Genomic DNA, 57,671 nt, shown 5'->3' on the forward strand with positions numbered 1-57,671 from the left:
CTGCCCGGAATTGGTACTGCAACTGGTGGAAGCCGGAAAGCTGAGCGAGGAACGCATCGACGAGTCTGCCCGCCGATTGCTGCGGCAGAAGTTCCAGCTGGGCCTGTTTGATAACCCATTTGTAGACGAAACCCAGGTAGGTGAGCGCATTGGCAAGCCGGACTACCGTAAGCTGGGCGACGTCTCCCAGCAGATGGCGATGACCCTGCTCAAAAACGAGGCAGGCACGCTACCGCTTCAGCCCAATGTGCACAAGGTGTACATTGAAGGCATGGATAGTTCCGTAGTAGCCCGCTATGCAACGGTCGTGGACAGTCCGGAGGAAGCCGACTTTGCCATTCTCCGCCTAAACACGCCCTGGTACCCTGCGGATACGAAGAACCCCTTCGCTCTTTCCTTCCACCATGGCGATCTGAATTTCCAGGGGAAAGAGCAAGCCCGCCTGATGGAGCTGATGGGCAAAGTGCCAACTATTGTTGATATTTACCTTGACCGCCCGGCGGTCATCCCCGACATTGCAGGGGCTTCCAAAGCACTCATTGCGGACTTCGGCGCCAGTGACCAGAATGTATGCGAGGTGCTCTTCGGCAATGCGCGCCCGCAGGGTAAATTGCCTTTCGAGTTACCCTCTTCCATGGAAGCCGTGCGCAATCAGCTGACGGATGTGCCTTACGATAGCGAGGATCCACTGTACAAGTTTGGGTACGGATTGAATTACAAATAAAATGACCATTTTTGAACCTAAACCATCTAAATAGCATGCGCAAGGACTCCCCAAAAAAAGGCATTCTGGACGGCCTCCGTTCCGGAGAAGCTATTCCTATGGCCGACCCTATGTACAGCGAGGTGCGGGATGCCGTCAACCGAACCTTCCAATTACTCGCCCGCCTCAACAGCGCCAGGCATACCGATGAGGTGAGGGCGCTGCTGAGCGAGGTGATCGGGGTGCCCGTGGACGAAAGCACTATCGTCTTCCCGCCCTTCCACACCAACTACGGCCGGAATATCGAGCTGGGCAAGCGGGTATTCATCAACCACGCCTGCAGTTTTCTGGATTTAGGCGGTATCTGCATTGAGGACGATGTGATGATTGGCCCGCGCGTCAACCTTACTTCCGAAAACCATCCGGTGGAGGTGGCTACCCGGAAAACACTGGTACCCGGCCTTGTCCGGATTCAACGCAATGCCTGGATTGGGGCTGGTGCTACCATCCTGCCCGGCGTGACGGTGGGCGAAAATGCAGTGGTGGCTGCCGGGGCAGTTGTCCATCAGGATGTGCCGGCGAATACGGTCTTCGGTGGCGTGCCGGCAAAGCTTATTAAAAAATTAGAACCATGAATTTTACTGAAGCAATTGCACTTTCGTTATGCTTAGCCTTAAGCCTGGGCACTGCAAAGGCCCAAAACCTGTTGACCAACCCACATGCCCGCGCTACCTTAAGTCTCAATGGCGAATGGCAATACATCATAGACCCTTATGAAACAGGCTTCTACGATTACCGCTTCAAGGAAAAGGCGGAACGGGACCCCGGTGCCTACTGGAACAGCGGTGCCGCAGACAGCCGTACCGATTTGCGGGAACACGGCTACGACGATCAGGCGACTCTGCGTGTCCCCGGCGATTGGAACGCCCAGGACCCTAAGTTCCTGTACTACGAGGGGACTGTTTGGTACAAAAAGGACTTTGATTACCAGAAAAAATCGGCTGAAAATCGAGTGTTCCTGTACTTCGGGGCGGTCAACTATCAGGCAGAGGTGTACCTGAACGGAAAGAAACTGGGCCGCCATATCGGCGGGTTTACGCCCTTTCAGTTTGAGATACCTGATTCAGTTTTGCAAGAACAAGACAACCTTTTGGTTGTGAAAGTAGACAACAAGCGATACAAAGATGCCGTGCCAACCGTCAATACCGACTGGTGGAACTACGGCGGCATTACCCGGGACGTGCTCCTGATTGAAACGCCCGGTTTTTTTGTAGAAGATTACTTCCTGCAATTGAAAAACGGCGGCACCAATGCCAGGCCGATAGCCGAAAATGCAGAGGCGGCAGGCTGGGTAGAGTTGAACGGGGCAACAAAAGGAGAAAAGGTCCACATTGCCATTCCGGAGCTGAACCTGGAAAAGACGATTGCCTACGCGGGAGAGCGTACCGCTTTCTCCCTCAGGTTGCCCGAAGTCGAGCTTTGGTCGGATGCCAACCCCAAACGCTATGCGATCAGTATCCGCGCGGGGCAGGACGAGCTCAACGATCAAATTGGCTTTCGTACCATCGCCGTGGAGGGCAAACAGATTTTGCTCAATGGAAAACCCGTTTTTCTGCGCGGTATTTGCCTGCACGAGGAAATGCCGATGGAAGCTCGGCGCGCCTATTCCAAAGAAGATGCCACGACACTGCTTGGATGGGCCGCGGAACTGAACTGCAACTTTGTACGCCTGGCACATTATCCGCACAACGAACATATGGTCCGCACCGCAGACTCTCTGGGTATTTTGCTGTGGTCAGAAATCCCGGTCTACTGGACCATAGACTTTGGCAATCCGGAAGTCCTGGAAAAAGCACAGGCACAGCTTCAGGAAATGATTGCAAGGGACCGCAACCGGCCAAGTATCATTATTTGGTCAGTAGGTAACGAAACGCCGGTTTCGCCCACCCGGACGGCATTCATGAAAGAACTGGTGAAAACGGCACGCGGCCTGGACGACACCCGGCTCATCTCTGCCGCTTTGGAGGTCCACTACAACCGGGACAAGAACACCATTGACGACCCACTGGGAGCTGCTACTGACGTGGTTTCGGTCAACGAGTATCTTGGCTGGTACGTGGGGCTGCCGTCCTATTGCCAAACCGCGCAGTGGGAAACCGTCTACGACAAACCTTTGATCATCAGTGAGACAGGTGCCGGGTCTTTAGGGGGCTTTCATGCAGATTCCCTGACGCGCTGGAGTGAAGAATACCAGGAGTGGTTTTACGAAGAGCAGGTAAAAATGATGAAGCGGATGCCTGACAACTACACCGGCTTTACGCCCTGGATACTAACCGATTTCCGCTCTCCCAAGCGCAACCATCCTGTTTATCAGGAAGGCTGGAACCGCAAGGGGCTGATCAGCAATACCGGGGATAAGAAGAAGGCATTTTATGTGCTGCAGGCTTATTACAATTGGATAGAAGCGCAAGGGCAAAAGTAAAGCCTTGCCCTTTTTCCCTACCTTTGCCTCTCATGACCTACCTGAACCATAGCTTATTGGGTTGTGTGGTGACCATGCTTGCCATGCTGCTGCCCGGTATGGTAAACGTAACGGCTGCCCGCGAATACCTGCGTCGGGGCGCCCGTGCAGCCTGGCGCTTCAACCTTGGTGCTTCAGTCGCTGTGTTTATCCATGCCTATATCGCCATTGTTTTTGCCGGGCTGCTGGCCCGCGAACCGGCCTACCTCAGCTATCTGCGGCAGGGGGCCGTACTGTTGTTTCTGGCGCTAAGTGCTTTTTTCGGCCTGCAGGCTCTGCGGAAGCAAACGATTCAGGCGAGTGAGCAGAAGGGGCAGCCGTTGCTGAAAGGCTTTTTTGTTTCCTTATTCAACCTGGTTAACATCCCGGGCATGTTCGCCCTGACTACCGTATTGCGGGCGCGGGATTTACTCATCTTTGCATCGCCTTACCGGTTTTTCTACGTGGCGGGAACAGCGGTGGGCGCCTTCGCTATGCTGTCGCTTTACACCCTGGCCGCCCGTCGTATTGAACAAACCGGCCCGGCTTTCTACCAAAGGCTGAATGCGGGGCTTAGCGGGCTGTTCCTGCTCCTGGCACTTATGCAGGTGGGGCAAATGTGGGGTTAGCTTTCGTCTAGAACGCCGCTTCCAGCCCAATAACAAATTGCCGGGCAGGCAGGTAATAATCCAACCGGTCAACGCCTGCTACCAGAGGTGTACGTTGTTCCGAAGATAAGGTGCCACCAAAAATGGTCGTTCCCGGGTCTTCCATTACCGGCTCGGGGTCAACTCCGGAGTAGCGGGAGGCGAGTAGAATGTTGCGCGCAGTCAGCGACAGCCTAAGGTGAAGTGCCCGCTTGCCCGTTTTGGGCGTAAAAGTCTTAGCTAGTTGAAAGTGGTCAAGCTTGATAAAGTCCGCTCGCTCCACGTAATAAGAGGAAAACTGATAGGCATTCAGGTTTTCCAGGACTTGGTTACTTTGGAATAAGTTGTAGGCACTTCTGCCGTCTGAGGGGCGGGGCTCAGAGCGCAACCGGTGCATATTGGCCAGGCTATGCCCCAAAGCACCTCGTAGCAGGGCCCGGGCCTCCCAGCTTCTCCATTTTATCCGGTGGGACCACCCCCAGTCCAGGGCGGGCAGCCCGTTGCCTAATGCTGTCAGGTCACTTTCCGGCTGCCCAAACCAATCGGGCTGCCGGTTGATTACCCCATCGCCGTTCAAATCTTCAAAAACCGGAGCGCCTTCTGCATCAACGGTCCCTGTGAACTGAGGGCCTGCCAGCTCGCCCAGCTGTCCGCCATTCTGCATTACGACAACAGGTGTGCCATAAATATTGCCAGGTACAACGAGGAGAGAAGCGGATTCAGCGCCTGTTTCCTGGTATACAGACCGGTAGGTGGTACCCTGCAAGCCTGTACTGTAGGCAAAACCGGGGCGCTCCCAAAGGGTAAGCTGCAGGCTGAGGTCCAGCCCTGTCGTTCGAAAAGCGTTTTGATTAGTGTATGGGGTGTTAAAAACAAAGCTGCTGCTGATCCAGTCGCTGACCGTCCGGGTATACCAGTCGATTTGGGCCCTTAGCTTGCCGGCCTGCAGGGTCAGCCCGATATTGAATTCCTGCTTTTGCTCCCAGCCCAAATCAGGGTTGGCGGCATGAATAACGGTGGTGTCTACAAAACCATTAGGGTAGGCCGTAGTCCGAATGCGTTGTTGCGACAAGCCCGCTTCGTCCGGCAGGGCGCCGGTAACGCCAAAGCTGGCGCGTACCAGGAGTTGTTCCAGGCCTGACGCAGTCGGGCTTTTAATCAATTCGTATCCAGCCCCTACTGCCGGGAACAACCCCCAGTTGTTGTCGTTGCCCAACTTGCTCGACCCTTCATACCGCAATGAGGCATAAGTGTGCAGGCGGTCCTTTACCGTCAGGTGCATCTGCCCGAAGAATGCAGATACTTTCTCTGACCAGCCACTACTGACCGTATCCGAGCGGTAGGTGCCCTCCGCCCAGTCTCCGTAGCCGCTGATTTCCTTGTTAGACAACAGGCCGGCATCTGTGAATCCGAAGAGCTGCAATTGGTCAAACGTGCGGGCAGTATTGGAGTATGACGTTCCACCGGTGAGGCGCAGTGCCAACTTATCGGTGTGTTGCTGGTAATGCACAAAGACTTCGTAAAGCGATAGCGCCGCACTTTCATCGGTCAGGTCGGCCCGCCCGCGCCTTTCCTCGTAGGGGCTGTAGGCGCTGCCGCGAAATTGAGACTGAGGGCTGTAGAAGGCCCGTTGGTTATTGAATTGGTCCTGATAGGCATAGCGGGCTTGCACCGACAAGCGGTCGCTGAACCGGTATTGAGCAAGGGCGGAGGCTTGCAGGACTTCAACTAATCCCATATTTGAGTTCTGTTCCACGATAGCTTTAGGGTTGAAGGAATCAAATAGCCCGGGCGTTTCAAAATAGCCCCCAAACAGGTCCGTATTGTAGGGGAAGGGAGCGTTGGCAGCATCGAGCGGGATTGTCGGGTTGAAGGCAGCTGCGTAGCGGAAGGCTTCCGGGAATCCCAGTTGGCTGTTGCGGTGGGTATAGGCCGCATTGACTTTGACATCCAGGGCATCCTTCAGGAAAGACCGGTTGAGGTAAGCGCGCAGGTTGGCTTGTTCGAAACCGGAATGCCGTAGCACTCCTTCAATATTCCTGAAATTCCCGGAAATCCGGAATTGGGTTCCACGCTTGAGTCCGCTAATGGACAGGTTGTGTGCCTGACTGTAGCCATCGCGTTGCACTTCGTCCAGCCAGTTGGTAGAGCTGCCGAAATCCCAGTGCCCGGCTTGCCGGAAAGTAGCCGCATCCATGCTCGGGAAGCCCTCATAGGGGGTGGATAACGCAAGCTGCCCGGTATAATTTACGGTAAGGGTATCCTGCCGGAATGCGCTGCCCCTGGTCTGCACCAGGATGACACCATTGGATGCACGTATGCCGTAAAGCGCTTGTGCCGCTCCATCCCGAAGCACCGTCACGGAGGCAATATCCTCCGGATCAAGACTATACCAGGAAGCTCCTGCAATGCCATCTACCACCAGCAAAGGCTGCTGCTGTGAGTAGGAAGACAATCCTCTGATCCGAAAGAGCGGCAATGCATTAGGGTTGCCGCCCCGGTTGTAAATCTGAACGCCCGGTAATTGCCCCTGTAGCCGTTCAGCCGGGTCTGAAAGGAGCCCCTGATTGAAGCTTGCTGTGTCAGCAGTAGCCGTTGCCGTGACCTGTCCCAGCGTTTGGCCAACCGTGTATCCCCATACGTTGTTGGTGACTTTTTGCGCCGGCCCGGCAACCTGAGCACGAAGGCTTAAAGTGCATAAGAAAAAGGCAAACACTATATACGCTGATGTACGGAAGTGTATGTTGTTGGGGATATAGGAAAACATAAGGTTGTGTTTTTTCTCAATTCAATATACGGTGTTTGAGTTACTTGAATCTACGTGATCGATGGTCATGGTGCAGCCTTATTTGAAGATCGTGCTCAGCTCCGCTTTCATAGCTGACCTCCTGGGGTAACGGGCTAACAGCATGGATGCCAGTTCTTCGATGGTCTGCTGGCTGTTTACAATATCCGCCTTTACTTTGAGGAGTAGCACCGCCAGGTCTCGGTACTCCTTCCGGTTGCTGACCTGATTGCCTATTAATTTACGTACGGCTTTCTTATAATTCGTCCGGATGTCGGTAGCACGGCCTGAGTCCGCAAAGTACAGCATGAAGCGGTTTTTGAATTCCCAGTCTTGCTCAATCAGGTGTTTTACAAAGGCGCGGAGTTCTTCATTGGTTAGACGTTCCAGCTGGTCTGAAGCGTTCAGCGCAGCTCGCGGCGAGTTTTCAGTGACAGCCCCCTGTCCTGCATCCAAAGCAGCTTTGATGCCATACAACATGGCTACCTGATGCTTGCAGACCGGGCCGTAATCATAGGGGCAGTCGCAGTGCATGGCGTCAATGTTTGTACCTGTCATTTGAACCGATACCTCATATTCTGCACTTCCAAATACAATGGCATGCCAGTGCCCTTCACCAATCTGCTGCAGGTCTTTCACTGCACCGTGGTGGAAATAGGTCCATCCTCTTTCTTTGATATGAGAGGAAACGGAAAATTCAAAGTCTTCTAAACTAAGCATAAGTAATTTTTATCAGGTCTTTCATGTGCTTACCGCACGCCCGCTTCCAGTAAAATGATGGCCCGCTCTGATGCATTCATCCGCGCTCGTACGCCCACCGGGAAAGTACATTGATGGTCGATGTGCCCAAACGGAAAACCATAAGCGGTTGGGGTGGAAGTAGGCCGTAGTTGTTCCTTCAGGGTTTCGGACAAGGTCAGCGAATCACTGCCTTCCGCTTTGGCGCAATCAGCAAATACCCCCAAAGCGATCCCGTTGGCGGCTTTCAGGGGCCAGGCCTGCCGGAGTTGGGTGAGCATGCGGTCCACCCGGTAGGGCGCCTCCCCAACATCTTCCATAAACACAATAGCGCCGGTTGGGTCAGGTAAATAGCCGGTGCCTGCCATAGCTGCCAGCAGGGACAGATTACCGCCCATCAGCACGCCCTCCGCCTGCCCTTCGCGGATGACCTCGGGCTGATAGAGGGGATCATCAGAAGCTTCATTGCCTTCGGATAATGGGATAGGGTAGGGGGCGGCCCCTTCCATCAGTACGGCTCGCACCTGCGCTTCGGTGTAGCCCGAAAATTCGGAAGCGCCCACCGGGCCATGGAAGGTGACCAGGCCCGTCTTGTGGTAAATGGCGTTGAGCAGCGCCGTAATGTCACTGTAACCGATCAGTATCTTGGGGTTTTTGCGGATGAGCTCGTAGTCAATCTGAGGCAGCAGACGGGTGCAGCCATAGCCGCCTCTGGCACACCACACGGCATCAACGGAGCGGTCCGAAAACATCATGTGCAGGTCATCCAGGCGTTGCTGATCGGTGCCGGCTACAAAGCCGTGCTTCGCGCGGATGTTTTTGCCCATTTTTACCTTCAGCCCGAGCTGAAGCATATTGGAAACCGCCTTGTCCAGCGATTCGTCACTGATGTAGCTGCCGGGGGTAATGAATCCGACAGTGTCGCCCGGGCGCAGGCTTTTAGGGAGTATGCGCTTGGTGTGCGGGGCCATAAAAGTGGGGCTGCCCGCAAGCAGCGGAAGGGCCAGGGCTTTCCGGGAAAAGGATCTGCGGTTCATCGTTTTGGTCAAAAAGATAGGCTTATTCCGGCAAAATCCAATCGGATGGTGCCCAAAACGACCATTTCAACTGCGTAAGGTCCTGCTCGGGATCGATGTAGTCGTGGTAGTCGCGGTAGTTGAGCTTGCAGCGAATGTTGGCATAAACAGCGACTTCCTGACCTTCTGCCTCAAATTCTTTTTCCAGGAAGTGGGCAAACTGCAGGATCATATCCGGATGGGTGTATAGCTTGCGCTCCTGCCGCTCTGAGAGGTAGTCTCTGGGGCGGACAATCGTTTCTTCTCCGGTATCCTGATTGACAACCTTGAACTTTCCAAAACCAATTTTAGAACGGAGCATCATTCGCCACGAGTATCGGTGCCCTTCCTCCGTCCAGGCCACATCGCCAGGGTAGAGGTGGTGGCGCAGGGGCAATAGCAAATGGACAGCCATCAGTACGCCAAGCCCGCTGAGGATAACGGTGCGGTTGCGGGGAGCGGCTTGCCACAACGGTATCTTTTCAGTGCTGGTTTGCATCCTCGAAATCCAAGCCCTTTGTTGTTTTTTCAGCCAGTCCCACCGGTCGGCCAGCCAACGCATGAAGCGGCGCGGGAAATCCGGCGCAAAATAGAGGGCGGTCAGGGTAACGGAGAGGAAAGGGAAAATACCGATACTAAACACCAGCAGGTTCATAAAATGAAAAAACAGGACGGCTGCAAACGCCCATGGGCGGGTCTTTCGAAAAACCAGGAAAAAGACCACGAATAAGTCCAGCAACAGTCCCCCATAAGCCATAAAGTAGGCCATCCACTCCTGTTCCAGCAAAAAACCGATTAAAGGATGGTCGGCCCGGTACCCAATCCACTGCTTCAGGGGGATGGCATGGAGCCAGTCGCTGTTGAGCTTGGCAATGCCGCCAAAAAAGTACACTACGCCCATGAGAAACTGCGGGATAAAAAGGCACCAGTAGGGGACCGTATCAGACCTGAGGTCCGGGTTCTTTTTGACATCCAGCGACAGCTGCCGGTCCACGGGCAGGAAAATCATCAGAAAACTGATCCAGCAAAAGAGGTAACCGTGATTAAGGTAATGGGCTTTCTCCAGAAAATAGGTGTAGGTAAACCCAAAGGCAAAAAGGGTGGCTGAAATGCGGTACCACTTGCCCAGCATGACCAGAATCGCGCAGGCACAAATACTGAGGAGGAGTACAGACATGAATGGCTCCGGCAATGGCTGTACCCATTCAAAACCGTAATACTTAAATTGAAATCCTTCCGTATCAAAAGCGCCTTTCATCATGTGGTAGTAAATCCAGGTGCCGAAGACATCCGCAAACCCCAGTATGCCAAATATGATACGGAGTAGAATGAGGGAAGCAATGTCTACAGGTTGGAACAGGCGCTGCATGGGATGTCGGGTTGAACAACCCTAAAGATAGACAATTCCCGACGCATCAAGTCTAATGAAGATGGCAGCCTAGAAAAAAGCGATAAAGCGAAACGAGCAACCCGGCATCCTGTAACAGTGAGTCTGACAATAGTTTATCTAAGGGTCCAGCGAAAAAGAACTTCCCCATTTGATACGGCTATTTTCACCCCAGCCTTCGTTGCTCATCACTTACGTAGCTAGTGCGACTAGACCGAATTACTTGCTAGTTTTTTTGCCCCTGAAGCCCTTGCAAATGCTGAACTTTAAAGGGTCAGGCATTTGCGACATGAACCACTAGGCTATGCTCGTTCTTCGCGCCTTGTCTGGTGCAAAAATAGCTCGCCTGAAATGAAGACCTTATTTTCCGCTGAACCCTAAGTGTATGTTTGGAGGTGCACTTCGGCTGATAACCAAAGCCTTGTGAATCCCGGTCAAACCGGGACGTCATGGAAAAATACTTATTTGACCCTGACGATAAATGTCTGGATGTAAACACCCGCCAAACGCGCATTTTTCCATTTAGCCATAACCACAACTCTTTGATTATCAACTCTCGTTTGCTCCAAACATACACTAAGTGGATACTCTAATTAAAGTAATAGCGCAAGTGTCTAAAGTTGTAGCGTCGCTGCCCAGGGTTTGCCAAATTACCAGCCCCGTTGATTTTTCCTCACCTTCCGGAAAAAACAATTTCATCTTCCCTACCGTACCGGGGTGATAAGATTGGCATTCCGGATGCTCTCCCTGATGGAAAACATTGTATAGGCTCAGGTTGACCTCCTCACCGCCTTCCTGCTTTATGGCATATCCTGTCTCATGGCCATAATAGCCTGATTGGTCATAGCGCCCTGTAAACTGCCCTTCATCGGTAGATCCTTCGATAATTGGAAACTTTAGGGCAAAAGTATCCGGGGTGTTATTGGTTAGCGCGGTGCACTTGCAATCGCTGGTGGCGTAAAAGACTATTTCTTTGCCCTTGGATACAGTAATGCAAATACCGGTTTGAGTGCGGTAATCGTTGTTACCCTCTTCCGGCAGGTCGCCAATAAGAACATAAGGCTCCGGGCACCCACATTCTCCATCAGTGTAGTAAAAATAGCCGCCTCCACATGGCCTCCCATCGGGTACTAAGGCGGCTCCATCTTCTTTATTTTTGTCGCAGGCAAGCAGCAGGCTTGTTGCCAGAAGTATCAGCGTAAGTTGATTGATTGGTTTCATTCTATAGTTATTTAAGTAGGCCAGCGACCCTCCGGTCGCTGGCTGTCATTCAAAATTTTGATTTTGACTCCTTAGTAACCAGCTCCGAAGAATAGCTTTTGAGTGGTAGCGCTATTGCCATTATGGTAGCGGACCAGATAAATTCCGGTGGGATATCCTGAGTTAGATATACGTTCCCGCAAAAAAGCTTCTATTTCTCCAAAGTTATTAAAACCTTGATTGTTGAATTGCCGTAGCACTCTGCCCTGTATATCCAGCAAAGCAACCTCGGTGATGGAATTATGACCAAAGCTTACCAAACCGTTGGAATCATGGCTTCTCTCTATCACAGGCACGCTGCACTCTGGTCTTTCAGTCGGCACGGAACAGGTGCCAAACTCTCCATTGCTGATGTCGCCATCAGGAGTTGAAAAAAGCGTGCAGCCTGGAAAAGTCATAAGAGAGCCATTTAGAAACTCCTCCAGCGTTGATTGCAGATTAATCTGCTCACCTGACCCTCCGGGCATTAGTGTCGAACCGGCGTAAGATGCGCCCCAGTCGCTACAGCAAGATACATTTGGCTCTTCCGTACTCCCCGGAAAAGTCTGTACAGTCATGGCGAAGCTGCTTTGTATTCGGGCTTCTGATTGCCAGCTGCGTTGACCTTCAGCTCTCACAATACCACTGGTTCTTATGTTAAACCAAAGCTCCTCATTTGGGTGTAAAGTAAAATCCTCCTTGCCATCCACACCATAGAATCTGGTGTCAGTGTCACAAGGCATATCAAGGAATCGCTCAGTCGTAATCCAATTGGAAATTGATGCAATCAAATCAGGTAACTCTGTATCAGAATTGATAATATCTCCAACTTCCCCATCTCCCGATATGAAATTTTCAATATCTCCTAGCGTTACGTTTCCAAACAAATCTTCCATTACAGCATTGAAAGCCTCTTGCCATTCAGGATTTAACTCAGTGCCACATTCTGCTCCAAATGCCCAGCGGTTAAAGTCCATAATCACCGTTTCATTATCGGAGCCAGCGTTGTCGCCTGCCTGTCGGGTTTCCTTGGTTACGATAACAAAATCTTCGGCATAGGCAGCCGCTTGGCGCCTTCTGTTACAACTAAAGGCACTGCTGCGAAGACGCTCTGCCCGTGCTGTAAGAGCATTTCTGTACTCGTAATCGAATAGTATTTTCTTGCGGCAGTCACACCGCTCAGGTAACTGGTTTCCATTATTACATAGTAAGGATACTGCTATCCTGCCATAGCTGCCTGCTTCTCCCAGCAATTCTACATCCTCAGCCTCATCAATGTCAGGCCGTGCGTCGCCTTGGTGATTGGCAGACATGGAATGCTCCTGATCGCAGTCGGCTTTCCATCCACTTGTGTATACAAAAACTTCCTTTGCAGCACCTTTGACTTGGTACCAATGGAATTTATTGACATTAGTTGCTTCTGAATAGTTGTCACCATTATTGTTAGTTACAGGCACAAAGAACTCTTGACCAGTTAATTCTGTAGTTCCAGCTGTCGGGCTCGCAGATGCAGAAAGCTTAACAAACGAACACTCACATTCGTCTTTTCTTGACTGGGGCTTTTCAAAGGCAGTAGGGATCAAGTCACTTTCCACGGGAGTAGAATAGCGGTCTCCCTGCATGATATATTGTTGATAAAAATTTAGCTTTTCAAAAGGGTGTATTTCTATGTTCGATTCGCTATTCATAAATTCGTGAAGCGCAAGAGCGTTAGAAGTGTCTTGAGCAGCAAAGGATGACGCTAGCAGAAACATTTCTTCCGAAAATACTTCTGTGATTCCCTCTTTGTGGGAATGAAGCTGATCATCTGTATAGAACGTTAAAAATGGTACGATCTCACCGCAACTGTTGGAGCCGCTAAGGATATAATTTTTGTCAAAAGGTAAATTTCTAATAGTTATAGCTCCGTCACCAGACAGCGGAATAGCTACAGGTTGATCCTCGGAGCCATCAAGGCTTAGAAAAACAGTATTTACTTGAAGGTCAGACAGCTGCACGTAAATGGAAAAGCCTTCTTGATAAAGGACAGGCACAACCTTCCTGACGCCAAGAGAATAGCAGTTTAAAGCCTGCTCCTCAATCCTAAGCATCAATGAGTCGAATCTTTCAGCCATACCGAGGCTGTCAACCTCATACCCCAGACTATCAAAGGGCTCAGTCTGAGAATTTGCATGGTAAGGGCATAATGCAATGACAAAAGAGCAAATAAAAAATACTTTTACTGTTTCCTTAAACGGTGAGGACTTATAATTTAGCATAGCGGTCCAGTGGTCCAGTGGTCCAGCGGTCCAGCGGTCTAGTGATCCAAAATAGATTAGTGTTATCCATAAAAGATGAATTTGAAATAAGAAATTTGAATAATAAACCAAAGCTCGACTAAACCGCGAACAAATGAAAGACCCCAGTATTGAACCAATTTGAATTAATTGGAAATCATTGGAAAATATCAGAAACGCCAGGTATCTGTTATCCCTCTTGCACGGCAATAAGCCAAGACCTTTGGTTTAATCTTTCTCGCCTCAGCTTCCTGTAAGCAGGTTGGGATGCCCAGATGAGCATAAATCTCGATTTGCTTGGCGATACTGATCAACTGCCGGGCAGGCAGCTCAATACCTATAGCTTTTAAGCGATTGGAAAGTGTACGGGTAGAAAAGCCATAAAGCTGAGCTAGCTGGATTCTGGTTTTTGGAGTCATAGCGAACGCGTTTGATGCTCAAACTAAAATAATGGTTATTGTTGACATATGCAAGTTTCAGGTATGGGGTCTGATGTATGTGCTGCAGGCTTATTACAATTAGATAGACGAGCAAGGGCAAAAGTAAAGTCATTCCCTTTTTCTCTACCTTTGCTTCCCATGACCTGCCTGACACATAGCTTACTGGATTGTGTGGTGACCATGCTCACCATGCTGCTGCCCGATGGTAAACGTAACTGCTGCCTGCGAATAACTGAGGCGGGGCGCCAGTGCAGCATTGCGCTTCAACCTCGGTGCTTCTGTAGCCGTGTTTATCCATGCCTATATCGCCATTGTATTTGCCGGGCTGCCTCAACTATCTGCGGCAGGGGGCCATACTGCTGTTTCTGGCGCTAAGGGCTTTTTTCGGACTGTAGGCTTTACGAAAGCAAACGATTCAGGCGAGTGAGCAAAAAGGGCAGCCGTTGCTGAAAGGCTTTTTTGTTTCGTTCTTCAATCTGGTTAACATCCCGGGCATGTTCGCCCAGACTACTGTGGTGGGGGCGCTTAACATCGAGCGACAGCTGCCGGTCGGCAGGGAGGAAAATCATTAGAAAAGCGATCCAGCAGAAGAGGTAGCCATGGTTGAGATAGTGGGCCTTTTCCAGGAAATAGGTGTACGTGAAGCCAAAGGCAAGCAGCGTCGCCGAGATGCGGTACCACTTGCCCAGCATGACCAGAATCGCGCAGGCACAAATACTGAGGAGGAGTACAGACATGAATGGCTCCGGCAATGGCTGTACCCATTCAAAACCGTAATACTTAAATTGAAATCCTTCCGTATCAAAAGCGCCTTTCATCATGTGGTAGTAAATCCAGGTGCCGAATACATCCGCAAAGCCCAGTATGCCAAATACGATGCGGAGCAGAATGAGGGAAGCAATGTCTACGGGTTGGAACAGGCGCTGCATGGAAGTCGGGTTGTCTGTCCTTAAAGATAGGATTTTCGGGCCGGGGCAAGTAACTCCAGGGTAAAAATGTCTCAAAACTGGTCAGCTGGTTTTCTTATTTTCGCACTCAAATCAGAAACTTATGCTTCGTTCACTTCTTCTCTTGTTTTTCAGTGCTCATTTTGCCTTAACGGCTTTCGCCCAGAAAAAGGACAATGTCCCGGCGGCCCACCCCTACGTTATCCTGATCTCCTGCGACGGCTACCGGTGGGATTATACCGCCCGCTTCCGACCGCCAAATATTACCAAATTGATAGCAGAGGGCGTGCAGGCGTACTCCATGATCCCAAGTTTCCCTTCCAAGACCTTCCCGAACCACTACGCCATTGCCACCGGGCTGCTACCGGAGCACAACGGCCTGGTCGATAACACCTTTTACGACCCGGAAAGAGCGCAGCTCTACCGCATCAGTAACCGGGATGCCGTGGAAGATGGCAGCTGGTACAACGGAACGCCTCTTTGGGTGAATGCAGCGCAAAACGGGATGAAGGCTGCCAGCTTTTTCTTTGTGGGCTCGGAAGCCGATATTCAGGGCGTGCGGCCGAGTTACTATTATCCCTACGACGGTAGTGTGCCCAATGAAGACCGGGTACAGCAGGTCCTCGACTGGCTGGAGTTGCCGGAAGCAGAGCGACCGCATATGATCACCCTCTACTTCTCGGATATGGACGATGCCGGCCACCGCCACGGGCCTTCCGACGATGAAGCCATTCGCGCTGCACTGATGAAGCTGGACTGGGCATTGGGCAAGTTGTTTGACGGTGTGGAAGCCTCGGGGCTACCCGTGAATATCATTATGGTTTCCGATCATGGCATGATTGATGTCGGCCCTGAGAAACTGGTCAACATCGATCCCCTGCTGCAAGACAGCCGCTACCGGGTAGCCAACAACGGAGCCCTGGCGCATATCTACCTGGAGGACGGTGCCGATCCGGAAGAAGCTTTAGCCTTTATGAAGGAAAAATCAGAGGGGCTGCCGCTGAAAGTATATCCCACTGCTGAATTCCCACACTACAGCGATAAATCTGACCCCCGCCTTGGCGATTTTATCCTCTACCCGGAGTATGGCTACTACCTGGCCAACAGCCGCCGTATTCAGTTGGTCAAAAGCGGGAAATTTTCTCAGGGCGGCGAGCACGGCTTCCACCCGGAGTTTCCGGAAATGCACGCTATTTTTTATGCCAAAGGCCCGGCATTTCGGCAGGGGCTTACCATACCTTCATTCCGTAATGTGCATGTCTATCCTCTGGTTTGTGAAATCCTGGGCTTGCCGGTGCCGAAAGGTATTGACGGGCAGTTAGAAGTCCTGCAAAGCACACTAAAGTCTAAAGTAGGTAAATAAAAAAGCAGGCCGTATAAGTTCGACCTGCTTCCGAAAGTGTGTTTAGTTTTTTAGGGTAGAAAACCGGCTTCCCATTTTTGGTCTGCCGGATAAACTGAGTGTATTTAATTTTTTCAGTAGCCCTGATGACCAATGCGGTCATCAGGGAGTCAACTGAGAGACATTATTTAAATAATGCTCCACCAAACATACAGTTAAGTGTCTGGGTAGAGCTACTGATAAATTAGGGTTTCATTTTAATTTGTTCCTAATTAATTAATATTTAAAAATTTGTTTATCAGGGTATTAAATTTTATTTTGTTCTATTATTAATTTCGGAGTTATGCGGAAAAGTAAGCTATATGAGGTTTTTGAACGGCTAAGCCCGGCTGAAAGGTGTAGCTTTTTATCAACAATGGAACTGAAGGAAAATAACCTGTCACAAAATGACCAAGATCTGGTACAACGGTATACAGAAGAAATCGTCAACCGCAGGTTTCCACAGGGCGAGGTTGCGTTCTGGGAAGCCAATGCAATGAAGCCATTGGCGGCTAACAAATTTAAAACCCGTGTACTGCGGGCTCTGGAGCGTTATCTACTCTTGGATGCACTGGACAAAGAACCCCGCCTCAGGCATATTCTGTTGGCGGGTAAGTATGATCATCTGGGGCTTAGAAAACACCTCGACTACCATTTGCGGGAATTGGAAAAGGAGCAGTACAGTCACGAAGAACAAATCATTGGCCCTTACTTGGGAGAGACACTTGGGCAGCATATTTTGATAAAAGCTAGGTCTGAAGAGGAAAGGAGTAATGCTCAGTTGGGGTATGCAGATATGAGAAAGTGGGGCAGCGCGCTGGAAAAATTTAGTGATTACATGCGAATGAGCCTTCTTTTAGAGACCTATAATCGGATTAAAGTATACGGAGGAGAAGAAGAGAATGTTGAGGATATTCGCGAGAAGATTCAAACTATAGTAGGGCAGACAAAAGATGAAAATATTAAATACTTTGGTCAATTGGTTCGAGTCCTTGACCAATGCCCTCCGGAAGAATATCTGGAAATAGCTAAGGAACCAAACGGTTTTGATAAAGAAGTAGCCAATGTTTACCAAAAACAATATTGGGCAACCTTATTTAATTACTGTGTTGACCGATTAAACATCAATAAAGACCGCCGGTTTGCCGGAGAATTGGTTAAAATCATTAAGCAACTTGAGGACCGTAATCTCCATTTGAATGACGGCCACACGATACAGCTGGCTAGAATTAATGGTGCCATGAGTGCGGCAGTGATATCTGGGGAAATAGGCTGGTTTTTAGATTTTCTGAATCGGAACTGGGATAAAGTAGCCTTGGCTTCAAGGAAAGAACGGGATGCATACAGGCATTTTTCATTGGCTTATTCAGCGCTGTATCGCGGGGATATCTCTAACGCGCACCAATACATTCATATTTTTCAGCGCTCGGTACTCTACAGTAAAACCAGCTACTCTAATTTTGCCATGAGAATTGGTTCTGATAAGGTTTTGAGCAAAATTTATTTCGAAAATCAGGAGTTTATAGCTTTGGAGCGTCAAATCCGAAGCGTTAGGGGGTACGTAACCCGCAGTCAGTATCCACCACATGTACAACAAGGATTAATGAGCTTTTTTGACGATTTGCTGAGTTGTAGTCAAAACAGCCAACCCTTTACCAGTGAACGGATACAAGGCTGGCCGCTGATTGATCAGGTCTGGGGCGAACAAGTGCTGGCCAAGGGTAAAGGGCCTACTTTGTAATACCTCCGCTAAAGGATCCGGCATCTGTAGTAACAACAACGGAATAAGTCCCGTTAGCCAGGAGCGAGATGTTATTCCTGCAAACAGATGCTCCACAACCGGTAAAAGACATCACGACCATTGCACCGTCATAAACCTCAATAGTGAGAATATTCTCGCTCGGGTCGTTGGTAGTAGTAAGTAGTACTACAACGTTTTCTACAGTAATACTCCCTCCAAGCGTCTCCTCTGATTGCAAGTGGTTGGATGCATAAGGATTAGCAGTTGCAGCTAGCCCCAAAATCGTAACGAATAGCAATAGTGTTTTCATCATAGTAAGTTTGAAATGAAAGAATAGGTAGTCCAGGCCTGCCCGGTGTGGCCTTGCCGTTGGGCAGGCATCGCAGGTCAGTTAGGTTCGGCTTTTTGAGCCGTTACCTAAGCCTGTTTAAGCTTGGTGTACTTCTTTTGTAGGTAATTGCTATTCGTTTGCACTGTGGGTTTTACGTCACGTACATTGTATATTGGTTTGTGGGCATAATCCAGGCTGTTGTCAGCGTTACACTTGCCTTGTCAGGGGCTTGATTCCAGGCTTTTGGCATAAAGAGTTCAGCCCGAGCTGGCGTATGATTCTGACTCAGCGTAGTAATCCGGTAAATTTTCTACTTTGGTTTTTCGTTTTAAGGCATATCATAGCATTGCAAAGCAATAGGCGCATTTGTGGTTATTTTGATTATTTATGGCAAAAAAACTAGTAAAAAAGATAAAAAGTAAATACTTAATCTTTTTTGTCCGTAAGAAATGGTGAGGTAGTTGCAGTGTTGTTAGTGTCAACGGCAAGGGAAATGAAAGCGTTCCCAACCACTCTTGAATTTTTGAAGTTTTTTTCGTTCAGGGGAAAAGTCAGCAAAGCTTCTGCTTTTCGCTAAACCATTTAATAGAAAGCGGAGACTGACCTTCCAGCCAGCCTCCGCGATAAAGTGCTACATCATTCTCTTTTGCAGAGCAGTTTTTCTGCCTGCTTTGCAGGTATTTACTTCCAGTTACTCCGCCTCCAAGGCTTGCCGTATCCCCGCCAGCCCTTCATTAAAGGCATCCATCTGAGCGATGACCTGCGCCATGCGGTCGCTGCCATCCGCCCCGCCGAAGCGCTGCTTTTTCCGGAATGCCGCTTTAATTGCCGACCAGCGCTCCGCTTCTTCGGGGCTCAGCCAACCGAGCAGTTCCTTAAGCTTGAGGAAATTAGCCTCTGCATCTGCGGTCAGCGTTTGCACTTCACCTTCGTAGTGGGCGAGAAGCAGGGTACGCAGCTCCGGCTCGTTCATGATGGGGGCGATTTTCTCCGCCAGCTTGTTCATGTTGCGGTAGGAGCCTTGCAGCTTGAAAGCCGGCTCTGTGCGGTAGTCCTCCGCCATCGCTGCGGAGCGGATGTACGCCTGATTGACGGTCAGGACCACATCGCGCACTTTTAGCAGCAGTTGCAGCACCTTCCGGTAATCGGCCAGCTCCTGTGTGCTGTGGCTGCCTTCATATTCCAACCCTTCGAGCTGCCCGGTTTCCACGTTTTGAATGAGCGTGTGCACATCCTTCGTGCTCTTGCCGGCAAGTTGTGCCAGGGTCGAGTTGGAAGTCAGGGCGTTCTCCAGATAGCTGAGCTTGAAGGCTGCTGCGGAATCCCCGATGATGTCGCCCAGATTGTAAATATCTGCCCGGTTAGCCAGCATATCCGGGATTTGGAAACGGTCGCCACTCTCCGTGTAGGGGTTACCCGCCATGACCACAGCGAAACGGCTGCCCCGCAAGTCGTAGGTTTTCGCCTTGCCCTTGTACACGCCCTCAATACGGCGCTGCGCATCGCAGAGGGAGATGAACTTCTGCAAGAACTCCGGATGGCAGTGCTGTATGTCGTCTACGTAAAGCATGACGTTGTCGCCCATTTCCAGGGCCAGGTTCAGCTTCTCCAGCTCTTTGGCAGCAGCCATGCTATTGGCATCCTGCGGTGCCAGGGAGGTCACCTGATGCCCGATCGCCGGGCCATTGATTTTCATAAAAATGAGCCCCAGGCGGTTGGCGATGTACTCCATGAGCGTGGTCTTGCCGTAGCCGGGAGGGGACAGCAACAGCAGCAGGCCCATGCGGTCGGTGCGGGTCTGCTCGCCTGCCGTGCCCATCTGCTTGGCGAGGTTGTCACCAAACAGGGGCAGGTACACCTTGTCAATAAGGCGGTTGCGCACAAAACTGCTCATCACCCGGGGCTTGAAGCTGTCGAGTTGCAGGGCTTCTTTCGCTTCCGCCGTGATCGTCCGCTTCCGGCTTTGGAATTGCTCAAACAGGGGCACGGTTTCCCCGCAGTAGCGCTCCAGCTTGTCCATGAAGGCGTGGAAGTTGAGCTCATACCTGCCTTCCTTCAGCACAGGATGGTCGCTCCGCAATCCCTCCAGCTGACGGCTCGTGGGCAATTCGATCACCCGTGTTTTCTCAAAATCATCTGCGAACAACAACGCGGCAATTTCCTCCTGATACGGCAGCCACTGTGCTTCTTCTTGCTCCTCCAGAAAAGCATGCACCCATTTACGGATGAGGAGGTAGCGCTCCCGGGGGCGCTCGCGCAGGGCATCGAGCGACTGCTTGAAGCGCTTTAGGGCTTTTTTGCCGGAGAGCAGGTCCACAAACTGCCGGTACAGCTGCCCGGCTTCTGCACTGATGACAAAGTGGTCGACCTGCGCCAGCTCGCGGAACAGGTACTCGGCGGCCCGCTCCACGGTGAAGGCCGGGAACAAACGGGTGTGATCCACAAAAGCCTGCAGGTCCTCTGCCAATTCCTCGATGAGGTAATCAAATTCCCGGGTATTGGGGAAGAGCTCCAGAATTTCGCCGGCGCTCTTAAGCTGCTTTTGGAAGAGTGCCTTACGGTCGGCTTCCACGAAGGATGTCCACCAGCTTTTGGCGCAAGCCCGTACGGTGGGCGGGAAGCGCAATAGCCCGATACCTTTGCTCATTTCCAGCAGCGTGGAAAGCATAATCGTAGCGTCAGCATCGTGGATGCCCTTGGTGTAGCCTTCCGAGTAGCGCTGCCCGGCGGCCTTCGTTACGAGCGGTAGCAGCGCCGCTGTTTTGACCGGCCAGTCCGGATGCTCCCGGTACAATTGGTAAGCCAGGTACTCGCTGCGGCAGACCTCCGGGTTTTCCGAAATCAGGCTTTGCTGCCAGACGGCTTGGGTGTGCAACAGCGCTTCGTCCTCAATCGGCTCATAAAAGTTGGTCCCGGTGAGGTGGTACAACAATTGCCCGTCGTCCTGCACTACGGTCAGCTCCAGCGGCTGCACATTCACGGAGAAGCGGTGCTGCCCGAGGCGGATGATGTTCTCGCCTTCCTCAAAGAGTTCCTTACGGTCGCGCAGGCTGCGCAGGGTGTCTTCCTTAAGCGTTTTCAGCTGAGTCTGCACAGCATTGGCCTTGTTGCTGTCGTCCAGCTCCTGCAGTTGGCGGATGAGGCCGCGCACTTTTTCCACCATCAGGTCGGCAGCGAAGAAGCTGTTGACCTCGGCCTCCTCCTTAAAGGCAGCGGCGCGTTTTTGCATACCGGCCAGGATGCGGTCGGCGGCTTTCGCCAAATTAGCGGTACGGCTGTTGCGGGCTTCCACCAGGCTGTTCTTGCGGCTCTCCAGGGCGGCGTAGACCTCCTCCCGCTTGACGGACAGCTCGGCGACAAAGGCATCCACTTCTGCGAATTTGCCCTCCAGTTCTTCCAGCTGTACCATCAGCTTGGTGAGGTAGTCGTCGCACTTCTCCGGCGTATCCGCCAGGTCGAGGTAGTTGATAATACTCTGATCCAGCAGCTTGAGCTGTGCATCGAACTCGGCTTTGGACTCTTGCGTACGGAACTGCTTCCCGCGCTGCTTCACCGCCGCTTTATGCTGATTGAGCAGCGTGAAAAGGGCAGAAATGCCATCAATGATGCGGGTAGTCTGCGTCGCATCCTCGATTTTCAGGTTGCTGACGATCTCGATGAGCAATTCCAGGGCGTTGCCTATCTCACCAAAGGCGGCTTCCAGTTCCGCTGCCTGCCGGGCGGTTTCCAATTGGGGAATGCGGGCGGCTTCGGCTTCAATCTGCCTGCGGTAGGGGAGCAGGGCATCCTCTTCCAGCAAAAAGGCCACACAGTCTTCTGCCAGTTGCGATTGTGCTTTTTGGGCTTGCTCCTCCAGTGCATCCACCTGATTCATGTCGGCATAGCGCAGCTCGCGCAGCCCGGCGATATCTCCCCGCAGTGCCCGCAGCCCGGCCAGGTTGGCCACGAAGTCCTCAATACGGTCGAAGGAAGCGCGGCGGATGGCGTCAAAGCGTGCCTGTGCTTCCTTTTCCACTCGCTGCATTTCTGCCTGATCGCGCCGCTGTGCGCTTACTTTTTTCTCGTATTCCTCAATGGCCGTATTGGCCGTTTGCCGCAAGGCTTTCAGCGGCTCATCCAGCTGGAAAGCGTCCGGCTGATCGATCCAGTAGTAGCGGTCGAGCACATCGGTGGTGCGCTTGACGAGCTCGTCGTAAAGATTGGCGTAGGCGTCCTCTTTTCCCGTAAGGGTGAGGATCTCCTGGCACTCGGCCATAGCGCGCACGATGTCCTTGTTACCTACCTTGTACAGGTAGGCATCGGTATGCCCGGAAGGGATCGTTTCTCCTTCGAGGAAAGGCGTTTGCCAAATCTGCAGCACGTGGTGCTTAGTGGGCTCTTCCTCGGCTTTGAAATAGGCCAGCTCTCCGTTTGGGAAAAGGGTGAAACCATTGCAGACGATAGGCGTGGCGACTTCCTGATTGATGATGTTGTAGTGCAGCAGCAGGTAGGTGCCGCTGTCCGCTCCGTAGAACACAAACAGGAAGTCCTCCCCATTGGGCGAAGCAATCCGCTTTTTGAACAGCAGCCCCGTCGGAGAGTGGTCAAACAGCTTGTACTCCCCCGTTTGCAGGTAGTAGCCATTGGCAAAAATAAGGCCCTGCTGATCGGGCAGGAGCACCCCGGAATCAGCCAGTGCCGCCACGCGCTCCACACTCTGCATCTTCTCATTGAAAACAAAGTAGCGGTAGCCTTCCTGATAGGGCTTGATGCGCAGGGCGATGAGGTGGCCGAGGTCGGCGTAGGCGAATTCTGCATCGTCCAGGGTTTGGTCTTTGTATTCTACCGACTCGGTATAGATGCCGCGCCCGTCATCGGTATTGTCCTCTACTTTTATAGTCAGGTCGCCCCCGGTCGTTTCCACAAACACCCGGTCGAGGATGGACACATGCGGGTGCCGCCCTTGGCGCTGCTCGTCCCGCCCGGCCTGCTGCCAGCGGAATTCATACTGATTGGGAAAGCGTACTTCCTGATCGGAGCGGTTATCGACATATTGCAACCCCTCGTCCGTACGCAGCCACTTGAAGGCTTTGAAGTCCGTCCCGCCTGGCTTAAGGTGAAAAATCATGTACAGGTGGCGGCCCCGCTGTGCAAAGCGCGCGAAGTAAGCCTCCTTGTAGTAGCGGTAGAGGTTGTGGAAGTCGGTCTGAAATTCCTCTTTTTGCAGGAGCGACAGCCCGGCCTCCTCAAACCCCTTGCCGTTAAAGCGGTAGATGCTGAAGACGTCCGTCAGCTGTATGCCGCTGCGCAGCCCGAGGTGGACGTTGTAGCCCAGGATGCAGTGCTCGCCTACCGCCACGATATCGCGCGCCGTACAGTAATTGCCGGTCGTGATGCGGTCGTTGGCAATCAGTGCGCTCTCCACCGCGCCGAAGACGTCCCTGCGGGCGGTATTAAGCTGCTGTAGCCGGTTGCGCAGCTCATCAGCTTGCTGCTGCAGGCGGTTGCGGATGATATCGTAGGTGGTGGTTTGCGTCATTGTTTTGAGGTTTTGTTGGTTTGGAATGGGGGGCTAGGCCTAGGTTGAGGTCAAGGTTAAGGTTGAGGCATACACGGCATGTATGCTAGGGGGCGGCAGCGAGCTGCCTATCGCCGCTGGGAAAAGGCAGCTCGCTGCCGCACCAGGCGTACACGCCACCGCTCGCCTCAACCTTGACCTTAACCTCAACCTGCTCCAAGCAACGCCCTAAAGCAATTGCCCCGCACTAAGCGCCCCCAGCCCCAGCTCTTCCACTTTGGCCGTCAGGCGCTTGAGCAGGCTTTTCTCCTCCACGCTGCCCGACTGCTCGCCGAGGCGGAGCAGCAGGGCGGTGAGGGTCAGGTCCTTGATGTCGTCCATCGTCAGGCCGGCGCGGCGGATGAGGTTGCCCAGTTGGGGGAGCAGGCCCTCGCCGTTGCCGGATGCGGAAGACAGCAGGTTTTGGCTCAGGCTGTTCAGGTGGCTGCTGTTGTTGAGCAAGCCGTCGATGCTCTTGCCGCGCTGTACGGAATTGAGGATGCTGTTGACGAACTGCATCTCGCCCCCGACGATGTCGATATTGGCGTGCTTCATGGCCTCGCCTAAGACACCTGCCTGTGCGTTGGCGATATCCTTGGAGACATTGATGTTGGCCAATTGAATCTCCTTCTCGGTCTCCAGGCGCAGCTTGAACTCCTCGTGCTCGCGGCCTACGCCGTCCAGCTCCTTCATGGCGTTGGCTTTCTGCTCGATGCCCTTAGCTTCAGCCGCAAACTTCAGCTCCAGTACGCGGGCTTCGGCTTGTCCTTTCTCGTCGGCCACTTCTGCCTCAGCACGGCCCTGCTTGCGCAGTGCTTCTGCCTTGGCTTCTATGCCGATGGCTTCAGCCTGTGCCTTGCGCTCCAGCACGCTGGCTTCCAGTTTGCCTTCCAGCTCTTTGGCTTTTGCCTTTGCCTCGATGACCTGCGCTTCGGACAATCCGATGGTCGCCTCCTCGGCAGCAGTCGCCTCGGCCTGAATCTTGCGGGCTTCGGCCTCTTTCTCGGCGGCATTCTTCTCCGCTTCAGCGTCGATGAGGAGCTTCTCGGCGTTGATTTCAGCGGCCAGTTTGGCGGCTTCAGCCAGCTTCTGCTGCTCGATGACGGTCGCTTCGCCCTTGGCCTGCGCCTGAATCACTTCCTTCTGCCGTAAACGCTCGGCCTCGGCCAGCACCTTGGTGTCCTTGATGACTTCCTCCTGCTCGACCACCTTCTTTTCGACCATGATGCGGTCGCGGATGACGTCTTGTATGTTTTTCTTCTCCTCTTCCACCGCGCGCTGCTTCTCGATCTCCGCCAGGGTGACGATCTTCTCGCGCTCGGTGCGCTCCAGCATACGGTCTTTCTCTACGCGCTCCTGCTCAATGGCCTCGGTGCGCTCCTTGTTCTTCAGGGCGACGATGACCTGCCGCATGCGGTTTTCTTCTGCAACCTGCAGCTCTTCTTCGGTCTTGATGCGGACCATCTCGGAGCGCAGTCGCTCCTCTTCATTGATCTTGGCAATCTCTGCAGCTTCCCGTGCCTTGATGTTGGCAACTTCGCGCTTCTGCCGCTCTTCTTTTTCAATGAGCTGGCGCTCGTATTCCAGTATGGCTTCCTTCGCCTCCGCATTTTGCTCGGTGATGGTCTTCTCCTCCTCGCGGCGGATGAAGTTGGCCTTCACCTTTTGCTGGGCAGTGAGCTCTGTGATCTTCTTGATACCCTCGGCATCCAGGATATTGTTCTCCTTGAGGTAGCTGATGTCGGTCTGCTCCAGGTAGTCGATGGAGGCATCCTCCAGGATGTAGCCATTCAGGTTGAGCCCGATGGCGTTCTGAATTTCCGAGTTGAATTTCTCGCGGCTGTCGTAGAGCTCTACGAAGTCGAAGCGTTTGCCCACCGTTTTGATGGCTTCGGAAAACTTGGCTTCGAACAGCTCCCGCAACGTTGCCGTATCGGAGGCCCGCTGACAGCCGATAGACTGTGCGACCTTTTTGATGTCGGCTACTTCTTTATTGATGCGTACGAAAAAGACGACTTTCGTATCAGCGCGGATATTGTCTTTGCAGATGAGGCCATCTTCTTTCATACGGCTGATTTCGATGGTGCGGACGCTGAGGTCCATCACTTCGTACATTTGAATACCGGGCACCACAATGATGCCGTTTTCGATGGCGACTTTGGTGCCGCCCACGCCGGTACGGATGATGGCTTTGCCCTGAGGCACTTTTTTGTACCAGCTGATGAGCATGACGATGAGGCCAAAAATCACCAGCAGGCTAATGCCGAGTACGGTCCAGCCCAGAGGGCCGGCCAGGTTTTGGAGTAAGATCATTATGTTACGATTTTAAGGGTTGTCAAAAAATAAAGTCGGATTTTACAGCACGGTGCTGCGTTCCGGCGGGTCCTCCTCCGGGTAAGCCCGGACGAGGTAGTGGCTGCCATCGGGCGCGGCCCGGGAGACGACGGCTTTGGTGCCGCTCGGCAGCTGTAGCTCCGGAGCAGCGGTCTTGACGTAGATGAGCAGCTCGTCGTCTTCAGCCTGTACCCGTGCCTGTCCCATTTGCGTAAAGCTGGCGGGCAGGATGAGCTCGCAGGCCTGCCCGATGTAGTCCATAGGCTGGGCTTCTTTGCTGATTTGCTCGAAGAGCGGCACGAAGGGGGTCGTAACCACCTTGGCGGCAAACAGTCCGATGAACAGGATGGGAATTGCCGTAGCCAATGCATAGCCCAGGCTGTAGTGCCCGAGGTAGTGGTTGCCCAAAATGGCAAGTACCCAGGCGGTAACCACCGTTACGGTGATGATCAGCATGAAGGGTACGCGCCCGAAGTTGAAAAAGTGCAGTGCTCCGGCAAACCAGCCGCTCATGCCGCTGGCGTCCACATCGGTATCCACGTCTGCGTCTACGTCCACCTCTGCATCGATATCAAAGTCGAAAGCACTCAGGTCCACCGCTCCGAAGATGACGGAGAGCCAGTAAAGGACCACCAGGCCCAGCAACAAGGTAAAGGGCAGGTTGACGCCTGCCATTGCAGCGTTGAGTAAGTCTTGCATAGGCATACCATTTTCAAGCTTGCAGGGGCACAGAGACCGCTGTAAGCAAGGTTGTACAATGATGTTGTTGGTGTCGGGGAGGCGCTATACCGACGACGAAATGGTATCCAAATGGACTATTTCGTGTCGGCATAAACTTGTCCGATGCGTTTTTGCTGTAACGCTCGACCCTATTGTTCCGAGTTTAGCCAAGAGCGGAGGTGCACTTTCCTAATCCTCAGTATATGATTTCGGAAATTTCCGTTTCTTACCCGAATCTTTCCGAATACAGTCTTAAAATGTGTTAAAATCGGGAGATTCTTCGATTTTCCTCGGCGAAGCTGGATGGAATTACGACGAAAATGGGCTGTACGCCGGGTAACTATTTAGCCGCAGCGTAAATAAGCGGGGCTGGCAGTTATTGTGTAACTTTACTTTTATGAAACGATTTTTCAACACGACGGGCTTGTGCAATCCGGAGGATCACTATATGGTGGAGCCTTTCCGGGGAATGTTTGATGAGATTTACCATCTTATAGAAGCCAAGCAATACTTTCTTATACATGCGCCCCGGCAAACGGGTAAAACGACTTTTCTGCATCAGTTGGCGCACCGGCTGAACCGGGAAGGTAAATACACCGCTGCTGTCAGCTCTCTGGAATCAGCAGGTTATCCTAGTATTTCCGTTTCAGATGCCAATGAGGTTTTTATACAGTCACTTTATCAAACTGCTCAGGTCTTCCTGAGTGGAGCTAAATTGCCACCTGACCCCACTCATTATAAAGCTGGGCCGCAGTTATTCCGGCAGTATCTCAGCGATTGGAGTAAAGCTCTTGATCAGCCTTTGGTTTTGTTGGTGGACGAAGTGGACGCACTTTATGATGATGTCCTGATTGCAGTGCTGCGGCAGTTCCGGGATGGCTTCCAAACCCGGCCGCAGGGATTTCCTCAATCTATCGCTCTTGTGGGGTTGCGGGATATTCGGGAATACCGCACATGGGCGCGGGCAGACAATCCTTCAATCGGGGCGGGCTCGCCGTTCAATGTGAAAGCAGAATCCTTTTTCCTCCCGGTTTTCAGCAGAGAAGAAGTCAGAGGCTTGTTAAACCAGCATACTGCCGACACCGGCCAGAAATTTTCCGATGCCGTATTCGAAAAAATATACGAATATGCTGGCGGTCAACCCTGGCTGACCAATGCGCTGGCCAACGAAATCGTTGTCAAAATGCTGCGCAATGACCACAGCAAGGTCATCACGCCAGACATGGTCATCGAAGCCAAAGAGCGCCTCATAGAGCAGCGGCAAACGCACTTAGACAGCCTGGCTGACAAGGTCAGGGAAGAGCGGGTCCGCAAAATTGTAATGAGCATCATCGAAGGCAGCCCCCTGGAATTCGACACGCTGGATGACTCCATCCGCTACTGTCGGGACCTGGGGCTGATCACGCAAAAGAGCCCCATCCGGTTTGCGAATCCGATTTACCGGGAAATCATCACCCGCATTCTCAACTCCCCCTTGCAAGAGAGTTTTCCGGAGGAGATTTCGGAAACAGCCTGGTACCTGGATGAGGAGGGGCGCTTGATCATGGATAAACTGCTGGACGCTTTCGTCGACTTTTACCGGCGGCATTCTGAGTCCTGGCTGGAGCGATTTACTTACAAGGAAGCCGGGCATCAATTGTTGCTCATGGCCTTCCTGCAAAGGGTAGTGAACGGCGGTGGCCGCATTGAGCGGGAAATGGCAGTCGGTAACGGGCGGACCGACCTGGCGGTATTTTGGAAAGACCAGGTAGTGCCTATCGAGTTGAAAATTCACTATGATAACTATACTTTATCCGATGGCTTACGACAGCTCGCCCGCTACATGGACAAGCTTGGGCAGCAGCACGGCTATCTGATGATTTTTGAAACCAAGCCCTCCACGGAGCTACCCTGGGACGAGCGGGTACGGCGAGAGGAGAAAACACACGAGGGCAAGGCAATCTCGGTATTGTGGATGTAACAACAGATAAAACAACCTAAAGCTAGCTAGCATATGACCAAAAAGAAGGCACAAAAGAAGAAAAAACAGAAAAAGATAAGCTATTACCGGCAGCCGGAAGAGCTGAGCCTACGGGATTGGCAAATCGGCTTGCGCAAGCAATTTGGGCCGGAGCAAACCTTTGAGCTGGTCAATGAAGGGGAGCACCCGGTTTGGTCTGACTTCACGGTCATCAACCCGGAGCGGAACAGCCGTTACCGTATAGCCCTTCGTGGGCAGGAGCCGGGCGGGAACTTCTGTGAGTGCATGGACTTCAAAACGAATGGTCTGGGCACCTGTAAGCACATCGAATGGGCCCTGCATAAATTGTACCACACCTACGGCAACAAGCAGCACTTCCGCAAGCCGCCTTCGGAGCGGCAGTACAGCTCAGTTTACCTGGCATACGGAGAAGAACGGCGTTTGCGGCTTCGCCTGGGCGGAGAAGAAGCACATGCACTTGGCAAACTGGCCAGGCAGTACTTCGATGAAGATGGTGTACTGTATGAGCATGCTTATCTGGATTTTGACCAGTTTCTGGAGCAGGCGCAGGCCGTCTCTTCCTCCTTTCGGTGCTATCCGGATGCCCTGGACTTTATCATACAGAAACGTGCAGATGCCCGGCGGGGCCAACGTGCGGATGCCTTAGCGGCGGATGAGCAAAGCCTGAACGGGCTGGTTAATGCCAAACTGTATCCTTATCAGAAAGAAGGGGTGCTCTTTGCCTTCCGTGCCGGGCGCTGCCTGATCGCCGATGAGATGGGGCTGGGCAAAACCATACAGGCCATAGCCGCGGCAGAGCTCTACCGGCGTGAGTTGGGGATTGGCAGTGTTTTCATCATCTGTCCTACCTCCCTCAAGTATCAGTGGCGCTCGGAGATTAAGCGCTTCACAGGTATTCAGGCGCATGTGGTGGAAGGCCCTGCCCACAAGCGGCGGGAGCAGTATGATGATCATGAGCAGGTTTACAAAATCCTAACTTACAACGTGGTCGCCCGGGATTACCCTTACCTGAATGCCGCCGGTCCGGACCTGGTCATCCTGGATGAAGCGCAGCGCATCAAAAACTGGGACACCAAAATCTCCCGGGCGGTTAAACGCCTGGAAGCACCTTACCGGTTTGCGCTCACCGGCACACCCCTGGAAAACAAGCTGGAGGACCTGTACTCCATCGTTCAGTTCCTGGACCAATTCCTGTTGGGCCCCCTCTACCTGCTGCTCTACCGGCATCAGGTAAAGGATGAAAGCGGGGTGGTACGCGGCTACAAAAACCTGGATGCCATCTACAAAAAGCTCAATCATGTAATGATCCGCCGGCGCAAGCGGCAGGTGCTGAAGCAACTTCCTGCCCGGCAGGACCAACAACTGCTGGTGCCCATGACACCCCGGCAAATGGAGCTGCACAACAGCTACGATGCAGACGTAGCGCAGCTGGTCGCTAAATGGCGGAGAATGGGCTTCCTCAACGAAAAAGACCGCCGCCGCCTGCTGAGTTGCCTCAACCTGATGCGCATGTCTTGCAACAGCACCTACCTGGTCGATCAGCAGACGCGGCACGACACCAAAATTGAAGAGCTCTTTTACATATTGGAAGAACGCCTGGCCGAGGAAGGCGAAAGCGCCGTCATCTTCAGTCAGTGGGAGCGCATGACCCGCATCGTCGCACAGGAGCTGGAAGCCCGGGAAATCCCCTTTGCCTATCTGCACGGCGGCATTCCGGGCAGCAAGCGGGGCGAACTGCTCGACCGTTTCCGGGAAGACTCCGCCTGCAGGGTATTTTTATCTACAGATGCCGGGGGCGTAGGCCTCAATTTGCAGAAAGCCTCCCTGGTGGTCAATCTGGATTTGCCCTGGAACCCGGCTGTGCTGGAACAACGCATCGGGCGGGTCTTTCGAATCGGGCAGGAGCGGCAGGTGCAGGTCATCAACCTGATTGCAGAGGGTACGATAGAGCACCGCATGGTGCAGACGCTGCAGTTCAAATCTTCATTGGCAGAAGCCGTGCTCGACACGGCACAGGACAGCGTCTTCATGAACGACCGCAAGTTCAAAGACTTTATGGAGGAGCTGGAGCGCGTGAAAAACGTACAGGTGCCCGAGCACGCAGTTGCCGAACCCAGCAGTGATGAAGACCTCGAAAAAGCATCTGCCAGCGGGGCATCTGAAAAACTGGAACCGGCCGAGGCCGCTCTTGATGCCTGGTGGGAAGAGGAAACGCCGGAGCCGGAAGCGGCGCCTCAACCGAAGCGGGGCGGCTCAACGGGTACCGGTCAGGCTTCTTCGTCCTCCGGAGCAGGACTGTTATCAGAAGGGCTCAGCTTCCTCGGGCGGCTCTCGCAAACTTTGTCTGATGAAAAGGCCACACAGCAACTAGTCAATGAAATAGTGGAAAAGGACGAGCAAACCGGGCAGTCCTACCTGAAAATTCCGGTGGAAGATTCCGAGGTGGTTAAGAATGCAGCGAAATTGCTGGGCGGGCTGCTGAGTAAGCTAGGGTAGAAATAATTATGGAGGACCGCTTTTCAAATATAGACGAAGTGAGCAGGCTACTGGAAGACCATAGCGCGGTGCGGCTATTGCGCAAAGCACACGCCCCGATGATTGTGGCTTTCCTGTGGCGTGCCTTCCGCGAAGAGCGTCGGCAGGCCTACGGTAGTCAGGAGCTGAATACCCTATTGTCTGATTTCCTGTTTGCGGCTAACGAAGGTGCGGGGGAAGGCGGGAAACCCTACCCCCGCACTTCACGGCTATACCTGGAAGACTGGTCCAAAGAGGGCTTCCTGCGGCAATACTACGAGGCTGGGGCTGCAGAGGCAACTTTTGAGCTCACTCCCGCCACGGAGCAGGCGCTGGTCTGGATAGCCGAGCTGGACAAAAGGGAATTCGTAGGGGCGGAGTCCCGCTTGCTACAACTTTTCAATATGCTGCAGGACCTCACCTACGGCAGCTCCACCGATGCACAGGACCGCCTGGAGCAACTGCTGGCACAGCGCCTTGAGCTGGACCGGGAAATCATGGAGCTGGAAGAAGGGCAGATCAGCCGCCTTGACCCCACCCGTATGCGCGAACAGCTCAAATTAATTGAAGAAACGGCAGCCAAGCTGCTGGCAGACTTCCGGCAGATTGAGGAAAACTTCCGGCAACTCAACACTAAGGCCCGGGAAGAGCAAATCAACCGGCAGCACAGCCGGGGGCAGGTGCTGGACGAGATTTTCTCCGCTCAGGACGCTATCATGGAAACGGATCAGGGCAAGACCTTCACTGCCTTTTGGGCGTTCCTGATGGATCAGGGCCGGCAGGACCGGCTCGACCAAATGGCTGCGCAATTATTTGAACAGCCCGAGCTGGAAGCCTACCGCAACCACTCTGTCCTGCCCCGCCTTAAAATCCTCCTGGTAGAGGCTGGCGAACGGGTAGACCGGACCACCACCCGGCTTATCGAACAACTGCGCCGTTTTTTGGCATCCCGCACCTTTTTGGAAAACCGCCGTGCCGGGCAGGTTATTGAAGAAATTGAGCAACTGGCGCTTCAGGTCAAGAACGAGCCTCCGCCTCAGCGCTTTTTTAGTGATATTGCTGGCAAGCCTGCAGTGAACCTGGTGATGGAACGCCGCCTTTTTCAGCCTGCCGATGAGCTGCAGCTGGCCTCCGATCAGCCGGTAGCGGGGAATGCCGTCGAAGTCCTTACAGAGGGACTTTACAATCAAATGTACATCGACCCTGAGGAACTGAAGGGCAGAATACAGAAAATGCTGCGGGGCAAACAGCAGGTGAGCCTGAAAGAAGTGGTGGCCCACGCCCCGGTGGAAAAGGGGCTCAGTGAGATAGTGGCCTACTTTGGGCTGGCTACACAGTGGGAACCCCGCCAAAAAGCTGTCATCAATACCGGGCAGCAGGAAAAGTTGTTTTATGAAAGCGAGGGACAAACTTACGCCGTGGAACTGCCCCAAATCTTATTTTTGAAATGAGCGAACCAACTGTAAAGGCGGAAATCCGTGCGCCGGCCATCTACTTGCTCAAGGGCATCCTGTACCGGGAGCAGCACCTTGATGCCTGGAACCTCCTCCTGCGGTACCGGGAGCGCCTGCGGGCTTACTTCGAAGTGCTTGGGCTGGAGCTGATCGTGGAAGAGGGGGACGGGTATGCCTATTTGCGGCAGCAACCGGAGGAAGAAGAAGCTGATCCTCAACCCCGCCTCATGACCCGACGCCGGCTAAGCTACCAACAGACGCTCCTTATTGTACTTTTGCGTAAACGCCTCCTCGAGTTTGAGTCGGAAGGCAACGAAGTCAGGCTGGTGCTCCGTTATAGTGATATCGCCGAGATGATGCGCCTGTACTGGGATGATACGGCCGCCAACGAGCGCAAACAGGAGGACAAGCTCCGGGCTGATATCAAGAAAATGATCAGCTTTGGCTTCCTGCAGACTGTGCGGGAAGAAGACCGCTACGAAGTGAGCCGCATCCTGAAAGCCTACGTCCCTATCGAAAAACTGAACGAAATTCTCGGACAGCTCAAAGCCTACGCTGAAGCCCAAAAAGAATCCTGATGCTATCTCCATCTGAAATACCAAGCTCCCCGTCCGGTTACCGGCTGCACCGCCTGGAAGTCCTCAACTGGGGCACTTTCGACAAGCATATCTGGGAAATTAGCCCCAACGGGCAGAATGCCCTGCTTACTGGCGATATCGGCTCCGGAAAATCCACACTGGTCGATGCCATCACGACCTTGCTGGTGCCACAGCAAAAGATCACCTACAACAAGGCAGCCGGAGCTGAAAGCCGGGAGCGCAACCTGCTGAGCTACGTGCGCGGTGCTTACAAAAATGAAAAGGTCAACGCGGCAAGCAAAGGGCGGGATGTGTATCTCCGGCCCGATAACAAGCACCTGACCTTACTGCTGGCTGTTTTTGCCAATGCCGCGCAAAACGATTTCGCTACGCTGGCGCAGGTTTACTGGATGCAGGATGATAGCGTCAAACGCTTTTACGTGCTGGCTGAACAGGCTCTGCAAATTGACCCCGACTTCAGTAATTTTGGAACAGATATCCGGCAGCTCAAAAAGCAGTTGCGCAAACAGCGGGGCGCCGAGCTGTTCAATAGCTTCAGTGCTTATGCAGACCGCTTTCGGCAGGTTTTTGGCATCCGGCAGCCCGAAGCCCTGGAGCTGTTTTACAAGACCGTCTCCATGAAATCGGTAGGCAACCTCACGGAGTTTGTCCGGGAGCAGATGCTGGGGCAGACTAATATTCAGGAGGACATCAATGAGCTGGTCGCTAAATACGCCGATCTTAATACGGCCCACCGATTAGTAGCGCAGGCCAGGCAGCAGCGCGATCTCCTGCAGCCTATGATTGAAGAAGCGGACGAGCGCAGGAAAGCATTGCATAAAATTGGTGAGCTGGAAGCACTTTTGGAGGAAATCCCCGGCTATTTTGCGAAAGCAAAACTACAGGCAGCTATCCGGGGTATGGGGCGTCTGCAACAAGACTGGGAGACTCTGGAGGCCGAAATGCTGGCTTTACGGCAGCAGGAGCAGGCAGCACAAGAGGAGCTGGCTCGCCTGAAAGCTGCCCGGGATAGCCTGAATGTTAATCAGCAGCTGGCTCAAATCAAACTGCAAATCAAAGAGCTCGGGGCAGAGCGTGCGCGCCGCCAGGATCAGGCCCGTACCTATGAAGACCGGCTCGCAGAACTTGGTCGTTTCCTGCCGAAAGGGCACGGGCTTCCACTCGGGATGCCGGAAGACGTAGGCGGTTTCATGGCACAGAAACATCAGTTCACAGCACAACGGGAGCAGGCGCTGATAACGCTGGAAGAACTGCAGGATGCCCGGGATCCCTTAGCTGTTCGGATAGACAAACACCGGGCACGCCTGGAAGAGCTGGACAAGGAGCTGCAATCCCTCAGACAAAGGCCCACGCAAATTCCGCAACGCAATTTAAGGCTACGGCAAAAACTGCTCACCGGGCTGTATCTTACGGAAGAGGACCTGCCCTTTGCGGGTGAACTGCTACAGGTGCTCCCGGAGGAGGCTAAGTGGGAGGGGGCAATCGAGCGGCAGCTACGGGGCTTCGGCCTTAGCCTGCTGGTACCCGACCAACACTACGAAGCTGTCAGCAATTATCTGGATCGCATTCATCTTGGTGGGAAACTGGTCTATTTGCGCACCCTGCCTCATCCGGACAGGGATAGCCGCGAGCCGGAAGCCAACTCTTTGGTGCGCAAAGTGCAGATCAAAGCGGATACCCCGTTTTACGAATGGTTGGAAAAGGAGCTGATCAGGCGTTACGATTATACCTGTTGCGACACGATGGCTGCGTTCCGGCGGGCGCCCCGGGCGCTTACCGTCGAAGGGCAGAGCAAAGACAGCCGGGTGCGGCATACCAAAGACGACCGCTATGATGTCAACGACCGGCGGCAGTATATCCTGGGCTGGAGCAATAAACCGAAAATCAAGGCCCTGGAAGCGGAACAGCGGGAAGTGGAAGCGGAATTAGCTCAGGCGGAGACCGAATATCAGCGACTGCGCAATGCAGAACGGGCATTGGACAAGCAGCGGGGTATACTTGAGCGGCTGCTGGAGTACCCTTCCTTTGAAAACCTGAATTTCAAGCCCTTGATCATACGGATTCAGGCACTGCGGGAAGAGCAGCAGCGCCTGGAAGCCGGCTCAGAGGAGCTGCGGCATCTGCAGGAAAAAATAACAGAGGCGGAAGCTGCGGTAAGTCAGCTGAGTGCTCAGGTCGGCGTTAAGTTTGAGCAGAAAGGCGTTCAGAAAAACGAACTCACGAAATTGCTTGGTGCAATCACGGCATTACTCCACCAAACCGGGTTGCCGCCACTCCCTCTGAGCGCACTGGGCGCAGTGGTCACCAATGAGGCGGCGCACCGGGTGTTCAGCGATTGCAGGGCAGTCACGATACCCCAACAGGCACCTTCCAGCCATTTGCAAAAGCACCTGCCTGAGCTGAGCCCGGAAGCACCTGCAGAGGCGTGGGCACAGGCGGAGCAAAAGCTTAAAGAAAAAATTGAAGGCAATAATGGGATGATCCGGAAGTACCGTGATCAGGAAAGCCGGCTGGCACAGCGCATCGTCAGGCAAATGACCACCTTCAAGCAACAGTTTCCGGAGGAAGTCATAGATGTGGATGCGGACATCCGGTCTGTGGAGGAGTTCCGCGAGCGTTATGTGCGGCTGCAAAAGGATGACATCCCACGGCATGAAGAACGCTTCCGGGAGCTGTTGCGCACCAAGACCATACAGAGCATCCTGATGTTCAAGTCGAAGCTCGACACTTTTGAACAGGACATTAACCGCAAAATAGAGGAAATCAATCAGCACCTGCGCGAGATCGACTACAATCCCGGTCGGTTCATCCGCATTTCGAAGGAGCCGGTTCACAGAGAGGATATCAGCACCTTCAAGCAAGATCTGAGGGCCTGCCTGTCCAACACCTACGGAGATGTGGCCGACGAAGATCTGTATACCGAAGAGAAATTTGAGCATGTCAAAAAGCTCCTCGACCGTTTCGCCGGGGGGACGGAAGAAGATAGCCGCTGGACAAAGAAGGTGACTGATGTAAGACAGTGGTACACCTTTGGTGCCGAAGAGCTTTACCGGGAGACCAACGAGCTGCATGAGTATTTCAGTGATTCTTCCGGTAAGTCCGGCGGGCAAAAGGAAAAACTGGCCTATACGATCCTGGCTTCTGCTATTGCCTTTCAGTTTGGGCTGGAATGGGGGCGCTCCCGCTCTCGCTCCTTCCGCTTTGTGGTCATTGATGAAGCCTTTGGGCGCGGATCGGATGAGAGTACGAGGTACGGGCTTCAGCTGTTTGAGCGGCTTAATTTGCAGTTGCTTATCGTGACGCCCTTGCAAAAGATCAATGTCATCGAAAAGCATATCTCGACGGTGCACTACGTGTCCAACCCCAAAGGGCAATCTTCCATGGTACGCAACATCAGTATTGAGGAGTACCAGGCAGAGAAAGCAGCCCGGGAGCAAGCCGTTAATACTTCAAAGTCATGATTACCGAAAAAGCAGCCCTTCAGCAGCTGGAAAAGTGGTGGCCAAAGGTGTTGCGGGCCGGATTGGAGCAGGAAGATTACTTTCCGCGCTCTCTGAGCCGCATCGGCAAGCCTAAGCCAAAGGAGTGGATCGAAAACTTTGAGCAGGTACGATCGGCACAGGAGCAGTGGCTAAAGCGCAGCCAACCGTATAAATCTAAAGGCTGGAGCCTAAGCTGGGAAGAGCGCGACTACCGCAGCATTGGTCGCAACCGCTTTATTCAGAGTATTGATGTGGCAACCCTTGAAGATTATCTGTACCTGCTAAAGCGCGAACAGGTATATGCTCAGGTCATGGCAGATGCAGCGATGGTTTCCGAGGTAATTCCAGGGCTGCAAGATTGGTGCATCGCTTCCCCCCTTGATGTGGAAAGCCATCACACCCAATGGAATGAGCTGTTAAAAGTAGTCCGTTACTTCATGGAGGAGCACAGACCGGGGCAATATTACATCCGGGAGCTGCCCCTGGATATCCCCACCAAGTTTATTGAAACCCATAAACGGCTACTCATCAGCTTGCTGGATGAAGTGCTGCCGGGGTCCCGCATCAATGATCAATTTCGGGGTGTGCGCCATTTTGAACAGCGCTACGGGCTAAAATACCGGCAGCCGATGGTCCGCCTCCGGCTGATGGATGTATCTCTGGCGGATCAGTACTTCTCCGGGGTACAGGATCTGGCGCTGCCCCTTGATGCACTTGCACAGCTGAAGTTGACAGTGCGCCGGGTCATCATTTTGGAAAACAAGACCAACTATACCAACCTGATGAATTTACTGACGCTCCCGCAGGCAAAGGAGACGATTGGTATTTTCGGAAGTGGCTTTGGGGTGGGAGCGCTATCGGAAGTGGCCTGGCTATCAGAAGTTGAGCTGTTCTACTGGGGAGATATTGACGCACACGGGCTGCAAATCCTCTCCCGGTTGAGGGCCCACCATCCTCATGTCCGGCCTTTCCTGATGGATGAGGAGACGCTGAACACCTTTTCGGCATTCAGCAGGCATGATGCCCCGAAGAGCCCGGTGGGGCACCTGCCCGGGCTTACTGAAACGGAGCAGGCATTTTTTGACTACCTCAAGGAGTACCAATTGAGGCTGGAGCAAGAGCATATCCCCCTGGACTATGTCAAACAGATCTTTGAGGCGTTGTTTTAGACTATGTTGGGAATTCGCTTTTGGAGCGAATGTAGTCAAATTTTATTCTGAACAAGTCTTTGATCCCGACATTCATCGTCGGGGGCGCGATGAAGGAGCTTAGCCTGAGTTAAGCGACTGAAGAGCAACGAAGTTCAGGATAAAATTTGGCAAATGCAGCCCAAAGGGTGAAATCCCAACATAGTCTTAATGGTTCTACCCGGTTTTAAGACCACAGTAGTGGCTTCTCGTATAAGAATCATCTGCTAGGTTATTCTGCATTAATACCAGCTTCTGAAAAAACTGCTATTTTGAGCAGCGATGTATCAATCTGGATCATTATGGCAAAACGGAAAATGAAAAAGCAGGTACCCATGACAGCTCAAACCAAAGCTAAACGTTCCGGCTTTTGGCGGCGCTATGCACTGCCCGGGCTGCTGTTGTTCGCCCTGCCTTTTTTACTGTACGCCACTACGCGTACGTTCGGTTATGTGCTGGACGATGTCCTGGTGTTGTCTGAGAACAACTTCGTGAAAAAGGGGCTGGCAGGGATCGGTGATATTTTTACAACGGATAGTTTTACCGGCTACCTTGGCGAGCAACAGGAACTGGTAGCCGGTGCCCGCTACCGGCCTTTGTCTATCGCCACTTTTGCGGTGGAGTATGCATTATACGGTTTGAATCCGGGCAACAGCCACCTGATCAATGTCCTTTCGTACAGTCTGACCGGGCTACTCATCTTCCGGTTGCTGGCTATCCTGATCCCGGGGAAAAAAGGGCAGGCCTGGTACGAAAGGCTGCCGTTTTGGATTGCGCTGCTGTTTGTGCTCCATCCTATTCATACCGAGGTGGTTGCGAATATCAAGGGACGGGATGAAATTCTGGTGCTGCTGCTTTCCCTTAGCACGTTGTACTTCAGCCTCCGCTATACCAAACAACAGTCCTGGTTTGCGCTGCTGCTGTCAGGCGGGCTTTTTCTGCTGGCTTTGCTGGCCAAGGAAAACGCAGTGACCTTCCTGGCGGTAATCCCGCTAAGTATCTATTTATTCACTAATGCCAGCCTCAAAACTACGGCTGTTAGTGTGCTGCCCCTGTTGCTGTCCTTTGGGCTGTATTTGCTGATCCGGGTCAATGCGGTGGGGTATTTGTACAATCCCGGTCTGGTCGTTTCGGGCATTATGAATGACCCCTTTGTTGGGATTGGCTTTGCCGAAAAGTATGCAACGATCACTTACACCCTGGGGCAATACCTGAAGCTATTGGTTTTTCCGCACCCGCTCACGCACGATTACTACCCTTATCAGGTACCCATTCTCAGCTGGGGGGACTGGCGGGTCCTGGTTTCACTCGCCGCCAATCTGGCACTGTTGGGCTGGGGCATCCGGTCGTTCCGGAAGCAATCTATTCCAGCCTGGAGTATCCTGTTTTACTTTTCTACCCTGTCCATTGTGTCTAATATTGTCATTTCAGTGGGCGCTCCGATGAACGAGCGGTTTGTGTACGTTTCTTCCCTGGGTTTTTGCACCCTATGGGCTTATTTGTTCCTTGTCCGGTTGCCTGTCTGGCAGAGCCGGCATAAATGGGCCAAACAAGCTGGGATTGGTATTTTACTGGTTACTGCTTTAGCTTACGCCGGAAAAACTTACGAACGCCTCCCCGCCTGGAAAGACGCCATGAGCCTCAATCGTGCTGCAATTAAAGTATCAACGAACAGTGCGCGGGCCAACAGCTATATGGCTTATTCCCTGTATCAGCGAGGCTTGCAGGAGCAGGGCGCACAGCAACTGGCTACGTATCAGGAAGCCCTTCCTTACGTTAACCGGGCGCTGGAAATCTATCCGGAATATTCCGATGCTTTGACCTGTAAGGGAGGTTTGCTTGGTGGGCTGTATCAGCAGAACAGGGACCTGGATCAGCTGTTGGAAGGGTTCTACGAGATACTCAGTGCCCGCCATGTCAACTTCATTGATCAGTATATGGTCTACCTGAATGGCCGGGAGGATGGACAGCGAATGGCGCAGTTCTACCATCGGGCGGGGTATGAGTTGATGGCTAAGCAGCAAAATCAATATGCTTTGGCGCTGCAGTACCTGAATTACGGGCTGGAGGTAAGCCCGGACAATGTGACCCTCCTTGAAGATTTGGCAGAAGTCCATGCGCTGGCCGGCAATACCGGGCAGGCACAACAGATGGCGAGACGGGCTTTGCAGCTCAATCCGCAGTCTGAACGGGCAGGGGCTATACTTCAGTAGGTGTTAGGGTAGTAAACTCTATTTCTCTGATGATGAAGAAGGCTTTACCTTCAGTATTGTGCGAAACAGCAGGATAGTACTCTTAAGGATCAGTAAAACATCAAATTATGCAGCTCAATCCGCTTGTCAGCATGTCGCCGGTTGTGAAAGCCGCCCTGCAAAATGGACAGCCCGTGGTCGCCCTCGAATCCACCATCATCTCTCACGGTATGCCCTACCCGAAAAATGTGGAAACGGCCCTGCGCGTGGAAGCCACTGTTCGGGAGAGCGGTGCTGTCCCCGCAACCATAGCGGTGATCGGTGGACAATTGCGGGCCGGGCTTTCCGAAGCAGAGATTGAAAATTTGGGCAAAAAAGGTACGGCGGTGACAAAAGTAAGCCGCAGGGATCTACCGGTGCTGGTTGCCCGGAAAGGAGATGGTGCGACCACCGTTGCTGCTACTATGATCATTGCAGCGCTGGCGGGCATCCGGGTATTTGCCACCGGCGGCATAGGCGGGGTGCACCGGGGGGCGGAAAGAACGATGGATATCTCCGCCGACCTTCAGGAACTGGCCCGGACGAATGTGGCTGTGGTCTGTGCCGGTGCCAAGTCTATCCTGGATTTGCGCCTGACGCTGGAATACCTGGAGACCATGGGCGTGCCGGTACTGGGCTTTCAAACGGATGAATTGCCGGCTTTTTATACCCGTACAAGTGGTCTGCCGGTCGACTACCGGATGGAAACGGCATCGGAAATTACGAAGGCATTGCACACCAAATGGCAGCTCGGGCTACATGGCGGTGCCGTCATTGCCAACCCCATTCCGGAAGCCTACGCTATGCCGCAGGAAGAGATGGACCGGGTCATAGACCTGGCGATTGCGGAGGCAGCGCAGCAAGATATAGTTGGCAAAGCGCTCACCCCCTTCCTGCTTTCCCGCATTGAGCAACTGACCAAAGGCGACAGCCTGGAAGCCAATATCGAATTGGTGCTGAATAATGCGCGCCTGGCGGCAGCGGTAAGTGGAGCGCTTTGTAGCTTGTCCGGATAAACCGCCCCTGGATTTTCAGAAATTGTCTTACAGGAATGGAGGATTCAGCATTGTTTATTAGTTTTAAGCGAATATTAAGCTGAATACACTTACCTGAAACGCTATCCACCCGGTTGACTAAATCCTTAACGGTCTAAATTCAAGGTTATGAATAATTGCAAAGTACTGCTGTTGTGGGCAGTGGTGGTATGGTTTTACGGGCCTGTGTGGGGGCAGGAGGATAGTTTAAAGCAGGAACTTTTATCTGTAAATAACGATACACTAAAAGCTAAAATTCTAGATGATCTTGCATGGGTATATATTTATGATAACCCTTTGAAAGCTAGGGTGTACGCTGATTCCAGCTATAGGCTTCTCATTAATAGTCAGGACGAGCTAGGAGCTTCCAGTGCGTTAAATACTATAGCGAATACTTTTCTTGTAGAAGGTAAAATGGACTCCGCACTGACTCTTTACAATCAAGCATTGATTCTTGCTAAACCGAACGGGTCCCCTAAGCAAATTGGTACGCTTTATAATAACATAGGGATCGTACATTTCAATAAAGGACAAATTGATACAGCCATAGCGCTATACAGAAAAGGTTTGGAATACAGGGAAAGAAGTAAAGATACTTCCCAAATTATTGCTTCCTGTATCAACCTTGGAGGAGCACTCCATGAAGGCGGTAATTCTGAACAAGGTGTTAAGGTATTGCTTCTAGCCGTAGATTTGTCAAAGCGTGTCAGTGATTTTACTAACCTTGCTATAAGCTATGCTAACTTAAACACTGTTTACATAGACCTAGACGAATGGGAACAGGCATTGGAATACGGACGATTTGCTCAACAATACTTTGAAGCGAACGACAATAAGTACAGACTTTCTCCATTGTATGGCAATTTTGGAGCTATTTTCAACAATCTTGGGGAGCCGGATTCGGCTGTGTTCTACCTCAGCAAAGCTTTAAAAATAAATGACTTCGATCCTTACACAAGGGCTTATACACTTCATAATTTAGGTGACACGCAGATATCTGAGGGTAACGACAGTGCAGCCCTTCGTTATTACCTTCAGGCGATGGATTTAGAGCAAGAGCTGGGCATGAGCAGGGAGCTAATCAACTCTAAAGTATCTGTGGGGAATATTTTAGGTAAAATGGGGCAATATCAGCAGGCACAGCCCTACCTCAGAGACGCTATCTCCGCAACGGATACCCTTAATGGTATGTGGGAAGATAGAAGCAAAGCTCTAAAATTTCTCCTATTGACAGAGTCTTACTTGCAAGAGAATAAAGAAATAAGCAAGCTCATAAACGCATATTCTGAGGCTACCGACTCCCTTTATAACTGGTTGAAATTCGAAGCCATCACCGAAATCGAGACCCGCTACCAAACCGAACAAAAAGAACTCCAAAACCAAGCCCTGCAGCGCGAGAATGAGCTGCAGGCTAGCATCAACCGCAATCAGCGTATGGGGCTGGGTGGCCTTGGGCTGGGTTTAATTGCTCTGGCCGGCTTATCCACCTTCCTCTATCTGCAGGGGCAGCGCATCCAAGCCCAGAAATCCGAGATCGAGCTCCTCCACAGGGAGCAGCGCCACCGCATGATGAACAACCTCGTCTTCGCCAACAGCCTGATGAGCCTGCAGGTCAACCGCCTGAAGGAACAGCCCGAAGCGCAGCAGGCCGTCAAAGAAGCCGATGCCCGCCTGCGGGCCATGTCGGTCCTGCAGAGCCGACTCCACCACGATGGGGAAGGGCAGAAAACGGTCGCCATACGCGAGTATCTGGAAGAAATCACTACCGCTCTTCAGCGCAGCTTTGGCAGCCCGGAACAGCCCCTGCGTATCTACCTGCACGCACCGGATGCTGAGCGGGTGGACGGGGAAGCCGCCATGCGCATCGGGCTCATCGTCAATGAGCTGGCGACCAACTCCTGCAAGCACGCCTTTGCCGAGCAGCCGAACCCTGAAATTAATGTAGCGTTGCAGCCTGAAACATCAGGCCGCTACCGCCTCATCTACACCGACAACGGTAGTGGCCTGCCCGCCGACTTCCAGGTAGATACGAAACAGTCGATGGGGCTTTTCCTGCTCCACAACCTGGTCAAACAGCTCAACGGGCGCATCGCCTTTTCCGGAGAGAAAGGCACCCGCGTGGAGTGTGAACTCAATTTAAAAGCCGCATAAAAAACCCTTTGCCAAAATGAAAGCCGCAAGCATTTTACTCGTTGAAGACGACCACATTATCGCCGCCAATCTGCAGGAGCAACTGGAGCAGCAAGGCTACCGCATTACCGGCCACGCCACCAACAGCGATGAGGCTATGGCGCTTTTCCAAAAGGAGCGCCCCGATATCGCCCTGCTGGATATTGAGCTCAATGGCAGCACGCTCGACGGCATCGAGCTGTCCATCGCCCTGCACACTATTTCCCCCCTGCCCATCCTCTTCCTCAGCAGCCACGACAAGCGCGAGTTTGTAGAGCGGGCCAAGCAGGCGCCAATGGTGCAGTACGTCCTCAAATCTGCCCCCATTGAGCAGCTCCTGATCGCGTTGGATACGGCCTTTGCGACTTTCTATGCCCGCCGACCGGCTGTTGTAGCATCTGTGCCGGCTTCCTCCGGCAGCGGCTGCGCCCTGTATGCCGCCCAGGATTTCTTCTTCGTGCGGCAGGATTACCGCCACGTGCGAGTGGAAGTCGCCGATATTCGCTGGATAGAAGCCAAAGAGCACGCTGTGAAAATCGTGACTGACACTAAAGTCATTGCCTTTTCTGTCCGCCTTAATAGTTTTCTGGAGCAGGTACCTCACCCTGCCTTGATGCGCACCCACCGCTCCTGGGCCGTCAATACCCGTCATGTAGTAGCCTACCACCGCGGCCGGGTGATGGTCCGCTACCGGGAGGGGACGCAGGAAATCCCGCTGAGTGACAAGTGGCGGGAGTCGTTTTTGAGCGGGCTGCCTAATTTGCGGGCGGATTAGTGGGGAAGGATTGGAGGTTGGTGAGGATGTAGCGGAGGTTGTTGTAAAAAGCGCCATTTTACATGGAGCCTTGAATTATGGCGGAATAAATCAGTTTTATTACTTAATGCTTAAAGTTAGATGTAGTGATCGAAAATCGAGTATTGCAGACAGGGTTGGCTATGCTTTTTTTGCTATCCATTTTAGGCTGCCCTCTACCGGCATCTCCAGAGTGTCCATTTCCACTTCTTAGCTATAAAGAGGTAAAAATGACTGAAGACGAGTTGATAGTCCAATTCGCTTCGGAAATTAAAGGAGAAATTGAACTTTTAAAAAAGAATATTAGCCAGTTGAATGGTCAGGTCAAAACGAATCCGAGAATTCAATCTACAGTGAAGAGGTATGCGGCAAGAGGGCTTGCAGGGGATTCTATATTTGTGGGGTACTACAACAGTTATGTATCGAATGCCTGTAATTGGTGGTTTCTTTATAAGGACCACTCTTCTAATAAAAATGAGGCATCACTTCAGGAAGCATTATTGAAAATAGAGACTTTTATAGATGACTATAGTCACAGAGCTCGGAGAAATCAGCTTGCTGAATTAAAGGAACTGAGGGATAGGCTAATAGCATTTCCTGAATTGATCAAAAAATCAACTAAGCTAGATCAAATTTCAAAAAGGAATTATCTGCGCAAAATAGCGCATTTAGAAAGCCGCTTGTCTGGGGTAGATGGAGTAGCATTAGGTAACGGTGATATTCGTACGATTGGGAAGGTAAGGTCAATGCTGGAATTACTTATCCATGATTTTGAAAAAGGTAAAAATTTTTAATGCTATGGTTTTAAGATATCTCTTTCTTTGTTTTTTTGGCCTGGTCTCAGTGGTTTCTATTGCTCAAGTTGATATCAAAGACGAACTGGACTTAGCCTTTGCCGATGTCGATAAAATCAGTGAGTTGGAAAGGTCCGTCAAAAATTGGGAGGGTAGTACCCAGGCTTTGCAAAAAGAAAAAAGCAAACTTCAAGGGCTATATGAAAATGCTAAAAGCAGGTATGGTCGTTTAGAGCGGGATTATTATAGATTGAAAGTAGACCTTAGGATTAAAGAAGATCAAATCAAGGAACTCGAAGGTAAAGTTCAGCTCAGAGATGATCAACTTAAGATTCTTAAAGAAGAGCGGGATAGCCTTATTAGAGAAGTGAACTTACTTAATCAGGGAATAATTAGGCTAGAAGCAAATATTAGGGCACTGACAGAGTATTTTGTTGAAGAGATAAATGCTCTTCATGATTATATTCAACAGAATAGATTGAGAAATCTTAAACGCGCCAATTCGGTATTCATAGATGGCTATAATCCGATCCATGATTCTAAAAACATTCCTAGAAACCCAAAATCGATTTCATTCGATTTATACTATTACCCACTTCCTAATAGCCGCATAGAACCAGAAGAAAAGATTGATATGGAGGTCTCTATTCGAAAGAATAATGGAGAGCCCTTCATTGTATATCCGGTCACTCTACATAGGAATATCAAGAATAACCAATCCGGTGGAATGGATCTTCTGAGTGAGTATGTTTTCTATACAAACGTAAATATAGCCAGGAAATTCGATTTTGAAGGTCGCTTAGAAAAAGGTATCTACTATCATGTTTATCTCCGATGCCAGGATTTAGAAATAGATATTGGCCGATTTATACTGGATTGATACTCCATCAGATCAAAAATTAGAAAACCCAGTTTTAATTTTTGTACAAATTTTATAGTCGCGGGATATGTTCACATGGCGATTAGGCTACGTAAGAATTGATCTATAGTTCTCCAAGGCAGGATTTGTGCAAAGTTGACGCAGGTATTTTTTTCGCTCGCAAGGCGAAAAACGCAGGCATCCGTACGGACGGCGAGGCTTTTCAACGCAGCGAGCGGAAAAAAGAGCAAGTCAAAATGCATTAATCTCGCCTTGGAGAACTATAACTGGCTATTCAAATTTTTCTTTTACCATGCAACCCCAAATTTACACCACCTTCTTAAGCCTTTTCCTGCTCACCTCTTTGAGCCTCACCGCCCAGCAAGCCCACCTCCACCCCCCCGGCAACCTCAACGTCTGCGAAGATCAAACCTTCCAATACACCATCACCGGAGGGGCGAGCGGGCTGCAAGACGCCACCCTGACGCTTGGGCTACCCTGCGGCATCACCTATCAGGCCGGCAGCATTAGCGGTGGCACCGAGGATGCTATTGGAAATTTGTCGGAGCCGGTCTTTGCCTTGCCGGAAGTGCCCGCAGGCGATACGCTCAGCCTCACCCTGCAAGCCGATGTCAGCTGTCAGGCGCTGCCTTGTATTGATGCGGGGGAGCTGTTTTTCATCACCGCAGAACTGGAACATGCCAATGGCAGTCAGGGCTTCGTCTCCGACCCCTTCAATGTGGAGACGGCCAACCTGCTCATCACCAACGGCGAAAACCTGTACTGGCAGGGTACGCTCAACGGTGTGGTGTTCCGTACGCTTACCGTCCGCAATACCCGCCCGGGCAGAGTCTCAAGTTTTGAGTTTTTGGATACCCACGTCAGCAGCATCGCGGTGAGCAGTAACGATGGGGAGACCCTCATCGAAAATGCAGACACCCTGCTTCTGCGCTTCGGCCCGCAGGACTTCGCCCAAATTGGCAATGGCGATGGCTGGTTCGATTTCAATGAGGAGCTCACTATTAGAGAGCGGGTACAGGTGGTGGACTGCGCTGCGGAAACCCGCGATGCCCTCTCCGAGCTTTGGGTGCGCTGGGGCTGCGGGGGCAGCTTCTGCCAGGCGCGGCGGGCGAATGCGAAGGTGGAGATTGTGGATGTGGTGGAACAGGGGAATGTGTTAGGTTTTTTGGAAATACTGGAGCAGCCAACCTGTTTCGATGGCGGTACCGCAGCGCAAACCCTTCGTGTCCGGCGCAATAACCAATCCACTGGTCTGATGGATTTTGTGTTCAACATCCGGCAGCCGGGCGAGGGACGGGGTATTTTGCTGGGCAGCCTAAATAGTCCCTTTCTGGATTCTGTCGTCTACCACGAGCCTTTGCTGAATACCTGTGGGGATAGTGTAGCCCATGCCGTTACTTTGCACTTTATCAATCCTTTGCCACCAAGTTTCGGTTCGCAATTTGACATCACATGGACGACCAGTATTTGTGAGCCCGGACAGTGCAATTCTTCGGCTTCTAACTGGACCTACGATTACGAATACATCAAGGAATGTTCCGCGCCGGATGATCGCTTCGTTGACGGGGAGGGAGAGGCTGGAAGCGGTGACCCTTTGATCACCGGAGCCCTTTCCATAAGCGGCGTTTTGCAGAATAACAACCCGGTAGACATCGTCTATGCGATCAGTGGCATCAATCTTAATGATGTAGAGGGAGAACTGAACGTGGAGCTGGCTTTTCCCACTTCTCTGACTATACAGCCCACTGATTTTGCCCTGGCGGGTGTCTTGCCGGTCAGTCAGGAGGTGACTACAGATATTGTCAATAAAGTAAAACTGACGTATCCGTTACCCATTGCAGGTTGGGCTCCTTACACGCTCACCGTGCCAACGATTTTGGATTGCAGTATGGCATCAAATTTACCCTGTCTTCCAATTATCTTTTCAGATTGTTTGGCCCCCTGCCCGGTAGGAGCCGTCAATCCTTTAAGTCTAGTGGCGGAAGCAGTAGTAGTAGCAGACGAAAACTGCAGCGGCATTGGGCAATTGCGCACCTGCAGCGATATACTTGTCCCCCTGCCTTGTTATGAAGGCGTCTGTTATGATACGCTGGCTGGCTATCTTGATTATAATTTTGAGGCCGTCCGCACCACCTTGGGCTGGCCGGATAAGGATGGCGATGGGCAGCCCGATGAAGATGGAATTTATGACTTTAGCCAAATGCGCCTGGACTACCTGGCGCCCGGGGATACTTTCGAACTGCGCGTCGATGGTGTAGTGCAAACAGACGTACCCGGTACGGAGCTGGAGTACTTTACGCTGGAAATCGGCCACAAAGGGTTTGAAGTGACGAACACTCTGAACGGAAACAGCCTGCTCACTAGCCCAACGGTCAACCACATGATAGGCGAGCAAAAAAAGATTGCCGAATTAAGCAATACCCTCCTCCTTTTTGATGCCTCTGAATCGGTATGGTATGAGGTCAATGGCCTCGACCGTATTTTCTGGTCTCCCCGTGATGTCTTTTTGTACGACCTTTCTATTTCCGTATTGCGGACGTTGAATCCCGCCATACCGGAAGGGTTTAAATATGCAGCGGGCGATTCTGTCAAAATGGTGGTGCAGCAGCTGGTGGACGCTAATCTGAATTTGATTGGAAGCAATATTTCTTCAACAAATAACTCCCAATTATATCCATTTTCGTCAATACGGTTTGCCTTCGATTACGATACCCGTACTTACTTCGGACAAAGCCCAATTGATGCAGCTCGTCCATTACCTACCTGCAATTGCCAGTCGCAACGGGTAGAAATTGCGAATGTAACACTACAGGACTGGCTAGGTGGAGGTGGTGCCCGTAGTGGCAATTGCCATTCGGCTTCACCCAGCTCTGGCGGACGCAGTCTGCGCTCACGCCTCGCTTTCCCTTTTCCTGGTGAGATCAAACCTTTTCACCGGGCTACTCAGTTCCGGGTGCCCAAGGTGGCGGGCATAGTGGTTGATTCCCTGGAGTTAAGGCAACACAATACGCCTCCTGTATTCTTACACCCCTATGATTCTGCGGAATATGTGCTTTTTGATGTGCCAGAGACGTTCCCTTTTGTTGGTGTGAATAGTAATTATTACTTTCAGCTATCGCTGCACCGCCATTTTACCGCTTGTATAGCGGAATGGGGATATCAGAATGGAATGTTGCCGGTTGAAGTCATCTTAGAGCGGACATCAATTGGCACTCGTTTTTTTCCGGCATCCTACACCGCTGAGGTTGGTCTTGTTGGGCCACTTCGTGATGCAGTTGACATTTGTGACCTGGCATTGCCTCAATCCAGCATTACTTCCTTCGCCGCCGACTTTGAATTAGACTTCCCTCTTGTCGTCAAAGCTGAGAATAATAATAGTATCACCCTCCCCTACGACAACCTCTACCTCCGCCCCGTCTACCCCACCACCGTCTTCGACTCCATCCAAGTCGTCAATGCGGAGACCGGGGAAGTGTACCCCGAAGTCAACGGCATCTTCCAGCTCGGCTCCGTAGTCACGCCGGATACGCTACACTTACAACTCCGCGGCCGCTCCAGCAGCTGCGGCACGGAGACCATCCGCCTCGACTACGGTTTCGACTGCTCGCCTTTTACCGATCCGGCCCAGGAACCCTGTGCGCTGGAAAGCGAAACTCTGACCATCGACTTCCCGCCTGGGCTGATCGATATGCAGGCGGAAGAGGAAGACCTGAGCGCAGATCTCTGTGATACCATGCCGCGTACGCAGGCGCTGCTGTTCAACGCAGGGCTGGGGGCCGTCTACGAGCTGCAGGCGGAGGTCACCCTGCCGGCGGGCATGAACATCCTGCCGGGCTCCTGCGCGGTGGAATACCCGGCGGGGAGCGGGCAAACCTACCCACTACCCGACCCCGAGCTGCTGCAGGGGCGCACCTTCATCTGGGATTTTGCAACGGCCTGGCCACTTATTCAGGAACAGGGGCTGTCGGGCGTCAACAGTACACCGGGCAACAGCTTCTACCTACAGTTTGATACCGGGACCAACTGCGATTTCATCTCCGGTACCCGCATCATTTATCGTATGCGGGCGGAGCAGACCTGTAAAGAGCCCACCAATACCGTAGCCAAGGTCACCGGGCGCTACCAAATCGAAGGCGTGGAGCCCCCCTACGCCTCCAATCTCAACGTCAACTTCTCGGGCAGCCTCAACTGCGGGGATACGCTGGCGCTGAATGCCACTTTCCAGTACCCTGCCAATACGGATGCCAACCTCTACGTCACCCTGCCGGTGGGCATGGCCTACGTGCCGGGCTCCACAGCGGGCAATACCGACCACCCGGAGCCTGTTTTGCAGGACGGGCAGCTCAAGTGGACCATCAACAGCCCTTCTTCGGATGTGACGCTGTCCTTCAGCATCGTAGCGGAGGAGGGCATCGAATGCGCCGTGCCCGTCCTGAGCCACTTTACCACCACCAAGGTGCCCGCCATTTGCGTAAGCGAGGGGCAGCCCTGCGAGATCGAGGTGGTCACCGGTGATGCCAACCTGCCGCTTTCGGTGGACAAGGCGGCCTATGAAATAACCGACATCTCTGCTATCGCACCTTCCAGCCTATCCAATGACTTACAGCTGGAAGCTACGATTACCAATACTGCTGACCCCAACGGGCTGCCGCTTCAGGCGGCCTTATACCTCGACCTCGACGGGGATGGCGCACTGAGCCTGCCGGATTCGCTCCTGCAAATGCTAACACTGAACGGCATTGGCCAGGCCGGCGGCAGCACACAGCTGAGCACCTTTCTTCCTAATCTGCCCCGTCAATACTGGTGCCGGCTCTTGCTGGTCCTCGAAGCGGAGGCCAACTGCGCCTGTCAGACGCTGACGATACCGATAAATGGCGTACCTATTCTCAAGCCAGAGGAAATTGTGCTGTGCTGGGACCAATCCGCCGAGCTGGGCGTCGACCCGCTGACGGGCTATACCTACCAATGGTCGGATGCCGATGGGCTGAGCTGTACCCAATGCCCGCAAACGCTATTTTATCCACCGGAAACAGGTAACAGCCAGCAGTTCTATAACTTCGAGCTATTGGAAACGGCCGGCAATTGCACCATCAGCCACCCCTTCGAGGTCACAGTCAACCCGGAGCCCTTTATTTTTTCAGAAGACATCACGATTTGTCAGGGCGATACGGCCTCGCTCATCGCTTCTTTGGGCGAGGCCTTTGCTTGGTCGGGCCCAAATCTGCTCATCGACGATGAGCAGGCCGCTCTTGCCGCCCCCGATAACTCCGCCGTATACACCGTCAGCATTACGGATAATCTGGGGTGCACGGGTATAGACTCTGTGATGGTCGAGGTGCTCCCTGCCCCGGCCCTGCAGGGCGATCCGGTACAAAGCTTCTGTTTTGGGCCACCGGCGCAGTTACAGGTCAGTGCGGAGCCAGGCACGGCCTACGAATGGGTCAATGCCGATGGCCGCCTGAGCGATATTTACAGTCTGAGCCCGGTGGTGGACGTGCAGGAGGATTATACCTATCAGCTACAAGCCGATAATGGGGTCTGCACCCGCTCGTTTGCTGTATCCGTGGACTTTTTCGAGGCCTTTGAAATCGGCGGCGTGCCGGACACTTTGCAGGCCTGCCTGGGCGACACCCTTTCCGTAAACCTTACCGGAGGGGTGCAGTATGACTGGTCTGGAGCGGAAGAGGTGATCTGCGCGGGCAGCAACTGTGCGGAAGTGAGCATCCCGGTACCATTTAGCGAAAGCAGCTTCCTGATTGCCGCCACCGATAGTGCCCAATGTGAAGCCGAACGCCTGCTCACCGTACAGAGCCAGACCGACACCATTCTGCCGACGCAAACCGAAAGCATCTGCTCAGGCGACAGCATCAATATCTTCGGGGCCTGGGTCAGTGCCGCCGGGCTGTACTGCGATACCACGCCTACGGTTGGTTCCTGCGTCCGGGTGGAATGCCTGGACCTGGAGCTGCGCCCTACCTGGTCTACCGATGACAGCGCCGCCATCTGCCAGGGCGAATCCTACAACTTCTACGGCACCCCCCTTACTGAACCCGGCCTGTACACCGAGCCCCTCACCGCCAGCAACGGCTGCGACAGCCTCATCACGCTGGACCTGAGTGTGCTGCCTGCCGTTTCTGAAAGCCTCCAATCCACCATCTGCGAAAGCGATACGCTCTTCTTCGACGGGCAGCCCCTGACGGAGCCCGGCACTTATACGGCCGAGTATCAAACTGCTTTAGGGTGCGATAGTATCGTGGAGCTCGAGCTTACTGTGCTGCCGGAGTTTGAAACGCCAGTCTCTGCTACCATCTGCGAGGGCGAAAACTATCTGTTCAATGGGCAGGAACTGAGTGCGGCGGGCACCTACGAAGCCGAACTGCAATCCCAGGACGGTTGTGATTCCCTGGTGGTGCTGCAACTGTCGGTGAAAGCCCTTTCGGAGTCCTTTTTCGATACCACACTCTGCCTGGGCGAAGTGCTGGACATAGGCGGAGCGTCCTTCGAAACCGCTGGTGACTATACCCTGCAGCTTACCGATGCCAACGGCTGCGACTCCACCGTCTACCTGATGCTGGATTACTACCCGCCGCCCCTGTACGAGGTGGAGGCTGAGCCCGACTTTGGCTACGGGGACGGAAGCCTTTCTCTTACCTTAGCGGACAGTACACACACCCTGATTTGGGAAGACGGCAGCACCACTCCGGAGCGCACCAACCTGCAGGCGGGCTTTTACTACGCCAGTATTGAGGACGAGTGGGGCTGTTTGGCCGAGATCGAGGTGGAAGTCCCGGGCGGGGAGCTCCTGCTGGCTATGCCCAATACCTTTACGCCTAATGGCGATGGTACGAATGATTTCTTCAATGTAGTCGGCAATGCCGAAGCACGGGTGGTCGGCTTCCGCATCTTCAACCGCTGGGGGCAGCAGGTGTACGACAACGAAAACCCCGCTCAGGGCTGGGACGGCACTGCCAATGGTCAGCCGCAGCCTACGGAGGTCTACTACTATCAAATTGAGGTACAGACACCGGACGGGGTGTGGACGCGGCAGGGGGATGTGACGCTGGTGCGGTAGGGGCGATTTTTACTACCCCCACGTCATCTCTGCCCCCGGCAGCACGTCATAGCACCCCCTGCTTCGGCGCACAAACAATTTGCGGTTGTACGGGTCATCCCGGCCCACTTCATGTTTGGAGAGGATGCTGTTGACATATTGTCGCTTCCGGCGGTAATCCGGCAGTAGGGAAGATGGCATTTCTTCAATAAATTGCATGAAGTCGTCCATCAGCAGGCAGCGCCTGGGTAGCGGGTCATTGGGTGCGAAGACATCCAGGCGTATAGCATTGAGCGCATTGTAAAGGAAGAACTCCATGCTTTTGTGGTTGATGATGTACAAGCGGCCATCGTAGCGGCATTGGCCAGCTGAGGGAGCCAGCTTGGGGTACCAGGTTTCCAGCAGAAACTTATTGAGCTGACGGCGGTCGTAGCCCAAAATCAGGTGCTGCAGAGCAGTTCGTCCCAGTTGATCCTGTCGGTTGCGGTTGGCATCCTGCTCCAGGAAGTAATAAAGCATATCAATCTTGCCGTGCTGTGCGGCAACCATCAGCCCTGTCATCCCCTCTGCTGCATCGGGCAGGTCTACGCCAAATTTGCCGATAATACGCTCCACCTTTTTCCGATTGTTGTTGCGGACGAGGGCTGCCAACTGCTGCTGCGCCTTCTGGTACTCACCTAGGTACTGTTTAGCCGGACCATAATTCAATTCCTTTTGCAGCCGCTGCACCAAATCTATGCGGTGACGGGTGCGGGCAAACAAAAATAGACGCTCCACATCCTTTTCTGTGTGGCTGGCTTCGGGGTCAAATATTCGCTCTTCGAGAAGCTCCGCTTCATCTGATCCGACAAACTCAATGCCGCGCAGGCGCGCTCGGATTGCTTCGGCTTGTTCAAACTTGCCCTGCAGCTCAAGGCGGCGGGCTTCCTCCAGCCACTCTTCCTCGTCGCTGGCCTGTTGTTCAATCTTGACTTCCTCCTCCGTATCCATAACACCGAGGAGTTGCAGCAGCTCATTTTTGGTTTTGGTTTCCAAGATATGCACATTTTCAACCGCGCGGGTAAAGGCCACATACAGGGAGTTGATGTAAAACTTGTAAGCCTCCTGGTCCTTATTCGTTTTATCCCTGGCGCGGGAATACCGGAGGTTCTCATCCAACAGATCGGATGCGCTCACCCCCTTGGCAATGGTGCGGAATTCGGCATCGTGGTCGCTGATGAAATTGACCAGGATGATATTCTCGTACTCCAATCCTTTTGCTTCCTGAATGGTAAAGACCAGCGGCGTCCTGAAATCTTTTGATACGCGGGCCTTTTGTTCCTTGTCCAAGACCAGTACCGCAAATTTGGCCGAATCTTGCGTACGCTTATTCAGCTCTTTGCGCACCTTGTCGCTATCCGGGTAAAAGTGGATTTTCCCTTCCTTGTCCGCTACGGTGTTGATCAGGTAGGTGCTCTCCTTGTCGATGGACCCAAAGCGGGCATTCTTGATTTTTAGCAAGTCGTTAGACAGCTTGGTTACCTGCCGGGAGTTGCGGTAGTTGGTTTTGAGAATGCGCAGCGCGCTGCCCTTTAAGTCCTGGTTGAAGAATAAACTTTTGATCTTTGACCAGGAGAAAAAGTTGGGGTGCACAATCTGATTGGCATCCCCGCTGAGCAAAAAGTTGCCGGGGGTCTTCAGCGATTTCAAAATCAGCAGCAACTGGATATTGGTAACATCCTGCACCTCATCTACGATGATGAAGTCGTACTTCGGGGCCACCTGGTCCATGTACTGATAGGCGACCATGTTGCTGTCGTAATAGCCGCCTTCCTTCAGGAAGCGCAGGTAACGTTCAAACAGATCATACACCTTGCTCCGCTCGCTGCCCAGGAAAATAGATTGCTTGACACCGAGTTCTTCATAACGCTCCCGGCTAAGAAATTCAGCATCGGTCACTGAGCCTGTCAGTACACCTTTGAACTCCTCAAATAGCTTATACGGCTCCTTGAATTTGAAGCGTTGCCTTGGGCCACGCTCATACCAGCGCTCAAAACTGCGGTAGTCCAGCTCTTTACCCTCCGGTATCTGTATCCCCTCCAGGTATTCCCGGAAGGACAGGAAGTCAATTTCCTGCTTCGGGTTCTCGTATCCGTAGGATTCATAAATCCGCTGGGCGTTCTCCACCAGATAGGGAGAGAGCGATACGTAGGCAACGTGGCCAGGGTAGCCTTTCATCTTTTCCAGTGTGAGGGCTGTCTTGCCACTGCCTGCCGAGCCAATGATAATCAATGGTGCGGGTAGATTGTAAATTTCCTCCTGGTCGCTATCTAAAGAAATAACCTTATCCAGTAAATGAAACCGCTTGCTTGCCTGGTTGACATACCGTATGGGGTCTACAGCATCTTCTCCAACATCCTCAGGGCCTGCGACCTCGCTAAAGTGGTTCTCTTTAACAGAAGCACCTTTCAGAAACCGGGATTTATCGTATTCATGGTTGGGGATAACCTCCAAAAGCAGTATGTAAGTTTCGCCCTGATGCTTTGCAAATTTGAATAACAACCGGCTCTCGCGGTCAAGCTTAGCACGGAAGTAGCCGAGGTGTTTGATCTTTTTGACTTCTGCTGATTTGAAGTCTCCTGCTCTAAGCATTTCCTCTACTTTTTTCAGCTTACTGCTTAAGCCTTTCGCAGAGAACTCGTTGTATTTTAAAAGTTGCATGCCTGAGAGATCAATTATGGATTAAATGTAGATTATTGTCAATCCTAAAGTAAAGCAAATTCCGATTGAATATCACTGGATAAGCTTTATTTTTGTATCCAGTTATGATAACTGTTAGCGTATAAAAATATCGATATGCCTAATACTCACATGCCCCCCGATTTCCTGCAGCCCTGCCTGTTTAGTATCGAAGAAGCCGTACTTAAGGCCTATAGAGATCACCCAAAACTGGAAGACAAAGACATCGAGGTCGTCTACGAACAGCTGCAGCGGTTTTTCAAAAAGCTCGCCGGAGGCGCAGAGCTGGAGGAGCCTCATTCTACGATTACCCGCAAGCAGGCCCTGATTGAGTCGATTATCCTGGCACTTGATGTCCGTGAAGAGTTCGGAGCAGATGAGCATTTGCTCCAAAATGACCAATATACACTGGGAGGCAGAACCATTCCGTATCTGGAAATGCTCTACGCCACTGCTTTTACCTATCTGCAACGCTCCGCCCGCTTTTGGCGTAAGGAAAGAGGGAAAAGAGGCTACCTGAGTTTCATTGCGAGCCAGTTGCCGGAACAGGAGCTGTAGGAAAAAAGCCCTGTTGCACTTTGCACCTCAGTGCCAGATGCATTCTATGAAGGTAGCGGATTAAAAAACGCCCCCATCAGTGCATGAACCAATGAGGGCACCTGAGAGATTAATCCACCCGCTCAAATACCAATGAACCGCCAGCCGCCCCAATGGCAGTGTATTCCAATGTGGTTGCATTGGCTGCGAGGACCAGGTTGCACTGCGCATCAAACTCCCCTTTTTCGATAAAGCAGAAGCCTTCAGGAGCTGTGCCGGTCACCGCACAAGCTTCCGAACGGCAGCCGGGGTCCGCCTCAATCGTCGAGGAATACGTCAACCGCTGATTGTTGTAATGGCTGATTTGGTCACCCTCAATGATGATTTCGTACCCTTCGTCGGTTGTAGAGCGCCAGCCGCCCTGCATCATGGCCATCAGATTGGGTGAAGGATCGCTGAGTGTGATCTCACTTACCGTTGCTTTTACAGATTTCAAGGCCGGGTTGTCGCTGCTGAGCGTAACATCGCCAACGAGCTCCATGGCTGTCTCACCGCCTGCACCGGGCTCAAAACGGATGCTCAGCCCCTGACCGGTAAGTTTTCCATCCTTCCAGTCACTAACGTAGCCGCCGTAGTCCCAGCCAAAGCCGTAAAAGTCAAATGGCTTGCCATTGAGTTGCTCCATTTCCTCAAGGGTGGTGCCAATGGTGATGCCGTTGGGGGTGGACCAGTCAGATTGCCCGTCCTTGCCATAGATGCTGACATAGCTGGGCCGATCGGATCCCATTGCAGCATCCCAGTACAAATCCACCCGGTTTTTACTGTCTTTGAACAGGACAATGCCTGGCTCGAAAATACCTTCGCCCAGGTGGATGCTGTCCTCCTGCGCCAGATCGCCATAAGCTTTCAAGACATCAGCGGCAGTAGCTGATGCCAGGTCAACAAGACCTACCCGTGTGCCAGGGACAATTGCGAAATCGAGCCTTGGGTCTGCTTCGGTGGTTACAGCGGTAGAGTCCTGCTGATCAGATGCCACAGTGCCCTCTGAGGAGCCGGACTGGCAATTGGATAGCCCGAAGGCAAGCAGGAAAATGCACAGCGAGGTGAGTAGTGGATTCTTCATAAATCTGTTCAGTTTGAGAATGATGTATAATGCGCTGCAAGTGGAGGGGAAAGCAGCGCATCAAAAATACATCACCCAGCTATGAAGACCCTATTTATGCCGCTTAAATTTTTCCAGTAGTTGAGGGGAAACGTTATCGGTGCCGTACATTCCATCCTCTTCGATCAGGGTACCGTTATCATTACTATCGGTCTTGATGAGGAATAGTGTGGAGCGGGTATCAGGGCTACTGTCGGCACCTTCAAAGTGGAGCACCTGCTCTACTTCAAAATGGTCGGGGGTAAATGCCTTATTTAAGTCTTCGCAATAAATGCGGTCGCGCTTTAGGGTAAATTCGTGGGCGTATCCCTCTTTTTTCAGGGTT

At 52.5% G+C, this 57,671-nt stretch carries 35 protein-coding genes (2 of these 35 cut by a window edge); 20 read left to right on the plus strand and 15 right to left on the minus strand.

What is annotated here, in order from left to right; translation table 11 throughout:
* The 4 genes in view from IX84_RS13045 to IX84_RS13060 are tightly spaced (at most 35 nt apart) and all read left to right on the plus strand, a layout consistent with a single transcriptional unit that may run on beyond the window.
* Positions 1-724: the end of a glycoside hydrolase family 3 protein gene (locus tag IX84_RS13045; RefSeq protein ID WP_081968743.1), read on the plus strand. Its footprint begins 1,220 nt before the window's first position; 724 of the gene's 1,944 nt are visible here — the last part of the coding sequence; its start codon lies beyond the left edge, outside the window; it ends in the stop codon at positions 722-724.
* 35 nt (positions 725-759) lie between these two features.
* Positions 760-1,338, plus strand: a complete 579-nt coding sequence (locus IX84_RS34430) for a DapH/DapD/GlmU-related protein (RefSeq protein WP_044221307.1) — start codon at positions 760-762, stop codon at positions 1,336-1,338.
* Positions 1,335-3,185: a glycoside hydrolase family 2 protein gene (locus IX84_RS13055; protein ID WP_044221312.1), complete on the plus strand. Its 1,851-nt coding sequence runs from the start codon at positions 1,335-1,337 to the stop codon at positions 3,183-3,185. Before IX84_RS34430 ends, IX84_RS13055 begins: the two co-directional genes overlap by 4 nt.
* 32 nt (positions 3,186-3,217) lie before the next feature.
* On the plus strand, positions 3,218-3,832 hold the full coding sequence (locus IX84_RS13060) for a hypothetical protein (protein ID WP_044221315.1): 615 nt from the start codon (positions 3,218-3,220) through the stop codon (positions 3,830-3,832).
* A 7-nt stretch (positions 3,833-3,839) separates the two neighbouring features.
* Here the strand turns inward: IX84_RS13060 and IX84_RS13065 are convergent, their stop codons facing one another.
* The 8 genes from IX84_RS13065 to IX84_RS13100 all read right to left on the minus strand — a co-directional run bounded on the left by IX84_RS13065 (position 3,840) and on the right by IX84_RS13100 (position 14,699).
* Positions 3,840-6,617, minus strand: a complete 2,778-nt coding sequence (locus tag IX84_RS13065; protein ID WP_044221317.1) for a TonB-dependent receptor domain-containing protein — start codon at positions 6,615-6,617, stop codon at positions 3,840-3,842.
* A gap of 78 nt (positions 6,618-6,695) precedes the next feature.
* Positions 6,696-7,355 (minus strand): SWIM zinc finger family protein, encoded by a 660-nt coding sequence (locus tag IX84_RS13070; RefSeq protein WP_044221319.1) that lies wholly within the window; start codon positions 7,353-7,355, stop codon positions 6,696-6,698.
* A 29-nt stretch (positions 7,356-7,384) separates the two neighbouring features.
* A complete protein-coding gene (locus IX84_RS13075) occupies positions 7,385-8,410 on the minus strand; it encodes a S66 peptidase family protein (RefSeq protein ID WP_044221321.1) in 1,026 nt (341 codons plus the stop codon).
* 22 nt (positions 8,411-8,432) lie between these two features.
* Positions 8,433-9,797 carry an HTTM domain-containing protein gene (locus IX84_RS13080; RefSeq protein WP_044221323.1) on the minus strand — a complete coding sequence of 455 codons (1,365 nt, stop codon included), beginning with the start codon at positions 9,795-9,797 and terminating at the stop codon, positions 8,433-8,435.
* Between the two features lie 594 nt (positions 9,798-10,391).
* Positions 10,392-11,036 (minus strand): hypothetical protein, encoded by a 645-nt coding sequence (locus tag IX84_RS13085; protein WP_044221325.1) that lies wholly within the window; start codon positions 11,034-11,036, stop codon positions 10,392-10,394.
* 71 nt (positions 11,037-11,107) lie between these two features.
* Entirely contained in the window at positions 11,108-13,312 is a 2,205-nt protein-coding gene (locus IX84_RS13090; RefSeq protein ID WP_152605037.1) for a T9SS type A sorting domain-containing protein, read from the minus strand.
* Between the two features lie 188 nt (positions 13,313-13,500).
* Positions 13,501-13,749: a hypothetical protein gene (locus IX84_RS13095; protein WP_044221329.1), complete on the minus strand. Its 249-nt coding sequence runs from the start codon at positions 13,747-13,749 to the stop codon at positions 13,501-13,503.
* A 419-nt stretch (positions 13,750-14,168) separates the two neighbouring features.
* Complete coding sequence (locus tag IX84_RS13100) at positions 14,169-14,699, minus strand: HTTM domain-containing protein (protein WP_044221331.1); 531 nt, start codon at positions 14,697-14,699, stop codon at positions 14,169-14,171.
* A 121-nt stretch (positions 14,700-14,820) separates the two neighbouring features.
* On the opposite strand from IX84_RS13100, the gene IX84_RS13105 reads away from it, so the two are divergent.
* Positions 14,821-16,080 carry an alkaline phosphatase family protein gene (locus tag IX84_RS13105; protein WP_044221332.1) on the plus strand — a complete coding sequence of 420 codons (1,260 nt, stop codon included), beginning with the start codon at positions 14,821-14,823 and terminating at the stop codon, positions 16,078-16,080.
* 394 nt (positions 16,081-16,474) lie between these two features.
* On the plus strand, positions 16,475-17,839 hold the full coding sequence (locus IX84_RS13110) for a hypothetical protein (protein WP_044221334.1): 1,365 nt from the start codon (positions 16,475-16,477) through the stop codon (positions 17,837-17,839).
* Here the strand turns inward: IX84_RS13110 and IX84_RS13115 are convergent.
* The 4 genes from IX84_RS13115 to IX84_RS13130 all read right to left on the minus strand — a co-directional run bounded on the left by IX84_RS13115 (position 17,829) and on the right by IX84_RS13130 (position 26,739).
* The gene (locus IX84_RS13115) at positions 17,829-18,152 is read right to left on the minus strand and encodes a hypothetical protein (protein ID WP_152605038.1); all 324 of its coding nucleotides are present in this window, start codon (positions 18,150-18,152) and stop codon (positions 17,829-17,831) included. The genes IX84_RS13110 and IX84_RS13115 overlap by 11 nt on opposite strands.
* 709 nt (positions 18,153-18,861) lie before the next feature.
* On the minus strand, positions 18,862-23,688 hold the full coding sequence (locus tag IX84_RS13120) for a DNA repair ATPase (protein WP_044221338.1): 4,827 nt from the start codon (positions 23,686-23,688) through the stop codon (positions 18,862-18,864).
* A gap of 207 nt (positions 23,689-23,895) precedes the next feature.
* Positions 23,896-26,019: a flotillin family protein gene (locus IX84_RS13125; RefSeq protein WP_152605039.1), complete on the minus strand. Its 2,124-nt coding sequence runs from the start codon at positions 26,017-26,019 to the stop codon at positions 23,896-23,898.
* 42 nt (positions 26,020-26,061) lie between these two features.
* On the minus strand, positions 26,062-26,739 hold the full coding sequence (locus tag IX84_RS13130; RefSeq protein WP_044221340.1) for an OB-fold-containig protein: 678 nt from the start codon (positions 26,737-26,739) through the stop codon (positions 26,062-26,064).
* Between the two features lie 418 nt (positions 26,740-27,157).
* Here IX84_RS13130 and IX84_RS13135 point away from each other — a divergent pair, with 418 nt between their 5' ends.
* From IX84_RS13135 to IX84_RS13195, 13 genes are all read left to right on the plus strand, one after another.
* On the plus strand, positions 27,158-28,720 hold the full coding sequence (locus IX84_RS13135) for an ATP-binding protein (protein ID WP_044221342.1): 1,563 nt from the start codon (positions 27,158-27,160) through the stop codon (positions 28,718-28,720).
* A gap of 33 nt (positions 28,721-28,753) precedes the next feature.
* Positions 28,754-31,237, plus strand: coding sequence for a DEAD/DEAH box helicase (locus IX84_RS13140; protein ID WP_044221344.1), 2,484 nt, complete (start codon positions 28,754-28,756; stop codon positions 31,235-31,237).
* 8 nt (positions 31,238-31,245) lie between these two features.
* Positions 31,246-32,706 carry a DUF3375 domain-containing protein gene (locus tag IX84_RS13145; RefSeq protein WP_044221346.1) on the plus strand — a complete coding sequence of 487 codons (1,461 nt, stop codon included), beginning with the start codon at positions 31,246-31,248 and terminating at the stop codon, positions 32,704-32,706.
* Entirely contained in the window at positions 32,703-33,287 is a 585-nt protein-coding gene (locus IX84_RS13150; protein WP_044221348.1) for a DUF4194 domain-containing protein, read from the plus strand. Before IX84_RS13145 ends, IX84_RS13150 begins: the two co-directional genes overlap by 4 nt.
* Positions 33,287-36,769, plus strand: coding sequence for an ATP-binding protein (locus IX84_RS13155; RefSeq protein WP_044221351.1), 3,483 nt, complete (start codon positions 33,287-33,289; stop codon positions 36,767-36,769). Before IX84_RS13150 ends, IX84_RS13155 begins: the two co-directional genes overlap by 1 nt.
* A complete protein-coding gene (locus IX84_RS13160) occupies positions 36,766-37,959 on the plus strand; it encodes a Wadjet anti-phage system protein JetD domain-containing protein (RefSeq protein WP_044221353.1) in 1,194 nt (397 codons plus the stop codon). The genes IX84_RS13155 and IX84_RS13160 overlap by 4 nt, the downstream gene beginning before the upstream one ends.
* A 335-nt stretch (positions 37,960-38,294) precedes the next feature.
* A complete protein-coding gene (locus tag IX84_RS13165; protein WP_152605041.1) occupies positions 38,295-40,190 on the plus strand; it encodes a tetratricopeptide repeat protein in 1,896 nt (631 codons plus the stop codon).
* Positions 40,191-40,297: 107 nt separating this feature from the next.
* Positions 40,298-41,224 (plus strand): pseudouridine-5'-phosphate glycosidase, encoded by a 927-nt coding sequence (locus IX84_RS13170; RefSeq protein ID WP_044221358.1) that lies wholly within the window; start codon positions 40,298-40,300, stop codon positions 41,222-41,224.
* A 147-nt stretch (positions 41,225-41,371) separates the two neighbouring features.
* Complete coding sequence (locus IX84_RS13175; RefSeq protein WP_044221360.1) at positions 41,372-43,393, plus strand: tetratricopeptide repeat-containing sensor histidine kinase; 2,022 nt, start codon at positions 41,372-41,374, stop codon at positions 43,391-43,393.
* A 16-nt stretch (positions 43,394-43,409) separates the two neighbouring features.
* Complete coding sequence (locus IX84_RS13180) at positions 43,410-44,186, plus strand: LytR/AlgR family response regulator transcription factor (RefSeq protein WP_044221361.1); 777 nt, start codon at positions 43,410-43,412, stop codon at positions 44,184-44,186.
* Positions 44,187-44,434: 248 nt separating this feature from the next.
* Positions 44,435-44,998: a hypothetical protein gene (locus IX84_RS13185; RefSeq protein ID WP_044221364.1), complete on the plus strand. Its 564-nt coding sequence runs from the start codon at positions 44,435-44,437 to the stop codon at positions 44,996-44,998.
* On the plus strand, positions 44,976-45,878 hold the full coding sequence (locus IX84_RS13190; protein WP_152605042.1) for a coiled-coil domain-containing protein: 903 nt from the start codon (positions 44,976-44,978) through the stop codon (positions 45,876-45,878). The genes IX84_RS13185 and IX84_RS13190 overlap by 23 nt, the downstream gene beginning before the upstream one ends.
* A 292-nt stretch (positions 45,879-46,170) precedes the next feature.
* On the plus strand, positions 46,171-52,950 hold the full coding sequence (locus IX84_RS13195) for a gliding motility-associated C-terminal domain-containing protein (RefSeq protein ID WP_044221370.1): 6,780 nt from the start codon (positions 46,171-46,173) through the stop codon (positions 52,948-52,950).
* Between the two features lie 12 nt (positions 52,951-52,962).
* Here the strand turns inward: IX84_RS13195 and IX84_RS13200 are convergent, their stop codons facing one another.
* Complete coding sequence (locus tag IX84_RS13200) at positions 52,963-55,629, minus strand: ankyrin repeat domain-containing protein (protein WP_052515987.1); 2,667 nt, start codon at positions 55,627-55,629, stop codon at positions 52,963-52,965.
* Between the two features lie 135 nt (positions 55,630-55,764).
* Here IX84_RS13200 and IX84_RS13205 point away from each other — a divergent pair, with 135 nt between their 5' ends.
* Complete coding sequence (locus IX84_RS13205; RefSeq protein ID WP_044221373.1) at positions 55,765-56,205, plus strand: hypothetical protein; 441 nt, start codon at positions 55,765-55,767, stop codon at positions 56,203-56,205.
* A 109-nt stretch (positions 56,206-56,314) separates the two neighbouring features.
* On the opposite strand, the gene IX84_RS30980 is transcribed toward IX84_RS13205, so the two are convergent.
* Together IX84_RS30980 and IX84_RS13215 are read right to left on the minus strand one after the other, a co-directional pair.
* Positions 56,315-57,307: a hypothetical protein gene (locus tag IX84_RS30980; RefSeq protein ID WP_052515988.1), complete on the minus strand. Its 993-nt coding sequence runs from the start codon at positions 57,305-57,307 to the stop codon at positions 56,315-56,317.
* Between the two features lie 90 nt (positions 57,308-57,397).
* On the minus strand, positions 57,398-57,671 hold the 3' portion of the coding sequence (locus IX84_RS13215) for a hypothetical protein (RefSeq protein WP_044221376.1). Its footprint extends 35 nt past the window's final position; the window shows 274 of its 309 coding nt (coding positions 36-309); the start codon falls outside the window, past its right edge; the stop codon is at positions 57,398-57,400.

The organism is Phaeodactylibacter xiamenensis (genome assembly GCF_000759025.1).
Lineage (GTDB): Bacteria > Bacteroidota > Bacteroidia > Chitinophagales > Saprospiraceae > Phaeodactylibacter > Phaeodactylibacter xiamenensis.

What these genes read in the sequence shown, in the direction of transcription:
- IX84_RS13065 (WP_044221317.1), bottom strand. Translation starts at nt 6,617, where the DNA reads ATGTTTTCCTATATCCCCAACAACATACACTTCCGTACATCAGCGTAT.
- IX84_RS13185 (WP_044221364.1), top strand. Translation starts at nt 44,435, where the DNA reads ATGACTGAAGACGAGTTGATAGTCCAATTCGCTTCGGAAATTAAAGGA.
- IX84_RS13195 (WP_044221370.1), top strand. Translation starts at nt 46,171, where the DNA reads ATGCAACCCCAAATTTACACCACCTTCTTAAGCCTTTTCCTGCTCACC.
- IX84_RS13070 (WP_044221319.1), bottom strand. Translation starts at nt 7,355, where the DNA reads ATGCTTAGTTTAGAAGACTTTGAATTTTCCGTTTCCTCTCATATCAAA.
- IX84_RS30980 (WP_052515988.1), bottom strand. Translation starts at nt 57,307, where the DNA reads ATGAAGAATCCACTACTCACCTCGCTGTGCATTTTCCTGCTTGCCTTC.
- IX84_RS13120 (WP_044221338.1), bottom strand. Translation starts at nt 23,688, where the DNA reads ATGACGCAAACCACCACCTACGATATCATCCGCAACCGCCTGCAGCAG.
- IX84_RS13205 (WP_044221373.1), top strand. Translation starts at nt 55,765, where the DNA reads ATGCCTAATACTCACATGCCCCCCGATTTCCTGCAGCCCTGCCTGTTT.
- IX84_RS13170 (WP_044221358.1), top strand. Translation starts at nt 40,298, where the DNA reads ATGCAGCTCAATCCGCTTGTCAGCATGTCGCCGGTTGTGAAAGCCGCC.
- IX84_RS13060 (WP_044221315.1), top strand. Translation starts at nt 3,218, where the DNA reads ATGACCTACCTGAACCATAGCTTATTGGGTTGTGTGGTGACCATGCTT.
- IX84_RS13080 (WP_044221323.1), bottom strand. Translation starts at nt 9,797, where the DNA reads ATGCAGCGCCTGTTCCAACCTGTAGACATTGCTTCCCTCATTCTACTC.
- IX84_RS13165 (WP_152605041.1), top strand. Translation starts at nt 38,295, where the DNA reads ATGAAAAAGCAGGTACCCATGACAGCTCAAACCAAAGCTAAACGTTCC.
- IX84_RS13160 (WP_044221353.1), top strand. Translation starts at nt 36,766, where the DNA reads ATGATTACCGAAAAAGCAGCCCTTCAGCAGCTGGAAAAGTGGTGGCCA.
- IX84_RS13125 (WP_152605039.1), bottom strand. Translation starts at nt 26,019, where the DNA reads ATGATCTTACTCCAAAACCTGGCCGGCCCTCTGGGCTGGACCGTACTC.
- IX84_RS13145 (WP_044221346.1), top strand. Translation starts at nt 31,246, where the DNA reads ATGGAGGACCGCTTTTCAAATATAGACGAAGTGAGCAGGCTACTGGAA.
- IX84_RS13110 (WP_044221334.1), top strand. Translation starts at nt 16,475, where the DNA reads ATGGAACTGAAGGAAAATAACCTGTCACAAAATGACCAAGATCTGGTA.
- IX84_RS13100 (WP_044221331.1), bottom strand. Translation starts at nt 14,699, where the DNA reads ATGCAGCGCCTGTTCCAACCCGTAGACATTGCTTCCCTCATTCTGCTC.
- IX84_RS13180 (WP_044221361.1), top strand. Translation starts at nt 43,410, where the DNA reads ATGAAAGCCGCAAGCATTTTACTCGTTGAAGACGACCACATTATCGCC.
- IX84_RS13105 (WP_044221332.1), top strand. Translation starts at nt 14,821, where the DNA reads ATGCTTCGTTCACTTCTTCTCTTGTTTTTCAGTGCTCATTTTGCCTTA.
- IX84_RS13075 (WP_044221321.1), bottom strand. Translation starts at nt 8,410, where the DNA reads ATGAACCGCAGATCCTTTTCCCGGAAAGCCCTGGCCCTTCCGCTGCTT.
- IX84_RS13090 (WP_152605037.1), bottom strand. Translation starts at nt 13,312, where the DNA reads ATGCTAAATTATAAGTCCTCACCGTTTAAGGAAACAGTAAAAGTATTT.
- IX84_RS13115 (WP_152605038.1), bottom strand. Translation starts at nt 18,152, where the DNA reads ATGATGAAAACACTATTGCTATTCGTTACGATTTTGGGGCTAGCTGCA.
- IX84_RS13140 (WP_044221344.1), top strand. Translation starts at nt 28,754, where the DNA reads ATGACCAAAAAGAAGGCACAAAAGAAGAAAAAACAGAAAAAGATAAGC.
- IX84_RS13085 (WP_044221325.1), bottom strand. Translation starts at nt 11,036, where the DNA reads ATGAAACCAATCAATCAACTTACGCTGATACTTCTGGCAACAAGCCTG.
- IX84_RS13175 (WP_044221360.1), top strand. Translation starts at nt 41,372, where the DNA reads ATGAATAATTGCAAAGTACTGCTGTTGTGGGCAGTGGTGGTATGGTTT.
- IX84_RS13150 (WP_044221348.1), top strand. Translation starts at nt 32,703, where the DNA reads ATGAGCGAACCAACTGTAAAGGCGGAAATCCGTGCGCCGGCCATCTAC.
- IX84_RS13155 (WP_044221351.1), top strand. Translation starts at nt 33,287, where the DNA reads ATGCTATCTCCATCTGAAATACCAAGCTCCCCGTCCGGTTACCGGCTG.
- IX84_RS13130 (WP_044221340.1), bottom strand. Translation starts at nt 26,739, where the DNA reads ATGCAAGACTTACTCAACGCTGCAATGGCAGGCGTCAACCTGCCCTTT.
- IX84_RS13135 (WP_044221342.1), top strand. Translation starts at nt 27,158, where the DNA reads ATGAAACGATTTTTCAACACGACGGGCTTGTGCAATCCGGAGGATCAC.
- IX84_RS13055 (WP_044221312.1), top strand. Translation starts at nt 1,335, where the DNA reads ATGAATTTTACTGAAGCAATTGCACTTTCGTTATGCTTAGCCTTAAGC.
- IX84_RS13095 (WP_044221329.1), bottom strand. Translation starts at nt 13,749, where the DNA reads ATGACTCCAAAAACCAGAATCCAGCTAGCTCAGCTTTATGGCTTTTCT.
- IX84_RS34430 (WP_044221307.1), top strand. Translation starts at nt 760, where the DNA reads ATGCGCAAGGACTCCCCAAAAAAAGGCATTCTGGACGGCCTCCGTTCC.
- IX84_RS13200 (WP_052515987.1), bottom strand. Translation starts at nt 55,629, where the DNA reads ATGCAACTTTTAAAATACAACGAGTTCTCTGCGAAAGGCTTAAGCAGT.